We start from the raw sequence: 57,521 nt of genomic DNA on the forward strand, positions 1-57,521 counted from the left end.
GCCACAGCGTGGTGCCGGTCAACACCGTCAATCCCGGACCGATGCGCGCGCCCGGCGAGGCCCCCAGTTCCTTTGCGCTGGAGACGGCAATGGACGAACTGGCATACGCCCTCGACCTCGACCCGATCGAGCTGCGTTTGCGTAACTATGCCGAGCGCGACCCGCACCACAACATCGCCTGGAGCTCGCGCAACCTGCGCCAGGCCTATGACGCGGGAGCGCGGGCCTTTGGCTGGTCGGCGCGCAATCGGCAGCCGCGCTCCATGAAGCAGGGCCGGGAACTGATAGGCTGGGGCATGGCGACTGGCTCCTATCCGGTACGGCGCACGCCGGGCGAAGCGAAGATCGTCCTGCACGCCAGCGGCCTGGTGGAAGTGCACAGCCGCGGCGCGGACCTGGGCACCGGGACCTACACCATCCTGGCGCAGACGGTGGCGGACGTGCTGGGGGTGCCGCTCGACCATGTGCTGGTGTCGCTTGGCGACACCACCCTGCCGCGGGCGCCGGTAGCGGGCGGCTCGCAGCTGGCCAACCTGCTCACCGCCGCGGTCCACAAGACGGCCGTGGCGGCGCGCGAGGCACTGCTCGACATCGCCGCCACCGATCCCCGCTCGCCCCTGTTCGGCGCCAGGGTGGCTGACCTGGCATGGACGCGCGGCAGTGTGCACCTGGCGCGCCGCCCTGGCCGCGGCACCACGCTGGCGCAGCTGCTGACGGCAACTGCGCGCGAGCGCGTGGAAGTCGCGCGCGACACCTTCGCCGCTGACGCCACCGAGAAGGAGCGCGACGCGGCCGACCGCGGCTTTTCGCAAATGCGCGCGCCAACCGAGGGCGGCGTTTCGGCCCACAGCTGGAGTGCGATCTTTGTCGAAGTGCGGGTGGACGAGGATTTCGGCACCATCCGCGTCAGCCGCATGGTGGGCGCCTTTGACTGCGGCCGCCTGTACAACCCGACCCTGGCCGAGAGCCAGTGGATCGGCGGCATGGTCATGGGGGTGGGACAGGCGCTGCTGGAAGCGGGCGCGCCGGACAAGCGCGACGGCCGCATCACCAACGCCAACCTGGCCGACTACCTGGTGCCGGTCAATGCCGACATCCCGGCCATCACCACCATGTCGGTAGGCGTGCCGGACCTGCAGGCCAGCCCCATGGGCGGCAAGGCAGTAGGCGAAGTGGGGATTGTGGGGGTGGCCGCGGCGATCGGGAACGCGGTGTTTCATGCGACCGGAAAGCGGATCCGGGATTTGCCCATCACGCTCGACAAGATCTGACGTCCATGCAAAAAGCAGTACCCTGAAGGTATCGTAGGGTCCAGATTGTCGCCGGAGACAAGTGCATGCCGGATCAGTGTTGGTGAGGCAGGGTACGCAGCAAGATATCGCTACAAGTGCGACAAGTTTGTCGTGCCAAGAATTGGGCACCAACTCCGCCACCAACGCGAACTTGAATCATTTGAACTATAGAACTGACGGATCCGCGCGAACGATGCCGCGCGGATATCCTCTTGTACTACTGGCGCCCTGCATCCGTGACAGGGCTGGGTGGTTGCGCCACTGCCTGGCATGCCATTAATGCAGCAATACCGGCTGGCTCATGAGGGAGTCGTACGATCCCAGGAACTCGTCGATTTCTTCCATCGTAGGTTCGCTGGCAATCAGATTGTTGACATCCCTGCGGAACGACTGGGCTAGCTTGCCGCAAATAAAAGCTTCGCAGCGGCCAGATTTATCGACAATTTCATAGCCTCCAAAGCGCAGGGCTTCGAGGTTGTGATCGACGCCGAATTCGACCACGCTGTACTGCTCGCTGTTGTAGATCATGTTCATGCTAGCTCCTTCGCTCGATCAGACTTTTTCCACTTCACTGTACTGGGGAGGTGGGGCTAACCGGACCGTTTTCAAGTGCCTGTGTTGAAGGGGCACCCAGGTCCGGGGTCACTATCAACAGCTGATCGTATGGCGCTTGCTGCAGCCACGATCGCAACTGATCAAGGTGGGCTGTGTCGGCCACGCCAATGAACAACTTGCCGGGGCGCGAACGCAGGATCCGATTTAATGTTACACGCAAAACGAGATTGCCGGTGCAGCACAAGCAAGCTTGTGCCACTCTGTACACATCGAGCGTATCTGTGGGGTAAAGCACGGTAGAACCGCTGGGAAGGCCCTCCAGGATCACGGCGCTGCGCACGCCGGCCGGGAGATGGGCCGCAATCAGGGTTTCCCGCCCTTCCAGCGTAGCGCCGGTGACCAGCGTGGCGCTGATCGGGGTCAAGGGCGGGCTTGGCACTGCGCGGCTTACTGTCCTTTTTTGGCCAGCTTGCCAGGCTCGACGCCGAGTTGCTTGAGCTTGCGGTACAGGTGGGTGCGTTCCAGGCCGGTTTTTTCGGCCACGCGCGTCATGCTGCCGCCTTCGCGCCCGAGATGATGTTCAAAATACATGCGCTCGAAGGCATCGCGCGCCTCGCGCAGGGGCAGGTCGAAACTGAGACTGAAACCATGGCCCTCGCCGGCCGGCATGCCGCCGATGCGCACCGGGATGCTGGATTGGGGCGACTGCGCCGCAAACATGGCCGCGCTCGACATGCTGCTCTCTTCCGGCTGCGGCGCCAGCATGGGACGGGGCGCCACGGCCGGCGCGCGCACCGCTTCCTGCGCCCGCGTCAAGCCCTGCTGCACGGCCTTGAGCAATTTTTGCAGGGCGATCGGCTTTTCCAGGAAGTTGAGCGCGCCGATGCGGGTTGCCTCAACGGCCGTGTCGATGGTGGCGTGGCCGGACATCATGATGACCGGCATGGTCAGCAAGCCATCGCGCTGCCATTCCTTGAGCAGCGTGACACCGTCCGTATCGGGCATCCAGATATCGAGCAGCACCAGGTCGGGCGCCCCGGCGGCGCGGGCATCGCGCGCCTGCTGCGCGTTTTCCGCCAGCGTGATCGCGTGCCCCTCATCGCCCAGGATCTCCGAGAGTAGCTCGCGGATGCCCATTTCATCATCAACTACGAGAATGTTTGCCATCTATGTATGCCTTTTTGATTGGGCCTGCCAGCGGACACCCTACGAAGTGCCGGTTTGCCCCGCGCTGTCTCTTTCGCGCGGTTAAGCCCGTATTCTATGCGCGATTCTAACCTTAAGCCAATACACTATCCGTGCATAACTTTAACAGCAAAATCAGGACCGACGCGCCAGTTCCGTCCGTACGGTTCTGGATCTCGATCCGGCCACCGTGTTCATCGATAATTTTCTTCACCATCGGCAGTCCCAGGCCGGTGCCGCGCACCTTGGACGTGACGTAAGGCTCAAAGGCGCGCGACAGGATCTTGGGCGCGAAGCCGGGCCCGTTGTCGACAATGGCCAGGCGCACGGCCGTGCCGGCGCTGCCGCCCGCGCTGGAATAATGAATGGCTTCGGTGGTCAGGTCGATGCGGGCCGGCGGCGCGCCGGGGCCACGGTCGTTCATGGCGTCCTGCGCGTTTTGCAGCAGGTTGTGGATCACCTGGCGCAGCTGGGTCGGGTCGCCCATCACCTGCGGCAGATTGGGCGCCAGGCGCACGTGGATGATGTCGTTCTCATCACCGGACAGGTACATGTGCAAGATGTCTTCGATCAGCGCGTTCAGGTCCAGCTTTTGCAGCACCGCCGGCGGCGCCTTGGCATAGTCGCGGAAGTCGTCCACCATGCGCTTCATGGCGTCGACCTGGTTGACGATGGTGGTGGTGCCCTTGTTCAGCAAGTCGCGGTCGGGGCCGTCCAGGCGCCCTTCCAGCTTCATCTGCATGCGCTCGGCCGACAGCTGGATCGGCGTGAGCGGGTTCTTGATTTCGTGGGCCAGGCGGCGCGCCACCTCGCCCCAGGCAATCGAGCGCTGGGCCGAGATCACATCCGAAATATCGTCGAACACCACGATGTAGCCGCTGCCGGCGCGCACCGGCAGGCGCGAGCCGCGCGCCAGCAGGGTGATGTCATGGTCTTCGGCGCTGCCCAGGGGACGCGGGATTTCCAGCTGCTGCTGCCAGTGGCGCACCTGGCGCGAACTGCCCGCCGCCGACTGCGCGCTCTGGGTGGAAAACGCCTTGGTCACGGCGCCGGCAAAGGCATCGAGGCCCGGGATCAGCGCCAGCGGCTGGCCGATATGCCCTGCCACATTGTGCTGCAGGATGCGCTCGACCGCTTCGTTCGAGGTCACTACCTTGAACTCGGCATCGAGCACGATCACCCCGGCCGACATATTTTCCAGCACCGATTCCAGGTGCGCCTTGGCGCTTTGCAGGGCCGCGCGATTGCGCTCGACCGAACTGCGGGCCTCGAACAGCTGGCCCGTCATGGCATTGAATGACTGCGTGAGCGTGCCCAGTTCGTCGGACGTGGCCACGATGGGCCGCGGCGACAGGTCGCCCTCGGCCACTGCGCGCGTGCCTTCGGCCAGCACCAGCAGGGGCTGCGCCAGGTTGCCGGCAATCAGGAAGGCACTGGCCACCGCGCCAAAAATGGCCAGCAGCAGCGTCAAGGTCAGCGTTTCAATGTACATGCGGCGCAGCCCGACGCGCGCCAGGAAGCGTTCCTGGTACTCGGTATAGGCGGTCGAGAGCACCTGGGCATTGGTGGCCAGGTTTACCGGCACCGCCTGGATCACCTGCATGAAGCGCGGCTGGGCGCCGGGCGGCTCGGGAATGGCCAGCACCACGCGCTGGCGCAGGCCCGGCGACGGGTCGGCCGCAGCGTCGTCGGGCGGGCCGGCGCCATCCTTGAAGTCGCGGTCGGCGCCTTCGGTGCGCGCATACCCGCCCGGCATCACCGCCTGCAGCAGCATGGGCGGGGTGGGCAGGTCCGGGGTGAGGCTGGCCCGCCGGTCCTGGGCCGCGCTCTGGATGATCTTGCCGTCCACGCCGATGATCATGGCCGAGATGATGCCGTCGCGCTCATCGATCAGGCGCGCCAGGATATCCTGGGTGCTCGCACGGTCCTGGCCGGCCAGGGTGGCGGCCGTGATCTCGGCGCTGGAACCGAGTTCGCCCAGCGACTGGTCCAGCGCCGCCAGGCCCAGGTTGACACCCGACTCCAGCGCCGCCTCGATCTTGACATTGAACCAGGAGTCGATCGAATGCGACACGAACTGCACCGACACCAGGAAGATGACCAGGCCCGGAAGGATGCCGATGCAGGCAAACAGCAGCACCAGGCGCGCCATCAGGCGCGAGCCGAACTTGCCGCTCTTGTAGCGTGCATACAGGCGCGCCAGCGCCACCACCACGAACACCAGCAGCGCCGCCGCGACCGACGCGTTCAGTCCAAGGAGCCAGGAATAGTACTGGTCGAAAAAGCCGGCATTGGAGGAAGCGGTGGCCAGCAGGAACAGCAGGATGCTGACAATGGCGCCGCCAACAATGAGTGAATAGCGCAAGGCCTGGTTCACAGCTTACTCGGCCCTGTACTGGAATTTCTTGTCTTTGGATTCCAGCTGCCACTTGCCGCTGCTGGCGGTCTGGATTGGCTTGGTCAGCCGTTCGCGGTCCATGAACATGCGCAGTGTGACGTTGTAGACCTCACCGGGCTTGAGTGCGCCGCGCGGCGCGATCAGCCAGTTGGTGCGGCGCACCAGCACCATCGCGTCTTCCAGCGTGGCGAAGCTTTGCTGCATGCGGCCCAGGACCAGCACCACGTACTGGCGCGTCAATACGTCGTACGACAGGCGCACTGTCTGGCGCTGCGATACGGCGCGGTCGTCGTACCAGTACCAGCGCGGGCGCGTCAGTTCCACCTCAGTGGTGAAAAACAGCTTCACGCCATGCTGGATGGCGTCATGCAGGCTTTCGTTGAGCTCAAAGGAATAGGCCGCGTTGAGGCGGTAGCCATCGTCGGCCAGCTCGATGCGCGCGCGCGTGATCTCGACGCCATCGGCCGCGTTTGCCGTGCAGGCAAACACCAGCATCAGCTGGCAGCAGAGAAGACGGAAGAAACGTAGAGTCACAGGAGGGCCAGAGCCTTTACAGTCGATCGCATTGTCGGGAACCGGCTACGCCGCGCTCTTCTGGAACAGGGCGTAAAACAATCCATCCTGGTCAAGGCCGGCACCGGGCAGCAGCTGGCCGGGCGCATCGAGGCGGATGGCATTGTGGCGAACTGCGAATGCGGCCGCCTGTGCCTCCGATTCCTGGGGCCAGATCGAGCATGTCACGAATAGCAATTTACCATTGGGCCGCAGCATCTGCCAAAGGTTGTCGAGGATTTTGGATGAAAGTGTTGCAAGTTGGAGAGCATCGCCCTTGCGCCTCAGCCAGCGGATGTCGGGGTGGCGCCGCACGATGCCAGAGGCCGTGCACGGCACGTCGGCCAGGATGCGGTCGAACTGCTCGCCATCCCACCACACCCGCGTTTGCGCCTCGAACGCCTTGAGCGTGGCCGACAAGCCCAGGCGCTGCAGGTTTTCCTCGACCCGCACCAGGCGCTTGGGATCGCTGTCGATGGCCGTCATGGCGACGTCGGCCAGTTCCAGCATGTGGCCGGTCTTGCCGCCGGGGGCCGCGCAGGCGTCGAGCACGCGCATGCCGTCGCGGATATCGAGCAGCGGCGCGGCCAGCTGGGCCCCCGCATCCTGCACTGACGCCAGTCCCTCATCAAAGCCGGGAATGGCGGACACGCCGATCGGTTTGTCGAGACGCACGGCGCTCGGGCCAATCTGCGCCGCGCCAATGCCGGCATCGGCGAGCGAGGCCATGAAGGCCTGCACGCTGGTCTTGCGCGTATTGACGCGCAGCGTCAGCGGCGGCTGCACATTACCGGCCACCAGGATCTGCTCCCACTGCCTGGGGTAGGCCGCGCGGGTGGCGTCGATCCACCACTGCGGGTAGTTATAGCGGGCCACCGGCTGCGCCATGACCGTCTTGACCAGCTCCTCGCGCTCGCGCAGGAAGCGGCGCAGCACGGCGTTGACCATGTTTTTGGCGTGCGCCATGTCCGGGTGCGAGGTGGCGACCGTGACCGCCTGGTCCACCACGGTGAATTCTTCGTAGGGCGGCGCGCCGCCGTCGGCCGTATCCATCAGCGACAGGGCGCAGCACAGCAGGGCCGAGAGCATGGCCGGTTCCGGCGCCTTGGATGTCATGAGACCAAGCAGGGCTTCGCTGCGGCCAAGCTGGCGCATGGTGCGGTAGGCGATATCCTGGATCGCGCCCTTGGTCTGGGGACCAGCCGCCGTCACGCCAAAGGCCGTCAGGAGCGCCTGCGGCAGCGTGGTACCGGCGCGCACCTGCGCCACCGCGTTGGCCGCGCCAAGCAGCGCCAGCGCCAGCGAATCGGGCTTGAGGTTGGGACGGTAGCCCGGCTGCAGCACCGGCTTGACTTCGTAACTCTGGCGCATGCGCGGCGCCGCCGGCCGGGCCGCTGCGGGTTTGATGGTGAGCGTCGGGCGCTTGATGGTCATGGCGAGATACACGAATACTTTATAAAGGCGCAATTGTACCGGTTAAGACTTGCGCGAAGCTTAAGCAGTGCGCGCGCGCCCGGGCACAAGGCCAGGTTGGGCCGCCATCGACGCATAAAACAACACTTTGACGGTGCGCGCCGCGGCTGCGCAGCGCAGTATTAATGTTTGTACACTGCCGACAGCGGGCGCCGGCAAAGCCCTGCGCCAGCCACGGGCAAACCAGTATAATTGTGCGTCAACCTGCCCGTGGCCCGGCCACCGCTCCTTTACCAATTAGAACACCGCACATGCTCGCATCACAGAAACAAGAAATCGCCGCCCTGTTCCAGGACGCCCTGGCCCCCATCATCGAAGGCAGCGGCCTGTCGCCCAACGTCGTGCTGGAGCGTCCGCGCGACCCTTCGCATGGCGACATGGCCTGCAACATCGCCATGCAGCTGGCCAAGCAGCTCAAGATGAACCCGCGCGAACTGGCGCAAAAGATTGTGGCGGCAGTGCTGGACAACCCGGCCGGCAAGGGCATCATCGACAGTGCCGACATCGCCGGCCCCGGCTTCATCAACCTGCGCGTGGCCAATGCGGCCAAGCAGGCGGTGGTGGGAACCATCCTCAGGCAAGGCCAGGCCTTTGGCCGCACCCAGGCCGGCGCCGGCAAGAAAGTGGTGCTCGAATTCGTCTCGGCCAATCCGACCGGCCCCCTGCATGTGGGCCACGGGCGCCAGGCGGCGCTGGGCGATGCACTGTCGAGCCTGTTTGACGCCCAGGGTTACGACGTCACGCGCGAGTTCTATTACAACGACGCCGGCGTGCAGATCGCCACCCTGGCAGCGTCGGTGCAGGCGCGCGCACGCGGCTTCAAGCCGGGCGACGCCGAATGGCCCGAGTCGGCCTACAACGGCGACTACATCGCCGACATCGCCGCCGACTTCCTGGCCAAAAAGACCGTATCGGCCAGCGACACCGCGCCCGTCACCGGCAGCGGCAACCCCGACGACATCGATTCCATCCGTCCGTTCGCCGTCAACTACCTGCGCCACGAGCAGGATATCGACCTGCAGGCCTTTGGCGTCAAGTTCGACAACTACTACCTGGAGTCATCGCTGTATGAAGATGGCAAGGTCGAAAAGACGGTCGAGGCCATGATCGCATCGGGCAAGACCTACGAGCAGGATGGCGCGCTGTGGCTCAAGAGCACCGACTATGGCGACGACAAGGACCGCGTGATGCGCAAGTCCGAAGGCGGCTTCACCTATTTTGTGCCTGACGTGGCCTACCATGTCGTCAAGTGGCAGCGCGGCTTTGTCCAGGCCATCAACATCCAGGGCAGCGACCACCACGGCACCATCGCGCGCGTGCGCGGCGGCCTGCAGGCAGTCGGCATGGGCATCCCGCAGGGCTACCCGGACTACGTGCTGCACAAGATGGTCACCGTCATGAAGGATGGGGCCGAGGTCAAGATTTCCAAGCGTGCCGGCTCCTACGTCACGGTGCGCGACCTGATCGAATGGTCGGGCAATGGCGACATCGCCAAAGGCCGCGACGCCGTGCGCTTTTTCCTCATCTCGCGCAAGGCCGACACCGAGTTCGTGTTCGATGTCGACGTGGCACTCAAGACCACCGACGAAAACCCGGTCTATTACGTGCAGTACGCGCATGCGCGCATTTGCCGGGTGCTGGAAAACTGGCAGGGCGACATTGCCACCCTGGCTGGGGCCGACCTGTCGCCCCTGACCGCGCCCACCGAGATGACGCTGCTCGCCACCCTGGCCGCCTATCCTGAAATGCTGGCGCGCGCCCAGGCCGAGCTGGGACCGCACCAGGTGGCGTTCTACCTGCGCGACCTGGCCGCCAGCCTGCACAGCTTCTACTTTGCCGAAAATATTCTCAAGCTCGAAGACGAGGCGCTCAAGAACGCGCGCCTGGCGCTCATGCTCGCCACGCGCGAAGTGCTGCGCAACGGCCTGGCCATGATCGGCGTGTCCGCGCCCGAGAAGATGTAAGTTTGTACCCACCATTTTTGTGAACCGACCCATGACATCCGACTTTCGCACCCTGCAGCGCCAGCATGGCAATACCCTGACCGGCGTGGTCATTGGCCTTATCATCGGCCTGGTCATCGCCGTCATCGTGGCGCTGGCCATCACCAAAGGCGCCACCCCGTTTACCGACAAGACGGGCAAGGCCGGCAAGATGAGCGAGGCCACGGTCGGCGAAGCATTCGATCCCAACAAGCCGATGTATGGCAACAAGGATGCGGCGCGCCAGGCCAACAAGGAAATCACGGCCCGGCAGAAACCGTCGGACGACCCGCTGGGCGACGCGGTGGCGGCCATGGGCGCGGCCGCGCCGGCTGCCGAGGCAACGCCCGACGCGCCGGTGGCAGAGGCCAGCGGGACCGAGGCCAGTGCGGCCAATGTGACGCCGGCCGAGGCCAAGCCGGCGCCGCCAAAACCTGCGGCAGACGGCCTTGACGGCGTGACCTACTACCTGCAAGCCGGCGCCTTCCGCGAAATGGAAGATGCCGAGAACACCCGCGCCAAACTGGCGCTGCTGGGGTTTGAAGCCTCCATCAGTGAAAAGCCCAACGAGAGCGGCGTGCTGCATCGCGTGCGAGTGGGCCCCTTTCCCCAGCTCGAAGCCATGAACAAGGCCCGGGCAAAGCTGATCGACAGCGGCATCGATGTTGCGATCGTCAAAAACCAGAAGTAGTCCGAAACGATATCAAGGAATCCTCATGCGTCTGATTCAGAAAGTGCTGTTTGCCCTGGCAGTGGCGGGCGTTGCCGCCGGCGCCGCCGCCTCTCCCGATGCCCCGCGCAATGGCGGCGAATACCAGGTGCTGCCGGAAGCGCAGCAAACCGTCCCGGGCAACAAGGTGGAAGTGACGGAATTCTTCACCTACTCCTGCCCGCACTGCAATGCGTTCGAGCCGCTGCTGGCCGAATGGGTCAAGAAGAACGCCGACAAGATCGTGTTCAAGCGCGTGCACGTGGCGTTCAACCGTTCGGACATCCCGCTCCAGCGCCTGTACAACACGCTCGAAGCGATGGGCCTGACCGAGAAATATCATGCCAAGGCCTTCGCCGCCGAACACGTCGAGCGCCTGCACATGCACACCGACGAAGCCGTGTTCGACTGGGCCGAAAAGGCCGGCATCGACCGCGCGAAATTCATCGATACCTACAAGTCGTTCGGCATGCAGGCGCGCGTGAACCGCTCGCAGGCCATGGCCAAGGCGTACATGATCAACAGCTGGCCGACGGTGGCCGTGGATGGCCGTTACATCACCTCGCCCTACCAGGCCGGTTCCACCTCGCGCCCTGCGCTGAACGAAGTGGGCCAGCAGCAGGCCGCGCTCAAGGTCATGGACCATCTGGTGGCCAAGGCCAAAGCGGAAAAAAAATAAGCATGCCGGCGGCGGCGCCATGAAGCGCGTTTTCATCACCGGCGCCTCGAGCGGCATTGGCGCTGCGCTGGCGCGTGAATACGCGGCGCAGGGCGCCGTGCTTGGCCTGGTGGCGCGGCGTGCCGATCTACTGGCAGGCCTCGTGGCCAGCCTGCCCGGCGCCGGGCGCCACGCCGTGTATGCGCTCGACGTGACCGACCACGGGGCCCTGCGCCTGGCCGCCGCCGACTTCATCGCCCGTCATGGCGGGGCCGACATCGTCATCGCCAATGCCGGCGTTTCGCACGGCACCCTTACCGAGCATCCCGAAGACCAGCAGGTGTTCGACACCATTATCGCCACCAATGTCAACGCCACGGTGGCCACCTTTGCCCCGTTCATCAACAGCATGAAGTCGCAGCAGGGAGAACGCCGCCTGGTCGGCATCGCCAGCGTGGCCGGCGTGCGCGGGCTGCCGGGGGCCGGGGCCTACAGCGCCTCCAAGGCGGCGGTGGTGTGCTATTGCGAATCGCTGCGGCTGGAACTGAAGCCGCACGGCATTCGCGTGGTCACCATCGCGCCGGGCTACATCGCCACTCCCATGACCGAGAAAAACAGCTATCCCATGCCATTCCTGATGCCGGTCGAGCGCTTCGCCGTCCGCGCCGCCGCCTGCATCGCGGCCGGCGACAGCTATCGCGTCATTCCCTGGCAGATGGGCGTGGTGGCCAGGCTGCTGCGCGCCCTGCCCAACTGGCTGTATGACCGGCTGTTTGCCAGGGCGCCGCACAAGGCGCGCAAGGCGGCGCCGTGAACGCGCAGGCCATCGCCGGCAAGAGCGCCGACAGTGGCGTCGCCGTGCAGGTAGTGGCGCAGACCGGCTCCACCAACGCCGACCTGCTGGCGCAGCTGCCGCTTGCCGGCAACCGCCTGCTCATTGCCGAACGCCAGAGCGCAGGCCGCGGGCGCGCGGGCCGCAGCTGGCTTTCGGGTGAGGACTCGCTCACGTTTTCGCTGGCCTGGAAGTTCCCGCTGCCCCTGCATGCCCTGTCCGGCCTGCCGCTGGCCGTGGGCGTGGCGCTGGCCGAAACGCTCGACCAGCTGGGCGTCAGGGTCCAGCTCAAGTGGCCCAACGATGTCCTCAAGGATGGGGCCAAGCTGGCCGGCATCCTGGTTGAAACCCAGGCGGCGCCCGACGGCGTATGGGCCGTGATCGGCATCGGCATGAACCTGATCATGCCCGACGCGCTGGAACAGCGCATCGGCCGCCCCGCCGCCGGCGCCCCGTGGCTGGCCAGGATGGACCGCGACACGCTGATGGCGCAATTACTCAATCACCTGGCGGCCAGCCTGCGCCACTTCGAGCAGGCCGGGTTCGCCGCATTTTGCGCACGCTGGAACCGCCTGCATGCATTCCAGGGCAGCGAAGTGGCCATCATCGACCGCGGCGTCACGCTGGAACAGGGTGTCGCCGCCGGGGTCGATGACTGCGGCGTGCTGCTGCTCGACACCGCCGCCGGCCGGGTGCCGGTGATGGCGGGCGACGTGTCGCTGCGCGCGGTGGCGCCATGATGCTGCTGGTCGACGCCGGCAATACGCGCGTCAAGTGGGCCCTGGTGCAGCCGGGCGCCGCACCTGGCCAATGGATTGCCAGCGGCGGGGTCGAACATGCGGACCTGGACCAGCTGCCGGAGCGCTGGCGCGATCACGCCGTGAGCGCGGTGCTGGTATCGAACGTGGCCGGGGCCGCCCTGCGCGCACGCCTGCTGCCGCTGCTGCCTGGCGCGCGCACGGCATGGTTCGCAGCGCGCGCCGAAATGGCCGGCATGCGCAACGGCTACCGCAACCCCGGTCAGCTGGGCTGCGACCGGTTCGCGGCGGCGCTGGGCGCGCGCACGCTGGAGCCGGGCAAGGCGATCATAGTCGCCACCTGCGGCACCGCCACCACCATTGACGCGGTCAGCGCGCAGGGCGACTTTTTGGGCGGGATGATCCTGCCTGGCCTCGGCCTCATGGCCTCATCGCTGGCGCGCAATACGGCGCAGCTGCCGCAGGTGCTGGCCGGTGGCCCGCTGCCGTCCGGCTTTGCCGACAATACCGACGACGCCATCCTGTCGGGCATCCTGTCAGCCCAGGCCGGCGCCATCGAACGCGCCTTTGCCCGCCACCGGGCCGACCTTTGTCTCATTTCCGGAGGCGCCGCCTGCTACATCGCGCCGGTGCTGGAAGTGGCGCACCGGATGGTCGATAATGTGGTTCTCATCGGCCTGCAAACGGCTGCTGCTTCCGATTTCGCTTCCGACCTCACAGGATAACGCGTGCTCAAACTACTCTTTTGGCTGGTGCTCTGCCTGAACGCCGTGCTGTTTGCCTATGGCCAGGGCTTGCTGGGCAGTTACAAGGCCAGCGCGCGCGAGCCGCAGCGCGTGCGCAACCAGCTCAATACCGACAAGCTGATACTGCACATGCCGGCCGGCGCGGCGCTGGTGGCCGCCCCGGCACCGGCGGCGCCGGCCGCGCCGGCGGCGGCAGCCAGTGACCCGCTGGCCTGCACCGAAGTGGGCAACTTCAATGCCGCGCAGGCGCGCCGCTTCGACCAGCTGATCGCGCCGCTGGCCCTGGGCGAGCGCCAGACCCGCCAGGACATCACGGTGTCGGAAATCACCAGCTACATGGTCATGATTCCGCCCCTGGGGAGCAAGGACGCGGCCGAGCGGAAGGCGGCGGAACTGAAGGCCCAGGGCGTGAGCAATTACTTTATCCTCAACGAGAGCACCCCCACCAAATGGGCCATTTCCCTGGGCGTATTCAAGGCCGAGTCGGCGGCCCAGACCCAGCTGGCCCAGCTGAAAAAGGAAGGCGTGACAGGCGCGCGCGTGGCGGGGCGTACCTCGCAGGCCGCGCGCCAGACCTACCGCTTCCGCGACCTCGATGCTGCCGCGCGCGCCGCCCTGGCAGAGGCGGTGGGCAAATTCGACGACATCAACACCCGCCCCTGCAAATAAGAAGCGCGGCCATCAGCGCTTGATCACCATCGGCTTGATGCCGAGGGTGGCCGGCAGCGAGCGGGCCGCTTCCAGGGCCGCGTCGCGGGTGGCGAACGGGCCGCTCACCAGGCGGTGCAGGGAACCGGCCTTGATCACATCGAGCGCCGCGCTCACCCAGCCGCGCGAAAGCACCCTGGTGCGCACTTCGGCCGCCTTGTCGGCGCGGCTGAAGGCGCCCATCTGCACGTAGAACGATTCGCCCGCCGGTGCCGGTGCGCCGTCGACCGTGGGCGCGACCCGCGCTTCCGGATGCAGCTTGATGGCCTTGACCTCGGCGCGGTTGCTGACAATGAGCGAGCCGACTTCTTCGGCCGCCTGCAGCACGCCCTGGCGCGGCTGCTGCGGCTCCGGGTCGCTGCGCGGGGCCGCCGCCAGGCGCGTGTCCTGCCCCGGCAGCAGGCGCTCGAGCAGGACCTCGTGACTGCCCTTCTGCAGCAACCCAAGCTTGACGGCCGCCGTAAACGACACGTCGACGATGCGGCTGGCATGGAAAGGACCGCGGTCATTGATGCGCACCACCACCTGGTTGCCGGTAGCGATATTGGTGATCCGGGCGTAGGAAGGAATCGGCAGCGTGGGGTGGGCCGCCGTCATCTTGTACATATCGTAGATTTCGCCCGACGAGGTGCGCTGCCCGTGGAATTTCTTGCCATACCAGCTGCTGACACCACGCTGCACGAAGGGTTGATCGCCCAGCATCGGCGTGTAGCTCTTGCCAAACACGACATACGGCCGGTTGGCATAGCGCGAATACGGTTCGGCGCGCACCACCGCGTCGGGAATGTCGCGCAAGCCGGACGGCGGATTGTCGCCCGGACCATCATCCTTGTAATAGCCGCCGCGCCCGGAATTGGCCGGCGGCAGGGCCGGCATATCGGGATCAAGCGCGGGATGGGTGGCGGCACGCGTCTTGGGCGCCGGCATATGGCCACGCCCGCCTTCCGGCTTGGGACTGGTGGCACACCCTGCCAGCAGGGCCAGGACGGGAATCACGATGAACGTTGGGTGGAATCTTGATACGCTCATCGCGCCTCCATGATCAGGTTTGTATCAGTTTTCGATGTCGCGAGATGCTCATCAGTATACCCGCGCCGAGCCCGAGTGTAACAAAAGCGGTGCCGCCATAGCTCATGAAGGGCAGCGGCACCCCGACCACGGGCAGAATGCCGCTGACCATGCCCATGTTCACAAAAGCGTAGGTAAAGAAATTCATGGTGAGGGCGGCGGCCAGCAGGCGCGAAAACAGGTTGGGCGCATTGGCCGCGATCATCAGGCCGCGCCCCACCAGCAGCAGATAGATGGTGAGCAGGATGAGGATGCCGACCAGGCCAAATTCTTCCGCATACAGCGCAAACACGAAGTCGGTCGTGTGCTCGGGGACGAATTCGAGGTGCGATTGCGAGCCCTGCATGTAGCCCTTGCCGGAAAAGCCGCCGGAGCCGATCGCGATCACCGACTGGATGATGTGAAATCCCTTGCCCAGCGGGTCGGTGGTGGGATCGATCAGCATCATGACGCGGTCGCGCTGGTAGTCGTGCATGAGCGACCAGGCAATCGGCAGGCTGGCGCCGGTGGCCACGAACATGGCCGCCACCGCCTTCCACGACAGGCCCGCCAGGAAAATCACCCACAGCCCGGACGAAAGCACCAGCAGCGAGGTTCCCAGGTCGGGCTGGAGCTGGATCAGGCCAACGGGGACGGCCAGCAGCGCCGCCGCCACCACGAATGAATGCCAGCGCACGGCGCCCGCTTTCTGATGAAAATACCAGGCCAGCATGAGCGGCATGGCGATCTTGAGGATCTCGGACGGCTGGATATCGACGCCCACGTACAGCCAGCGCCGCGCCCCCTTCTTGATGATGCCAAAGAAGAAAACCGCCAGCAGCAGCGCCACGCCGGCCGCGTAAATGGGAACGGCCAGCCGCAGCAGCGTTTGCGGCGGTATCAGCGCCATCACCCACATGATGATGAAGGCGATGATGGTGTTACGGATCTGGTCCTGCACCCGCCCCGGAAATTCGATACCGGCCGAGTACATGGTCACGATGCTGGTGGCCAGCAGCAGGAACAGGATGATCGCCAGCGGCGCGTCGAACACCAGCAGATAAGGTTTCATGCGGCGCCACAGTGAACGCCGTTCGTTGATGCGCATGGCTTACTCCCTGGCCGGTGCGGTCTGGCCGCCCGGGGTGGCCGGCGCCTCGCTGGCACTGTTGGTTGTCGGGACCGGCGCTGCGGCCACACCTTTTTCCGCAGCCGCCGCGCCATCCTTGCTGGCCGGTTTTTTGCCCAGCAGGTAGTAGTCGAGGGCCTTGCGGGTGATCGGGGCGGCTACCGCCGCGCCGAAGCCGGCATTTTCCACAATCAGGGCCAGCGCGATGCGCGGCTTGTCGGCCGGGGCAAAGGCCACGTACAGCGAATTGTCGCGGCGCCGTTCACCAATGGTCTTGGCATTGTATTTTTCGCCGCGCTTCAGGCTCACCGCCTGCGAGGTGCCGGTCTTGCCGCCCGAGGTGTAGCCCGCATTGGCGAACACCTGGCGCGACGTCCCCTCTTCCGCCACGCCCACCATGGCGCTCTTGATGAAGTCGATATTTTCCTGGCGCAGCGGGATCCGGCCGCTGGGCTGGGCCACCGTGAGCTTGCGCGCGCGCGTGCTGCCGTCTTCAATGATCTTGACCAGGTGCGGCTTCATCACCACGCCATTGTTGGCCAGGGTGGAGACCGCGTGCGCCAGCTGCAGGATGGTATAGCTGTTAAAACCCTGGCCAATCGATACGTTGATGGTGTCGCCGCCCTGCCAAGCCTGCGCTGCCTTGCTGCGGGCGAAGCGCTTGCGCTTCCATTCCTTCGACGGCAGCACCCCGGTCTTTTCATTTTCCAGGTCGATGCCGGTCAGGCGGCCGAAGCCGAACGGCTCCATGAAGTCGTGGATGGCATCGATGCCCAGATCGTGACCGAGCTGGTAATAGTAGGTGTTGCATGAGACGACAATGGAGGTGTACATATTGACCACGCCGTGGCCGCCCACCTTGTCGTCGTTCCAGCGATTGCCGCCCAGGTTGAAGTAGCCAATGTCGTTGATTGCCTGCGACGGTGTGCGCTTGCCCAGCTCCAGCGCCGCCAGCGCCATGAATGGCTTGAAGGTGGACCCTGGCGGGTAGGTACCCTGCAGCGGACGGTTCATGAGCGGCCGGTCAAGCGAGGTATTGAGTTCGTTCCAGCTTTGGGTGTCAATGCCGTCAACGAACAGGTTGGGGTCGAAGCCCGGGCGCGACACATAGGCCAGGATGTCGCCGGTCTCCGGCTCGATCGCCACCAGCGCGCCGCGGTACTCGCCAAATGCCTCCTCGACGATCTTCTGCAGCTCGATATCGATCGACAGGATCAGGTTATTGCCGGGCGTGGCCTCCTTACGCGACATGGTGCTTACCGCCCGTCCACCGGCCGTCTTGATCACCTTTTCGTAGCCGGTAATGCCGTGCAGCTGCTTTTCGTAGCTCTTTTCCAGGCCTTCCTTGCCGATATGGTCGGTGCCGCGATAATTGGTGGCATCGTCCGACTCCTCGATCAGCTTTGCTTCGCGGGCATTGATGCGGCCAATGTAGCCGATCACGTGGGCCGCCGATTCGCCCAGTGGATAATTGCGAAACAGGCGCGCCTGCACGTCGACGCCCGGGAAGCGGAAGCGCTGGGCGGTAAAGCGCGCCACTTCGTCGTCCGTGAGGCGGGTACGCAGCGGCACGCTCTCGAAATTCTTCGATTCGGCCAGCAGGTTCTTGAAGCGCTTGCGGTCGCGCGGCTCCACCGTGACCAGGGTGGCCAGTTCGTCGATGACCGAATCGAGTGAATGGCGCAGCTTGGACGGCGTGATCTCGAGCGTATAGGCCGAGTAATTGCGGGCCAGGACCACGCCGTTGCGGTCCACGATCAGACCGCGGTTGGGCACGATCGGCACCACCGCAATGCGGTTGCCTTCGGACAAGGCGGCATAGTCGCTGTGCTTGACCACCTGCAGCCACACCACGCGCGCCACCAGCAAGCCAAAACAGAGAAAGGTGAGCGCGAACAGCACCCCCACCCGCACCCGGAAGATATGGATCTCCCGGTCATTGTTCTTGATTTCAGTCATGCAGGGTCAGCCATCAGATGGGGCGCGTATGGTCGCGGTCCACCGCGCGGCGCTGGGGTGCCAAGAGCAGCCAGGTGACGACAGGCCACAGGAGGATGGCGACCACGCTCTCGGAAAAATGCAGCCAGCCCGGAAAGCGCCCCGACACGATATAACTGACCAGCACCTGCACGGCCTGCGTCATGATCAGCAGCGGGAATACATGCAGGGCCTGGGTCGTGAGTGGAAACCACAATACGCGGCGGTGAATCGTGATCGCAAAATACGACAGCAGGGTGTATGCCAGCGCGTTCTCGCCCAGCAGGGTCGCTTCATGCACATCCATCAGCAGGCCCATGAAAAACGCCATGCCGATACCGACCTTGCGCGGCTGGTGAATGCCCCAGAAGACCAGCACCAGCGCCACAAAGTCCGGCACCCCGATCAGGCCGCCCCATGGCAGAAGATTGAGCAGGAATGCCAGGGCGAGCGTAATGCCGATGAAGATCGGGCTGACCGGCAGCAGAATGTAATGAGGGCGGTTCATCGGGCAGGTCCTCCTGGCACGGTGGCGGCAGGTGCCGCGGTCTGCTGGCGCGGCGCGGCCGGCGGCGTGGCGCGGCCGGGAACCGGGGCCTGGCCTGGCCTGGCGGCGGGCGGCGCCGGCGGCGTCACCGCCGGTGTTGCCGGTGTCGCGGACGTTTCCGGCAGCAGGGCCGGCACCCCGCCTTCAGCGGCGATGGCGCCCATTTTCGGCAGATTGTTTTTCTTGATCGGCTTGAGCGTTTCTGCCGGCGGGCGCGGCGCCGGCTTGGGCAGCTCCATCAGGATCAGGAGCTGGCGGTTGCGGTCGATGCCGGCCAGCGGCTGGCATACCACATTGCCGAATGTGCGGCCGGCGCTGTTCTCCACCTTGACCACCTTGGCCACGGCCAGGCCGGCGGGATAGACCCCGTCGAGGCCGGACGTGATGATGACGTCACCGACCACGATGTCGGCATTGGGCTCGACGAAACGCAGGTCGAGCATGCCGGACGACCCGCGCCCATAGGCTACGCTGCGCAAGCCATTGCGCAGCACCTGCACGGGAACGGCCTGTTCGCGGTCGGTCAGCAGCGTCACCTCGGATGTGAAGGGAAATACGCGCGTGATCTGGCCGACCACGCCGGCATTGTCGATCACGGGCAGGCCGAGTACCACCTTGTCGCTGCTACCGCGGTCGAGCACGATCTTGCGGGTCGACGAATTGTGGGCGTCGTACAGGATTTCACTCATGAGCGTCTTTACCGGCAGCACCTCACGCGCGCCCATCAGCTTGCGCAGGTGCGCATTCTCGGCGGCCTGCATGGTGGCCTTCTGCATGGCGGCGGCAGCGGCCACTTCGGCCGCCTTGAGGTCATTGAGCTCCTTTTGCAACGCCGACAGCGACGAGAAATAGGTGCCCATCCCCAGCATCGCGTCACGCGGCATGAGGGCGGCCTTCTGGAAGGGATAAAGAACGGTACCGGTCACCTGGCGCACCATGGCCAGCGCCTGGAAGCGCGTGTCGGCCACCAGCAGAATGATCGAAATGATCGCGAAAACCGTCACCTTGACCCGAGCGGGCGCTCCCTGTTTGAAAAGCGGCGGTGGACTGTATTCCATGACTTCCAATAATGACGGCGCACAGCGCCTGGGTCACTGCGGGCAGCCCGACCGGGGCCGCCCTTGCTGCACCTGGGCAGCCTTACTCGTACGAGAAAATCGAACCGAGCTTGTCCATGCGCTCGAGCGCCATGCCCGAGCCGCGCACCACGCAAGTGAGCGGATCTTCCGCCACCAGCACCGGCAGGCCGGTTTCTTCCATCAGCAGGCGATCAAGGTCGCGCAGCAGCGCGCCGCCACCGGTGAGCATCATGCCCTTCTCGGCGATGTCGGCGCCCAGTTCCGGCGGGGTCTGCTCCAGCGCGTTCTTGACGGCCGAGACGATGTTATTGAGCGGATCAGTCAGCGCTTCGAGGATTTCGTTGGACGAAATCGTAAACGAGCGCGGAATGCCTTCGGACAGATTGCGGCCCTTGACTTCCATCTCCTTCACTTCCGAGCCGGGGAAGGCCGAACCGATGGCCTTCTTGATGGCTTCGGCCGTCTGCTCGCCAATGAGCATGCCGTAATTGCGGCGGATGTAGTTGACGATGGCTTCGTCGAACTTGTCGCCGCCCACGCGCACCGAACCCTTGTACACCATGCCGCCCAGCGAAATGATGCCTACTTCGGTGGTGCCGCCGCCAATGTCGACCACCATCGAACCGGTGGCGTCGGACACCGGCAGGCCGGCACCGATGGCCGCGGCCATGGGCTCTTCGATCAGGTACACCTGCGAGGCGCCGGCGCCGAGGGCCGATTCGCGGATGGCGCGGCGCTCGACCTGGGTCGAGCCGCACGGCACGCAAATGATGATGCGCGGCGAAGGACGGAAGAATTTTGAATCGTGAACCATGCGGATGAACTGCTTGAGCATCTGCTCGGTGACGGTGAAGTCGGCAATCACGCCATCTTTCATCGGGCGGATCGCCTCGATATTGCCGGGAACCTTGCCGAGCATTTGCTTGGCCTGTGCACCGACGGCCTGGATCGTCTTCTTGCCGTTGGGCCCGCCTTCCTGACGGATGGCCACTACCGATGGTTCATCCAGAACGATACCCTGGCCGCGCACATAAATGAGCGTATTGGCCGTTCCCAGGTCAATGGCGAGGTCGTTCGAAAGATAGCTGCGTAAGAAACCAAACATGTTTGTCCTGATGCGCAAGCGCTGCGCCTGATCATTAATATGGAAACTGCATAAGTATTAACCGCCGCGCGTAAAATATTCCGCACCGCCGCGGTTGAGTGAATGCTGCGGCAAACCTGCTTCACAGCCGACAACGCATTAGCCCGCCATTCTACCTTATAATTTGCGCGTTAAATGCTTGAAAACCGGTGTATTGCGCTCCCTTTTCCCCAATGAAATGCCTGATATTGGTAAGCTTTTATCGGATTTAGCGCACTGTTATTCAAATTTCACTATTCGTCTCATAACATTTTGAACGCGGCCCGTGCCGCGCCTATCCCATGTCCCTGACCCTTGCAGACGTAAAACGGATCGCCAATCTGGCCCAGCTCGACATGGACGAAGCCCATGCCGAAGTGGCCCTGGTTGAATTAAACGGCATATTCGCCCTGGCCGAGCAAATGCAGGCCATCGATACCACCGGCGTCACGCCACTGGCGCAGCCGCTGGCCGCGGTGCTCGGCCATGTACCGCTGCGCCTGCGCGAGGACGTCGTGACGGAACAAAACCACCGCGACGATTACCAGGCGAGCGCGCCCAAAACCCAGGACGGCCTGTACCTGGTACCAAAAGTTATTGAGTAATCACGGAACCGACATTCGCCATGCATACAAAAACGCTAAAACAGCTGTCCGGGCTCCTGCAATCGAAAGCCATTTCCAGCACCGAACTGACACGCCACTTCCTGGACCGCGCCAAAGCCAGCGACCTCAATGCCTTTTTGCATATTGACGAGTCGTTATCGCTGGCCCAGGCCGCGGCGGCCGATGCCAGCCTGGCCAATGGCAGCGCAGGCCTGCTGACCGGTATTCCCATCGCCCACAAGGATATCTTTGTCACGCGCGACTGGCGCTCGACTGCCGGCAGCAAGATGCTGGCCAATTACAGCAGCCCGTTCAACGCCACCGTGGTCGACAAATTTGCCGCTGCCGGCATGGTCTCGCTGGGCAAACTCAATTGCGACGAATTCGCCATGGGTTCATCCAACGAAAACTCGGCCTTCGGCGCCGTCAAGAACCCGTGGGACAAGCTGGCCGTGCCGGGCGGCTCCTCGGGCGGCTCGGCGGCGGCCATTGCCGCGCGCCTGGCGCCGGCCGCCACCGCCACCGATACGGGCGGCTCGATTCGCCAGCCAGCCGCGTTTTGCGGCGTGACCGGCATCAAGCCGACCTACGGGCGCGTGTCGCGCTTTGGCATGATCGCCTTTGCCTCCTCGCTCGACCAGGGCGGCCCCATGGCGCAGACGGCCGAAGACTGCGCCATGCTGCTCAATGAAATGGTGGGCTTTGACGAACGCGACTCCACCAGCCTGACGCCGGAGCAAGGCAATGTGCGCGAAGACTTCACGCGCGAACTCAACACGCCGTTGAAGGGCCTGCGCATCGGCCTGCCGAAAGAGTATTTTGGCGAAGGCCTGGCCGCCGACGTGGAGCAGGCCGTGCGCGCCGCGCTCGACGAATTCGTCCGGCTGGGCGCCACGCTGGTGGACATCTCGCTGCCCAAGACGGCGCTGTCGATCCCCGTGTACTACATCATCGCGCCGGCCGAAGCGTCATCGAACCTGTCGCGCTTTGACGGCGTGCGCTACGGCCATCGCGCGGCCCAGTACAGCAACCTCAATGACATGTACAAGAAAAGCCGCGCCGAAGGCTTCGGCAAGGAAGTCCAGCGCCGCATCATGGTGGGCACCTATGTGCTGTGCCATGGCTACTACGACGCCTACTATGTGCAGGCGCAGAAGATCCGGCGCCTGATCGCCGACGACTTCAAGGCCGCGCTGGGGCACACCTGCGACGTCATCATGGGACCGGTGGCACCCACCGTGGCCTGGGACCTGGGCGCCAAGTCGAACGACCCGGTGGCCAACTACCTGGCCGACATCTTCACCCTCTCCACCAGCCTGGCCGGCTTGCCCGGCATGTCGATCCCGTGCGGCTTTGGCCAGGGCGACAAGAACGGCAGCCGTCCGGTAGGGCTGCAGATCATCGGTAACTACTTCGCCGAAGCGAAGCTGCTCGGCATCGCCCACCAGTACCAGCAAGTGACCGACTGGCATACCCGCGCTCCTGCCGGCATTTAAGAAAAGAAGAGAGAAGCTTATGCAATGGGAAGTCGTCATCGGTATTGAGAACCACGTCCAGCTCACTACCAACTCCAAGATCTTCAGCGGCAGCGCGATTGCCTTTGGCGCCGAGCCGAACACCCAGGCCAGCCCGGTGGACCTGGCCCTGCCGGGCGTGCTGCCGGTGATGAACCGCGGCGCCGTCGAGCGCGCGATCCGCTTTGGCCTGGCGGTGGGCGCCAAAATCGCTCCCCAGTCGGTCTTCGCGCGCAAGAACTACTTTTACCCGGACCTGCCCAAGGGCTATCAGATCAGCCAGTTCGAAGACCCGATCGTCGTTGGCGGCCAGGTCACATTCGGCTTTGAAAAGGATGGCAAGTTCGAGACGCGTACCGTCAACCTCACGCGCGCGCACCTGGAAGAAGACGCCGGCAAGTCGCTGCACGAAGACTATGCAGGCATGAGCGGCATCGACCTCAATCGCGCCGGCACGCCGCTGCTGGAAATCGTGTCGGAGCCGGAGATGCGCAGTGCGGCCGAAGCGGTCGCCTACTGCAAGGCGCTGCACTCGCTGGTGGTGTGGCTGGGCGTATGCGACGGCAATATGCAGGAAGGCTCATTCCGCTGCGATATCAACGTCTCGGTACGGCCGGTGGGGCAGAAGGAATTTGGCACGCGCTGCGAAATCAAGAACCTCAACTCGTTCCGCTTCATTGAAGAAGCGGTGGCGGTCGAAGTGCGGCGCCAGATCGAGCTGATCGAAGACGGCGGCAAGGTGGTGCAGGCGACGCGTCTGTACGACCCGGACAAGAAAGAGACGCGTGCCATGCGCAGCAAGGAAGACGCGCAGGATTACCGCTACTTCCCGGATCCCGATTTGCCGCCCTTGACCATCGGCGAAGACTGGATCGCGCGCGTCAGGTCCGACATGCCGGAACTGCCGGCGGCGATGCGTGCGCGCTTCGTGAGCGACTACGCGCTGCCCGAATACGACAGCATGATCATGACGTCCTCACATCAGATGGCGGCATATTTCGAAGCGGTCGTGGCGATTGCGGGCAAGGACAATGCCAAGGCCGCGGCCAACTGGCTGATGGGCGACGTCGCCTCGACGCTGAACCGGGAGGGCGTGGACATTGCCGACTCGCCAGTGGAAGCGTCGCAACTGGCGCTGCTGCTCAAGCGGATCGCGGATGGCACCATCTCCAACAAGATCGCCAAAGAAGTGTTCGCGGCCATGTGGGAAGCGAAATCGGCGGACGAGAACATTGCCGACGCCATCATCGACCAGAAAGGCTTGCGCCAGATTTCGGACAGCGGCGCGCTGGAAAAGATTGTGGACGACGTGCTGGCAGCGAATGCCAAATCGGTGGAACAATACCGCGCCGGCAAGGAAGCGGCCATCAACGCCCTGATCGGCCAAGCCATGAAAGCGTCGCGCGGCAAGGCCAACCCCGCGCAGCTGACCGAACTGTTCAAGAAAAAACTGGCCGGCTGACAAGGCCCGGTCTGGCCCTCGTGTTTCCCACCACCAGGGTCAGACCACTTAAACGACGCAAAATCAATTTCCCTACGCCAGGGTCAGACCACTTTCGCGCCATTCTGACAACTTTTCAGATACCAAATCGACACCGCCATAGGCGTGAAAGGTCGATCATAGGTGATGCCAATATAGGCCGGCAAACCTCTCGTTCCCTATCTGGAACGCGCCAAATGGTGGCAAGGCATTTTTTTCCGGGAAGCTTTGTCCTCAGCGCACGGGAAGCACTCAAATTTGCCGCAGCACACCGGTAAACGTTGCTTTTGACGCGTTTAAGTGGTCTGACCCTGGCAATAGGAAATTGATTTTGGCGCGTTTAAGTGGTCTGACCCTGGTGGGAGGAAAGTTTAGATGCCGTAGCGGGTGCGGTAGGCAGCGACGGCGTCCTTGTATTGCAGCAGCTCGGGGTCGGCGCCGGCGCTGTTGAGGTAGCTGAACAGGTCGTCGAGATTGCCGATCGAGATGACGGGTATGCCGAATTCGCGGCTCACTTCCTGTACCGCGGAATTGGCCGACAGTTCGCCATCCTTGCCCGAGCGCTCCATCCGGTCGAGCGCGATCAAGACGGCACATGGCTCGGCGCCAGCGGCCCGGATCATGTCCACCGATTCACGCACCGAGGTGCCAGCCGAAATCACGTCGTCGATGATCACGACCTTGCCCTGCAATGTGGCGCCAACGATGGTGCCGCCCTCGCCGTGCGCCTTCGCTTCCTTGCGGTTGAAGGCGAACGAGGTGTTGCGGCCCTTGCCGGCCAGCGCTACGGCCGTGGCCGAGGCCAGCGTGATGCCCTTGTAGGCCGGCCCGAACAGCATGTCGAATGCGACGCCGGAGTCGAGCAGGGTCTGGGCGTAGAACTGCGCCAGCTGCGCCAGCGTGGCGCCGTCATGGAACAGCCCCGCGTTGAAGAAGTACGGCGACTGGCGCCCCGCCTTGGTGGTGAAGTCGCCAAAGCGCAGCACGCCCGTGGACACCGAAAACGCGATAAACTGTTGGCGCAAATTGTTCACGTGATTTCCTCTTTGTTAAGTAGCCGCTATTGAAAGTGGCTGTATTTTACGCCACCCCTCTTCTCCGAACCATGCCAAAAATTATTTCCGCGAACTTGAACGGGATCCGTTCGGCCCACAAAAAGGGCTTCTTCAACTGGATGACGAGCCAGACCGCCGACTTTGTCTGCGTCCAGGAACTCAAGGCGCAGCTGCCCGACATGACCGATGACTTCCTGATGCCCGGCGGGTACCACGGCCATTTCCACTACGCCGAAAAGAAGGGCTATTCCGGCACCGGCATCTACAGCCGCGTCAAGCCGGACAATGTCCGCACCGGCTTTGGCTGCCAGGAGTTCGATGCCGAGGGCCGCTATGTGCGCTGCGATTTTGGCGACCTGACCATCATCTCGGTCTACTGCCCGTCCGGCTCGTCCTCGCCAGAACGCCAGGAGGCGAAGTTCCGCTTCATGGAGGTGTTCCTGCCACACTTGCTGGCACTGCGCGCGGAAGGCCGCGAGGTCGTGATCTGCGGCGACTGGAATATCGCGCACCAGGAAATCGATCTGAAGAACTGGAAGGGCAACAAGAAGAATTCGGGCTTCCTGCCGGAGGAACGCGCCTGGCTGTCACGCATCTTCGATGAGTTGGGTTACGTCGATGTCCATCGCGGCATCGATAAACGCCCGGAGCAGTACACCTGGTGGAGCAACCGCGGCCAGGCCTACGCCAAGAATGTGGGATGGCGCATCGATTACCACGTTGCCACGCCCGGGATCGCGGCCCAGGCCAAGGCGGTCCATGTCTACAAGGATGAGCGCTTTTCCGACCACGCGCCGCTGATCATCGATTACACGCTGTAGCCTACAATGCGCGCGCGCTGTCGAAGCGCCGCGGCTGGCCGCTCAGGGGATCGGTAAAGCTGATCGTGCGCGCCAGCAGCTTGAGCGGCCTGGCATAGTCGTCAGCACCGCACGCAAGTGCCACCGGATACAGCGCGTCGCCCACTATCGGCGCGCCCAGCGCTGCCATGTGCACGCGCAGCTGGTGCTTGCGCCCCGTATGTGGGTGCAGCCGGTACAGGGCCAGCCCTGCGTCCAGCAGCTTGAGCACTTCCACCCGCGTTTCTGCATTCGCTTCCCCCGCCACTTCGGCCGTCCGGAAAAACTGCCCGTCGTCGGCCAGGCGGCTGCGGTAGGTCAGCGGGAAAGCATGCTGCGGCAGTTGCGGCGCAATCGCTTCGTACACCTTGTCGATGCAGCGCTTCTGGAACAGCGATTGATAGGCGCCCCGGCTGTCCGGGCGCACCGAAAAGATCACGACTCCGGCCGTCTCCCGGTCCAGCCGGTGAATCGGCGTCAGGTCGTCAATGCCAAGGCGGTTCTTCAACCGCACCAGCAGGGACTCGCGCAGAAAGCGTCCGCCTGGCGTGGTCGGTAGAAAATGGGGCTTGTCGGCCACCAGCAGATGCTGGTCCTGGTGCAGGATGGTCTCTTCAAACGGGAGCGGGGCTTCGTCCTCGATCTCGCGGTAGTACCACAGGCGCATGCCGCGCTTGAGCACCGTGGCCTCGGCGACCCTCTCGCCGGCGCCGTCGACCACGTCGCCACGGGCCATGCGCTCGCGCCATACGGCTTCTGGTACATCGGGGAAGCGCCGCAGCAGGAACACCAGCGCAGCGCCGGGCGCCGGGTCGTCGATCCACAGGTAGCTCGGCGCCACGCCGGCGCGCAGCGGCAGCGGCTTGATGGCGTTGGCGTCGGCCTGTCTACCCATTCCTTACCTGATCGAGACGCTACGGTACGGCGGCAGCGAACGCGTGGTGGTGCCCTTGGCGCGCGCGTACAGCGGCAGCAGCACGTCCATATGCTCCTGCATCTGGCGGATGCGGTTCGCACCGCCCGGGTGGGTCGAGAGGAACTCCGGCGGCGAACCCTTGCTTGCCTGCGCCATTTTCTGCCACAAGACGATGCCGGCGCGCGGATCGTAACCTGCCCGGGCGGCGATATCGAGACCAATCAGATCGGCCTCGCGCTCGTCGTCGCGCGAGAACTTGAGCGACGCGAACTGGGCGCCGTACTGGGCCACGGTGTCGGTGATGCCGGGATCGATGCCAAGCACCGCGGCCAGCACAGCGCCACCGAGGCGCGCACCGACATTGGTGGCGGTGGATTTGACCATCTGCTCGCGTCCATGCTCGCGCAGGGCGTGCGCGATTTCGTGGCCCATGATGGCCGCCGCTTCATCATCGGTCAGTTTGAGCTGGGTGAGAATCCCGCTGAAAAAGCCAATGCGCCCACCGGGCATGCAAAAGGCGTTGATCTGCTGCGATCCGATCAGGTTGACCTGCCAGTCCCACTTGGAGGCAGCCGGATTCCAGCGCGTGGTGTGCGGAATGATGCGCCGGGCGATATTCCGCAGGCGGATGACCTGCGGATGGTCGCTTGGCGCCAGGGCACCCTTTTGCGCGGCCTGCTGCATCATCTGCGCATACTGCGCCTTCGATTGCGCTTCGATCCTTTCTTCCGATGCGAGCATCCGGTACCGGGGCATGGGACGCAGCTGGATGCCGTCCTGCACGGTGGCCTGGTCCTGGCGCGGGGCCTGCTGCTGGGCCTGGACCGGGACCATGCCGGCGCAGGCAGCGAGGGAAACGGCAACGACTATTTTTCTTAGTTGGTTCATATTGGCTTTCCGGGGCGACACCGCCCGTGCTGTGATTTTGATAACAACATCATCGCAGGAAATGTCTGTTTGGCGCACACGATAAGCAGGAAGTCATTTCGAGGCGGAATTTTTCTTGCGCAGGCGAAATACTGCCAGGCTACCACGCAGATTGGGCAGGAAGGACACAGGTTTGCCATCGGCGAGCGCCACGCGCTCCAGCACTTCGAGTCCGCATTCGGCGGCAAGTTCCTCAAAATCGTAGATTGTTGCGCAGCGCACGTTGGGGGTGTCATACCACTGGTACGGCAGCGACTTCGATACCGGCATGCGGCCCTTGGCCAGCGCCAGCCGGTGCGGCCAGTAGGCAAAATTGGGGAAGGAAACGATGGCTTCCGTGCCCACCCGGACGATGTCGCGCAGCAGCACTTCGACATGCTGCATCATTTGCAGCGACGACAGGCACAGCACGGTGTCGAAGGAGTTGTCGGTAAACAGGGTCAGGCCCTGCTCCATGTCGTGCTGCAGCACGTTGATGCCGCGCCGCGCACTGGCCAGCAGCTGGGCGTCGGCGATTTCGATGCCGTAGCCGGTGCAGCGCTTGCCGTTCTGGAGGTGGGCCAGCATGGCGCCGTCGCCACAGCCAACGTCGAGCACATGGGCGCCGTCCGGCACCCAGTCGGCGATGAATGCCAGGTCGGGCCGTAAGGTGGAGAGGTCCTTGAAATTCATTTGATGCCGTCCCAGATCCGTTCGTAGTAAGCCCTGACCATGTTCATGTAGCGCGCGTCTTCCAGCAAAAAGGCATCATGCCCATGGGGCGCATCAATCTCGGCATAGGTCACGCGGCGCCGGTTGCATACCAGTGCCTGCACGATTTCGCGCGAGCGCTCCGGCGAAAAGCGCCAGTCGGTGGTGAATGAGGCGAGGAAGAAGTCGGCTTTGGTGCCGGCCAGCGCGCGCGTCAGGTCGCCGCCAAAATGGCGCGCGGGGTCGAAGTAGTCGAGCGCCTTGGTGATCAGCAGGTAGGTATTGGCGTCAAAGTATTCCGAAAACTTGTCGCCCTGGTAGCGCAGGTAGGACTCGATCTCGAAGTCGATGCCGAAGTCGAACTTGTAGTCGTTCGATTCGGCGGCATTGCGCAGCTTGCGGCCGAATTTTTCGGCCATGTCGTCGTTCGACAGGTAGGTGATGTGGCCGACCATGCGCGCCACGCGCAGGCCGTTCTTCGGCACCACGCCGTGGGCATAGAAGTCGCCGCCGCGGTAGTCGGGGTCCGACAGGATGGCCTGGCGCGCCACGTCGTTAAAAGCGATGTTCTGGGCCGACAGCTTGGCGGTGGAGGCTATCACGGCGCAGTGGCGCAGCCGGTCCGGGTACATCATGCTCCAGGCCAGCGCCTGCATGCCGCCCAGCGAGCCGCCCATGACGCAGGCAAACTGCGCGATGCCCAGCCGGTCGGCCAGCCGCGCCTGGGCATTGACCCAGTCTTCCACGGTCACCACCGGGAAGGCGGCGCCATAGGGCTTGCCGGTGGCCGGATTGTCATGCATGGGGCCAGTGGAGCCGAAACAGGAGCCAAGGTTGTTCACGCCAATGACGAAGAAGCGGTCCGTGTCCACCGGCTTGCCGGGTCCGACCATGTTGTCCCACCAGCCGGTGCTCTTGGGATCGCCCTCGTACATGCCAGCCACGTGGTGCGAGGCATTGAGCGCGTGGCACACCAGTACCGCGTTCGATTTGGCGGCGTTCAAGGTGCCGTAGGTTTCGTACACCAGGGTGTAATCGGCAAGCGTGGCGCCGCCCTGGAGCTTGAGCGGCTCGGCGAAATGCAGTTTCTGCGGCGTGACTATTCCAGTGGATGACATGAGGTCCGGTAAAAAGTAAATACTGTTTGAATCAAATCACCTGCAGCTGCTCGACCGCCTCGGCAATCGCGCCCGGCTCCATGCTGCGCAGGATGCGGCGGGTCTGCGGGGTGATGGTGCCAAGGTCGCAGTTGAGGATTTCCTGCTTGACGGCCAGCAGCTGCGCCGGGTGCATGGAAAACTCGCGCAAGCCCATGCCCAGCAACAGTCGCGTGAGCTTGGTGTCGCCCGCCATTTCGCCGCATACGGCAACGTCGATGCCGGCCTTTTTGCCGGCCATGATGGTCATGGCGATCAGCTGCAAAATGGCCGGGTGCAGCGGGTTGTACAGGTGCGCCACTTCGTAATCGACCCGGTCGATCGCCAGCGTGTACTGGATCAGGTCATTGGTGCCGATGGAGAGGAAGTCCATGCGCTTGACGAACATGGGCAGCGCCAGCGCGGCCGCGGGAATTTCAATCATGGCGCCGACCTTGATCTCGGGGTCGTACTTCTGCCCTGCTTCGCGCAGCTGGGCCTTGGCCTGCTCGATCATGGCCAGCGACTGGTCGATCTCGAACGCATGCGCCAGCATGGGGATGAGCATGCGCACCTTGCCAAAGGCGGAGGCGCGCAGGATGGCGCGCAGCTGGGTCAGGAACAGCTGCGGCTCGGCCAGGCAGTAGCGGATGGCACGCAGGCCGAGCGCGGGATTCAAGGCCGTGTGCTCGGTCTGGTCGAGCGGCTTGTCGGCGCCGATGTCGAGCGTGCGGATGGTGACCGGCCGCCCTTTCATGGCTACCACGGCCTTCTTGTACTGCTCGTACTGTTCGTCCTCGCTCGGCACGCGGTGGGTGTGGCCGCTGCGCGCCATGAACAGGAACTCGGAGCGGAACAGGCCAATGCCTTCGGCGCCCGACTCCAGCGCACCGGGACAGTCGTCCGGCAGCTCGATGTTCGCGTGCAGGACAATACTGGTGCCGTCGCGCGTGACGGCCGGCGTTTTCTTGAGTTTCAGGAGCTTCTTGCGCGCCTTGAGCATGGCTCCCTGGCGCGCACGGTACTGTTCCAGCACCAGGGGGCTCGGGTTGGCAATCACCACGCCGGCGTCACCGTCGATGATGACCCAGTCATCCTGCTCGATCAGCTGGGACGCTTGCGACATGCCGACCGCCGCCGGAATATCCAGGCTGCGCGCCACGATGGCGGTGTGCGAGTTCTGCCCGCCGACGTCGGTGACAAAGCCGATGAAGGAGCGGTCGCGGAACTGCAGCATGTCGGCCGGCGAAATGTCGTGCGCCACCACGATCATCTGCGGCTGGAATTCGTCATCCGATACCGGCGCCGGCGAGATCTGGGCCGTGCCCATCAGGACCTTGAGCACGCGCTCGGCCACCTGCTGGATGTCGGCCTTGCGCTCGCGCAGGTACTCGTCTTCGATCTCGTCGAATTGCGCCGACAGTTCGTCGATCTGGGTCACCAGCGCCCACTCCGCGTTGTAATGGCGGGTGCGGATGATGTCAAGCGGCGCTTCCGAGATCATGGGGTCGGACAGGATCAGCGCGTGCACGTCGATAAAGGCGCCCAGTTCGGTCGGGGCATCCTTGGGCAGGTCGGTCCACAGGGCCTGCAGGCCGCGGTGCACTTCGGCCAGGGCGTCCTGCAGGCGCCTGACTTCATTTTCCAGCTGCTCTTCAGCCACCAGGTAGTGCTTGACGTCGAGCGCGGCAGGGGTGAGCTTGTGCGCGCGCCCGATGGAGATGCCGCGGGAGACGGGTATGCCATGAAGCGTGAACGATGCCATCGGTTGTCCTGGGTGTCCAAAATGGTGGCGGCCGGGTGGTCGGTCCGGCGGCATTACTCGCCTTCGCCGAACTTGTCGTTGATCAGTCCTGCAAGGGCGATGACGCATTCCTGCTCGTCCGGGCCATCGGCCTCCAGCGTGACCTTGGCGCCCTTGCCGGCGGCCAGCATCATCACGCCCATGATCGACTTGGCATTGATGCGGCGGCCATTACGCGAGAGCCAGACGTCGCTCTTGTAGCGCGCGGCCATCTGGGTGAACTTGGCCGAGGCGCGTGCATGCAGTCCCAGCTTGTTGATGATTTCGAGGTCTTGTTGAATCATGTGGTTGGCGTCTTTATCAATCGGTGTCTGAGTTCTGCTGCGCGTGAAACGGGGATGATGCTCTGTTACGCCGGTCCTACCCTGACCCGGTTGTCGACCCGCACCGCGCCGCTCTGGGCCCCCGCCAGCGCCATTTCCACCACCACGTCGAGCGTGTCGCGGCGGTAGGTGATGGCGCGCAGGAGCATGGGCAGGCTGATGCCGGCAATGACTTCCACATGGCCGGCGTCGGCCAGCGAATTGCAGCAGTTCGACGGCGTGCCGCCTTTGATGTCGGTGATCACCAGCACGCCGCTGCCGTCATCCAGGCGGCCAATGGCGGTGCGCGCCAATTCGTTCACTTCAGCCAGGTCCTGGTCGGCCGCCACGTCAATGGCTTCAAAGCGCTCGGTGGGGCCGCGGAACACGTGCGCGACGGCGGCGATAAAGGCCTGTCCCAGCGGGGCGTGGGTCATGAGGAGGATGCCGACCATGTCAGGCCTTCCCTGCCTGCTGCTCGAGCGCGTCGATGAACATCGCGGCCACGTCGAAGCCACTTTGGTCGGTGATCTCCTGGAAGCACGTGGGACTGGTCACGTTCACTTCGGTCAGGCATTCGCCGATCACGTCCAGCCCCACCAGCAGCAGGCCGCGCGCGGCCAGGACGGGGCCGATCGCTTCGGCGATGTGGCGGTCGCGCGCCGTCAGCGGCTGGGCCACGCCGACGCCACCGGCGGCCAGGTTGCCGCGAATTTCGTCGCCTTGCGGGATGCGCGCCAGCGAAAAGGGGACCGGCTTGCCGTTGATGACGAGGATGCGCTTGTCGCCGCTGACGATTTCGGGAATGTAGCGCTGGGCCATGATGGTGCGCGTGCCATTGCAGCTCAAGGTCTCGATGACGGAACCGAGGTTCATGCCGTCGGCCTTGATGCGGAAGATGCCGGCCCCGCCCATGCCGTCGAGCGGCTTGAAAATGACGTCGCCATGCTGGGCGTGGAAGGCGCGCAGGCGCGCCGGGTCGGACGCGACCAGGGTGGGCGAGGTGTATTCGGAAAACTGGGCAATGGCGAGCTTTTCGTTGTGGTCGCGGATGGCCGAGGGCTTGTTGAAAACGCGCGCGCCGGCGCGCTGCGCCAGTTCCAGCAGGTAGGTCGCGTACACGTACTCCATGTCGAAGGGCGGGTCCTTGCGCTGCAGGACGGCGTCGAAGTCGGACAGGCGGCGCGCCACCTTGGGCGTGGCCACGTACCACTTGTCCGGATTACCGGTCAGCGTCAGGTGGGCGATATGGGCCGATACCTCGCCCCCTTCCAGCGCCATGTCGCCCTGCTCGAACGCATGGACTTCGTGCCCGCGGCGGGCCGCTTCGCGCATCATGGCGAAGGTGGAATCCTTGTACGTTTTGAAGCCTGCCAGCGGATCGGCAAGGAAAGCGATTTTCATGGACGTTTCCAGTCAGGGTAATGCCCTGATTTTATCCGGAAACAGCAATGTTGGCTTGATATGGCCGCGGCGAGGGGGGCCGCCCCCCTCCCCTGGCGCCGCGGGTGGTGGTCAATACACTTCCGGATTCGGATCGGTGCGTTCCAGTTCCAGCGAGGCAGCCAGCAGTCCGAGGCGCGCCACCACCCCGTACACATAGAAGCGGTTCGGCGCGGCGGTGCCGGGCTTGGCCTTGAGGTCGGGGACAGCGTGCTGCTGGGCAAAGGCCAGCGGCACGTACTGGGAACCGGGCGCATTCAGGTTCTGGTCCACCCCGCGCTCGGCGTGGATGCGGTAAAAGCCGCCCACCACGTAGCGGTCGATCATGTAGACCACCGGTTCGGCCACGGCATCGTTGACGTTTTCAAAGGTGGGCACGCCTTCCTGGATGATCAGGTCGGTCACTTCCACGCCATCCTTGATGACCGACATCTTGCTGCGCTGGCGCTGCGACAGGTCGCGCACGTCGTTGGCATCCTTGACCGTCATGATGCCCATGCCGTAGGTGCCGGCGTCCGGCTTGACGATGACGAAGGGCTTTTCCTTGATACCGTATTCCTTGTATTTCTTGCGGATCTTGGCCAGCAGCATGGTGACATTGTCGGCCAGGCACTCGGAACCGTTATCTTCCTGCATGTTGATCTGGCCGCACTTGGCGTGGAAAGGATTGACCATCCACGGGTCGACATCGATCAGCTTGCCGAACTTTTTCGCCACTTCGTCGTAGGCTGCCAGGTGGTTGCTCTTGCGCCGCAGGGCCCAGCCGGCGTGGGCCGGCGGCAGCAGCGACTGTTCATGCACGTTTTCCAGCAGCGATGGAATGCCGGCCGACAGGTCGTTATTGAGCAAGATGGTGCAGGGGTCGAAGTCGACCAGGCCGATGCGGCGCCCATTGCTTGATCTCACCATCGGCTCGATGACCAGCATGTTGCCGTCTGGCAGCGCCAGCGGCGTGGGCTGGGTGATTTCCGGCGACATGGAGCCCAGGCGCACGTGCAGGCCGGTCTGGCGGAAAATCTGCATCAGGCGCGCCACGTTTTGCAGGTAATGCGGGTTGCGCGTGTGCGCTTCGGGTACCAGCAGCAGGTTGCGCGCGTCCGGGCAATACTTGTCGATGGCGGCCATGGCGGCCTGCACGGCCAGCGGCAGCATCTCGGTGGCCAGGTTGTTAAAGCCGCCAGGGAACAGGTTGGTGTCGACCGGCGCCAGCTTGTAGCCGGCATTGCGCAAGTCCACCGAGCAGTAGAACGGCGGCGTATGCTCCTGCCACTCCATCCGGAACCAGCGCTCGATGGCGGGGGTAGCTGCGAGAATCTTTTTCTCGAGGTCGAGGAGCGGGCCGGTGAGGGCCGTGGCGAGGTGCGGAACCATGAATTGACGTCCTTAAGGCTTCTTGATGATCGTGAACAGCTACATCGGGGCGGAACCGGCATTTTAAAGCGATTCGGGACGCAGAATGCAAAAAGGCGCCCGCAGGCGCCTGTTTGACCCGCGCAATGCGGGCCGGGGACGGCAAATTCAGGCGTGGTAGGCCGATTCGCCGTGGCTGGTGATGTCGAGGCCTTCCCGTTCTTCTTCTTCCGGTACCCGCAGGCCGATGACCAGGTCGACCAGCTTGTAGGCAACGAAGGCCACCACAGCCGACCACAGCACGGTGACGCCGACGGCGGTCAGCTGGGTGATGACCTGGCCGCCAATCGAGTAGTCGGCCGATGCCTTGTTGGCAACGTAGTCGAAAATGCCCTGGCCGCCCAGCGACGGTGCGGCGAACACGCCGGTCAGCAGGGCGCCGAGGATGCCGCCCACGCCGTGCACGCCAAACACGTCGAGCGCGTCGTCGGCACCGATCAGGCGCTTCAAGCCATTCACGCCCCACAGGCAGACAATGCCGGAGAGCAGACCGATGACCAGGCCGCCCATGGGGCCGACAAAGCCGGCCGCCGGGGTGATGGCGACCAGGCCGGCCACGGCGCCGGAGGCGGCGCCCAGCATCGATGGCTTGCCCTTGGTGACCCACTCGCCCAGGATCCAGGACAGGGTGGCGGCGGCAGTGGCCAGCAGGGTGTTGATGAAGGCCAGGGCGGCAATGTCGCCCGCTTCCAGCGCCGAGCCGGCATTGAAGCCGAACCAACCGGCCCACAGCAGGGAGGCGCCGATCATGGTCATGGTCAGCGAATGCGGGGCCATCGATTCACGGCCATAGCCCACGCGTTTGCCGATCATGATGGCGCCCACCAGGCCGGCAATGGCAGCGTTGATGTGGACCACGGTACCGCCGGCAAAATCAAGCGCGCCGTGCTGGAACAGGTAGCCGGCCTTGGCGCCTTCTGAGGCGAGGGTGGCGGCGTCGGTGATCATGTCGGGACCGGTCCAGAACCAGACCATGTGGGCCACCGGCAGGTAGCTGAAGGTGAACCACAGCACCACAAAAGCGAGCACGGCAGCGAACTTGATACGCTCGGCAAAGGCGCCCACGATCAGCGCGCACGTGATGGCGGCAAAGGTGCCCTGGAAGGCGACAAAGACAAACTCGGGAATGACGACGCCCTTGCTGAAGGTGGCGGCATAGGCAAAGGTGCCGGCCACGGGATCCCAGATGCCGCCCAGTGCGAGGCGGTCAAAGCCACCAATGAAGGCATTGCCGGCGGTGAAGGCGAGCGAATAGCCGTACACGCACCACAGCACGATGACGAGGGCAAACACGGTAAATACCTGCATCAGCACCGACAGCATGTTCTTGCTGCGCACCAGGCCGCCGTAAAACAGGGCCAGGCCGGGAATGGTCATGATGATGACGAGGATGGTGGCTATGAACATCCAGGTGGTGTCGCCCTTGTGGGGCACGGGGGCAGGCGCGGCGGCCGGAGCTTCGGCAGCGGCCACCGGCAGCGCGGCGGCAGCTGCCTCGGCCGCTGCCCCGTCCGGTACGCCGGCAGCGTCAGCTGCCGGTGCCGAGATCGCCGGTGCTGCGGCCGGCGAGGCGTCCTGGGCCAGCGCCGGCAGGGCGCCGCCAACGGCGGCCAGCAAGGCGGCCGCACCGAGCCATTTGAGCAGTGTGTTTTTCATGATCAGTTCCTTAAAGTGCTTCGTTGCCGGTCTCGCCGGTCCGGATACGCACGACCTGTTCGAGGTTATAGACGAAAATCTTGCCGTCACCGATCTTGCCGGTGCGTCCTGCCAGTTCGATCGCTTCGATCACCTGCTCGACGATGGCGTCGTCGACCGCCGCTTCGATCTTGGTCTTGGGCAGGAAATCGACCACGTACTCGGCGCCGCGGTACAGCTCGGTGTGGCCCTTCTGGCGTCCGAAGCCCTTCACTTCGGTCACGGTGATGCCCTGCACATTGATGGCCGACAGGGCTTCCCGCACTTCGTCCAGCTTGAAGGGCTTGATAATGGCGGTAATCATTTTCATGGCGTTCTCTCAGAAGGTTTTCGACAGGGTGACAACGGCGCCGGTACGGCCCAGGTTCTTGCCGTTGACCGGGCTCAGATACAGGTCGGTGCTGGTGCCCACCACCGCCAGCGCCAGGGAAGCGAAGCCCAGGTCTTTGGTGACGCCGATCTTGTAATCGTTGTAGCTGAAGGCGCCATTGTTCTTGACCATCTGGCGGCCGGCGTGCAGGTTCAGCACCAGGCCGGGGGCGATTTCCTGGTTCACGCTCAGGTCCACGTAGCCGCTGCCCTTGCTGTCGGCGGTGCCGAACAGGTTGGTGGTCGAGTGCGAGTACTTGAGGGTGGCCGGGCCATAGCCGAGCTGGGCATAGAGTTCAAAGGTGTCGGCATCGGGATTGAGGTCGTTGGACGGATAGGCGTAGTACAGGCCGCCCACGTCATAGCTTACGCCCGGGCTGAGCTCGCCGCGCTTGCCGCCGTACAGGTCAATTTCCACGCTGCCATCGCCCCCCAGGTCCTTGGTCCATTTGATGGTGGACGCCCAGGCGCCGAGGTAAAAGCCGCTGGGGCTGTGGGTATAGTCGGCCCCGCCCTGCAAGGCCGGCTGCAGGCGCGTTTGCGACAGGCCGCGGTAGCGGTAGTCGCTGGTGACGGCAGCGTTGTAGCTCACGGCGTGCTCGGGCGCGTCATCGGCAGCGTGGGCCAGTGGCGCGAAAGCGGCCACTACCAGCGCCAGCGAGGCGGCAAGCGTGAACTGGTTGGTCAGGTTTTTCATGGCGGTTCCCCTATTGTTTTGAACGTGTGGCACGGTTGCGGATTAAAATCAGGTGAAACAAGGTCGTCTACGGGGACAGTAGCAGGAGTCGTGCCAGCGTAAAATGCGGGGGCGCGCCCTTGATTTTTTCACGGTGCCTACCCATCTTGCCTTTAATAAACTGCAGAACAGCGTGGCGAATGACGCTCCGGCACATGCCGGCGCGACAATCGCACCAATGCGATGCACTGCCAGCACCACGACGGTGCATCACGGATTCACCAGGAGAGCACATGGACATGAACAGCTTTTTTAACGACTTGCAGGGCAAGATCAACCAGGCCATCGAGAGTTCGCCCGCCAAGGACATTGAAAAGAACGTCAAGGCAATGATGACCCAGGGATTTTCCAAGCTGGACCTGGTCACGCGCGAAGAATTCGATATCCAGAACCAGGTATTGGCCAAGACCCGCGCCCGGCTCGAGGCGCTGGAACTGCGCGTGCAGCAGCTGGAGGAAAGCCTGGCCAGCCAGAAGGTGTAAGCAGCGCACTGCACGGTGTCGCGCCGGCGCTCCGCCGCGCAGATGCTATTATTGCAGCATTGTAAATATAACAATTGGCTGCCATGACTACTTCCTCGACAGCAGACAGCGGCGCGCCGGCCGCGCCGTCCCGCATCACCCCGGTCGTCATGCTGCTGGCGGCCATCAGTATCCTGGTCTACCTGGTGCAGCTTGGCAGCGGCGTGCACTGGATGAGTCCGCAGGTGCTGCAGATGATTGCCTGGGGCGCCAACGTGGCGCCGCTCACGCTCACCGACGCGCCATGGCGCCTGCTGTCGAGCATGTTCCTGCACATCGGGCTGATCCATATCGCCCTCAATATGTACATGCTGCTGGTGCTCGGCCCTTTCGTGGAGCGCGCCTTCGGCAAGCTGCGCTTCCTGCTCATCTACCTGTTGTCCGGCCTGTTCGGCAGCCTGGCCAGTGCCATGTGGTTCAGCGCCAGCCAGGAAGTGAGCGTGGCGGCCGGCGCCTCCGGCGCGCTGATGGGCATCAGCGGCGCATTCCTGGGCCGCATCCTGTCGCCCGGGCGCGGCCAGCTCGACGCCCATGCCATCGGCATGAAGGGTCCCCTGATCCAGACCATTGCCATCAACCTGGTCATCGGCTTTCTCAATACCGGCATCGGGATTGACAATGCAGCCCATATCGGCGGCCTGGTGGCGGGCCTGGTCCTGGGCCTGGCGTTTTCCCTGCTGACCTTTGGCCGCAGCGCCGGCGGTCGCCTGCTTGCCATGGTGGGCATCAGTGCCGCCGCCCTGGGCATCCTCTGGCAGCTTGCCACACGAGCGCCGTCACCGGGCTTGCTGGTCATGAAGTACCAGTTGCAGGTGCAGATGGCCAGGGCGGCCGAGCGCGCCCCGCCCTCGCCCTGAGGCGGAAACCGCACCTGTCATGCAAAAAGCCGTGCCAGGCATGATGCCGGCACGGCTTTTTGCGCACAGCTGCCGCTTAGCGGGTGATGGCGTTGCTCGTCATCTTGTTCAGTGCGGCATCGTAGGCAAATCCGGGGGCAGCAATGCCGGTGACGGCGTACTGGTAGGTGCCGGACACCTTGCTCAGGGGCGAATTGACGGTCGCAATGCCGGCAGTATTGGTGCCGGCGCTCTTGGTGCTGCTGACAATGCCGCTCCAGTTGCCGGTGACGGTGGCGCCCTGGATGGCGCGCCCTGCCGTGTCCTTGACCGTGATCTTGGCCTGGGCATAGTTGCCGTTCCTGGTGGCGACGGTGGTCAGGGTGATGGCGTCGACATATACCCGCGGCTGGACGGAGGTGGCGGTAATGGTCACGGCGCGGGTATCGGTCATGCCGCTGGCATTGGTGACCTTGAGCGTGGCGCTGTAACTGCCGGCGGCGGCGTAGCTGTGGCTGGCGGTAGCGCCGGCAACCGGCGCGCTGCCGTCGCCAAAGTTCCATTCATACGACTGCAGGGTGCCAGACGGATCGCTCGACGCGGCGCCCGAGAATGACACCAGCAACGGTGCCGGGCCGGACGTGGCGCTGGTGCTGATCGATGCGACCGGCATGCCGGCCGTGACCGGCGCCGACATCGATACCGAGTAGCGGCCGATGCTGCCATAGACGCTGTAGCCGGTGCCCAGCGGATCACCCTTGCCGGTGCCCTGGATGCTCAGGTAGTAGTTGCCGGCTGCGGGCAGCTGCATGGAAATGGTGCCGTTGAGCGCGTCCAGGGGATTGGCCTGGGCGATGACGGTGCCGTTGCCATCGCGTACCTGCATCAGGATGTCGAGGTTGGGCGAACGTTCAAACGGCGTGGCGTTGACGGTCAAGGTGCCGGCGCCGGCCGAGAACTTGAAGAAGTCCATGTCGGACGGGGTTTCCACCAGGCCGCGGATGCTGTAGCTGTTGACGCCATTGGCCGGCGTTGCCGCGAGCACGGTGGCGGTGGCAATGGTGTTACCGAAGTCGTCGGCAGCGAACACGACGCCATTGTTTTGCATGACCAGGAAGTCGTCTTCCTTGTTGTTGGCATTGAGGTACTCGCCCTTGCTGAACTGGACCAGTTCACGCGAGTAACCCACGCCCATGATCGGCGCCCAGCCGGTCACGCCCGTGCCGTGCCCGGTGTAGTAGCCGGTGCTGCCGGTACCGTCGTGCGACAGGCCCAGGTTGTGGCCTACCTCGTGGGTGACGGCTTCGGCAATGTTCTTCTCGCCATTGGCCAGCTTGTCCTGGAACACAAAGGCAGTCTTGTAGTTTTCCCCGACATTATCGAACACGCCCACGTAGGCAAAGCCGCCGCAGCCGCAATCGCCGCGCGTGGTGCCGGCGGTGAAGTTCCTGGTGATCAGGGCGCGCGCGCCATAGGTGTCGTCGGTGAGCGCGGTACGCGTCATCTGGTCGAGCGGCGGTTCCTCGGTGGTCACGTCCACGTCAAAGGCGGCGTAATCTTCCGCCACGCGGCGCCAGATGTTCTGGATCATTGCCAGTTCGGCCGCGCTGTAGGTGCCGGGCAGGCCGTCCAGGTCGAACGCGGGGCTGGTGATGGTGGTCAGGCCATAGCTGCTGTTCCAGGCACTGCCGGTGGTGGTGTGGCCATTGAAGTCGAGGTAGATCTTGCGCTTGGAGCCGGGGCGCGAATGGAGCTTGAAGGTCTGGTCGGCCGGGTAAATGGCGCCGCCCGGTGCCAGGTCGCTGCCCGACACGGTCAAGCCATGCTCGATGAACATGAGGCGCCCGCTCTTGTCGATCCAGGCTGAACGGTCGGTGCGCAGTTGCTGGGCAAACTCGGCCACTGTCTTGCCATAGTAGGCCGCCACTTCGGGCAGGCGATTACCGAGATTGCCAATCGCGCGCTCGCCATTACTCATCTCCATCAGGCGCATGGCCGGGAAAGCAGGCTTTTGCAGCGGCGGCTGGACACGGGCCGCAGCGGTCTGCGCAAATGCCGTGGCGGTCAGCAGCGCCGTCGCGGCGAAGGCGGAAAGAAAGGCGGCCGAGATGAGGGTTTTCTTGAGTAAGGTCACACTGTGCTCCGATTGATTTTGCTGCAGATTCATAGAATAAATACGAAATGCCTGCGGGCAATATATCAGAGATGTTCGGAAATTCTGTTGAGAAATCCCATTCAAAAGCGAGCTGTGGCACAGGGGCCACTGTCGGGTTTTTAACTGTGTTGGCCGAGCAGAAACAGCCGTGGCAGAAGCGCAAACGTTCGTCCAGAATTCGTTTTCGGAAGCGTAATATCAGTGGGAAAAAAGCCAATAGACGGGCAAGGCCACCAGTTCGCGCAGCGTGGAATAAAGGTCGCGCGCTTCGGTAAAGCGTGGGTAAGTCGAGCTGAGCTGCGCGACGCCGGCGCGGCGCAGCGCCAGGACCGTGCGCGGTACGTGGAAATGCTGGGTCACGACAATGGCGCTGGTCCAGCCGCGTGCCTGCATGATGGCGGCGCTGTTGCGCGCTGTCGCCTCCGTGGTCACGCCGTGCGGGTCCATGATGATGGCCGCCGGCGGCAGCCCTGCCTTGATCAGGTAGTTGCGCATGACGAGGGCTTCGTCAAAGCCTTCCTGGCCGGTGCCGCCGCTGACAATGACGGCCCTGGCCAGACCGCGCCGATACACGGCGGCGCCCTGGTCGAGGCGCGCCGCCAGCCGGGCCGACGGCTGGCCGCTGGTGTCCACCTTGGACCCGAGCACGATGGCCACATCGCTGGCCCGGGCATCGTCCACCGTGCCGGCTGCAAGCAGGGCTGCCGCACACGCCGCGATCAGCAGCACGAGGGAGGCGAGCAGGCGGCCAGCACGGCGCATTTCAGGCAACCCCGTTGTTGCCATACAGGGCGAAGCCGGGCCGCTCATTGAGGCGCTGCAGGTATGCCGCCAGGGCGGGAAGATCAGGCCGCTCGATCGGGGTCATCTGCCACCGGTTGGCGGACAGGCCAATGACGATATCGGCCAGCGTGAACGTGTCACCGGCCATGAAGGCGCCCGTGCGGGCAAGCCGGGCGTCAACCATGGCCATATGCCGGTTCCAGCTGGCCACGCTGGCGCCGATGGCGGCCGGACCCTGGTGCGCCGCGCTCTCACGAACCAGGGCCATGAAGGCATAGCGCCAGGCGTTGTTCAATTCCGTGGCTTGCCAGTCCACCCATTGATCCACCATGGCGCGGGCCCGGGGCGCGGCCGGGTAGAGCGTGGCACCGCCATACTGACTGGCCAGGTAGCGGCAGATGCTGTTCGATTCCCACAGCACAAAATCGCCGTCGCGGATGACGGGCACCATGGCATTGGGGTTCATGGCCAGGAAGGCAGGGCTGTCGGTGGGGCGGAAACCGGCACCCCACGACTGCTGCTCGAACGGCAAGGATAATTCATGGCAGGTCCACAGGACCTTGCGCACGTTGATGGAGGTGGCCTTGCCCAGAACGGTCAGCATGATTGCGCGAAAAATGACGATTAGGCAAGTCTATCAGTTTGCACGCACCCCGACAGCAGCAAAGTGCAACACCCAGTGGTCGCTGGCCTGCACGCCGATGAGCGCCGCGGCCTCGTCATCATAAAACGCACCCACCGGGCAGGCGGCCAGGCCGCGCGCGACTGCCCCCAGCAGCCAGCGCTGCCCTTTCATCCCCGCTTCCAGAAAGGCGTGGCGGTAGCCGCGCGCGCCGCCTGCCAGCACCCGGTCGCGCGCGGCCGAGAGGATGAGCACGGCAGCGGCGTCGCCAATCACATCCTGCGACAGGGCGGCCGACTGCGCAGCGGCAGCCGCGTGGCCGGGGCGGACCAGGCGCAGGGCGTGCCCGGGGACATAGCGGTACACGCCAGGCGCGATCCCGTGCACGCGATTGATGACGAGGCTGATCTCGATGCCATCGAACAGCATGGGCGGCTGCTGCATGCCGGCGAGCAGGCCCGACAGCTGCGCCATGGTCAGGGCCGCGTGCGCATAGCGGCGCTCGCTGCGGCGCTGGACGATGGTGGTAAACAGTTCGGCCGTGGCCGGCGCCGGTGGCGGCAACGCCAGGTCGCTGCCGCCACCGGGCTGCAGGCGCAGCGAGGTGGCCTGGTACACGATGCCGGTGACGCCAAGCGGCGTTCCCTGCGCTGGCCGGACGGGGGCGAACGCTTGCGGCGGGTCGCATGGGGCGCAGGCCGGCCCTGCCCCGGCCCCGGTGCCGGGGCGGCGCAGGGGCACCACGGCCAGCACGCCCTCTTCCACCCCATCAATGCCCAGCGCCCGGGCGGCCAGCGCATCGTCAAACTCCGGCACCATGTCCGGATGCAGGCCGCTGCCGTGGGCTGCCAGGCGCAGGTTTTCCAGCAGATGACCGGCATCGGCCAGCGCATAACGGAAAGCGCGGTTATGGTATTTATAGCCGGTGCGACGGAAGACGGCACTGACCAGCACGACAGCGTCGGCACCGTCGGCGGCGGGCGCGCCCACGCTGGCCGGCACCTTGCCCAGCAGGCTGAGCTGATGGCGCTCAGGATCATAGTGGTACAAGCCCGCCGCCAGTCCATCAACCCGGCGCGCCACGACATACAATTCGCTCGGAAACAAGGCGCCCGAGGACGGCGAGGCGCGCAGCGCGTGGCCGCCGCGGCGCTGGGTGACGCCCGAAGTCAGGTGCAGCATGCGGCCCAGGTCGGCCAGTGCAAGGGACGCTGCGGGGGCCGGCGCGGCCAGCATCTGCCCGAGTGACCATGCTCCCGGCTGGCCTTTGGACAGCGCCACTCTGGGCTGCTGGTCATAGCGCTTGAACGGCGGTGGCGCATCGCCCCACGCCACACCGGGCGCGCGGGTGAATACGCTGGTGCGTGATTCCGAGGAAAAGGTGTGATACCGGGCAATCGGATGATCCTGCGCGCCGGCACTCGCCAGGACAGGGAAATCGGCGCCCGCCTGGCGCTTGCCGACATAGAAGGCGATGCCCAGCATGAGCGCCAGCGCGGCAATCTTGCCGACCACAAGTGGTCCGCCCGCCACCGCCGGCGCCTGGGCCTTGCCGCCGCGCCGGCCCAGCCAGCGCAGCACCAGCGGCAGGTTGAACACCAGGTGCAGCCCCACCAGGAACAAGGTTGCGTAACCAAAAAGATAATGCCAATCGAACACGGGAAGCTGCTGGTTGGCGACCCAGAAAATGCCCAGGCCCGCCGTGCCGAGCAGATAGGCCAGGAGCAGCAGGCTGATGTGGACATTGAGCGCCATGCGCGAGGGCGCGCGGCCGCGCAGGGCCAGCAGCGCGCAGACGGCGCCGTACAGGAGCAGTGGTCCTACCACCCAGGCAAACTTCGGCAGCATGTTCGCGGTGTCTCCCCATCAGATCGACCCGCCGCACCCGGTGGGCGGCGCCCGGCGCCAGTGTGGCACATCCGAGGGTGCAGGTGTCAGGTGTGCCGTGCACGACATTCTCGAATACACCACAGAATGTCGTTACACCTGATTGAACTGAGGGGGATGGCACACTTCTGTGCCAGCGCAAACGGCAGATCGCGGCCGCTCCTAAGATACGGCCACCATCCCCTTCGTCAAAGGAATGCCATGAGTCTTGCCGTCCTGCGAAGCCGCGCGCTGGCCGGCATGGAAGCGCCGGCCGTCAGTGTGGAGGTCCATCTGGCCAACGGCTTGCCGTCGCTCACCATTGTGGGCCTGCCCGACGCCGAGGTGCGCGAATCCAAGGACAGGGTGCGCGCAGCATTGCAAAATGCGGGGTTCCTGTTCCCGTCGCGCAAAATTACCATCAACCTGGCACCCGCAGACCTGCCCAAGGAATCGGGCCGCTTTGATCTTCCCATTGCCATCGGCATCCTGGCGGCATCGGGCCAGGTGCCGGACCGCGAGCTGGACCGCTACGAGTTTGCCGGCGAACTGTCGCTCTCGGGTGAACTGCGGCCCGTGCGCGGCGCACTGGCGATGGCCTATGCCATGCAACGCGATCCGCAAGGCAGCCAGCGCGCTTTCATCCTGCCCATGCAAAATGCGGGCGAGGCTGCGCTGGTGTGCAATGCCGTCATCTATCCCGCCACCACCTTGCTCGAAGTATGCGCGCACCTGGCAGGCACGCCCCTTGAACACCGCCTCGCGCGCCACGTGGTGCACCCGGGCACGCTGCCGCCGCCGCAGGCAGACTTCTCCGACGTCAAAGGGCAAGTGGCCACCAAGCGCGCGCTCGAGGTCGCTGCGGCCGGATTTCACAGCGTGCTCATGACCGGCCCTCCCGGCGCCGGAAAGACCATGCTGGCCTCGCGCTTTGGCAGCCTGCTGCCTCCCATGTCGGACGACGATGCGCTGGAGTCGGCCGCCGTGCAATCGCTCCATGGCCACTTCGATCCTGCCCTGTGGAAGGTGCGGCCGTTTCGCAGCCCCCATCACACCAGTTCCGGTGTGGCGCTGGTCGGTGGCGGCGCGGTACCGCGCCCGGGCGAGGTCTCCCTGGCGCACCATGGCGTCCTGTTTCTCGATGAATTGCCGGAATTTGACCGGCGCGTGCTCGAAGTCTTGCGCCAGCCCCTCGAATCGGGCCGCGTCACCATTTCACGCGCGGCGCGCCAGGCCGACTTCCCGGCCCGCTTTCAGCTCATTGCTGCCATGAATCCCTGCCCCTGCGGCTTTCTCGGCCATGCTTCGGGCAAATGCAGCTGCTCGCAAGACAGCGTGGCCAGGTACCAGGACCGGGTCTCCGGCCCCCTGATTGACCGCATTGACATGCAGATTGATGTCGCGCCGCTGGCCCATGGCAGCCTGGCGGCGCAGGCCGATGGCGAAACCAGCGCCACCATTGCCGCGCGGGTAGCGCGCGCCTATGGGCGCCAGCTGGAGCGCCAGGGCAAACCCAACCAGCGCCTGTCCACCCGCGAGATCGACCGCTACTGCCGGCTCGACAGTAAAAGCGAGACGACGCTGCGCACGACCATGCTGCGCTTTCACTGGTCGGCGCGGGCCTACCACCGGGTGTTGAAAGTCGCGCGCACCATTGCCGACCTGGCCGGTGCGGCCACGCTCGATTACGAGCACGTATCCGAAGCCATCCAGTACCGGCGCGGTCCGCGCGACCGCTGAGCCTATGGATTGAGCTCGCCCTCGATGGAATCGTCGAGCGTCACGCCCACGGCGGCGCCGATCATCATCTTCATGCCAGCCACTGCATTGCCGTGCTTGTTATCCCAGTAGTAACCGTGGGTAGGTGCGACCTTGATCACCGTGATCCGGGGATCATCCTTGCCTTCGGTGAACCAGGTCTTGAGCACGAACTTCCACAATTGCTCGATCCGGGCCTTGTCCCGGGACACGGTCGCAATGCCTTCCAGGTGCAGGAATTCAGAATGGGGCGAGCCCTGGAAAAACAGGCGGACCTTGGGATTGGCCTGCAATTCCTCATTCTTGTGGCTGTCAACGGCGCTGAGGAACCACAGGTTGCCCTGCTCGTCGACTTCCAGCACGTTCATGGGACGCGCATCGATGTCGCTGCCCGATGGATTGGTGCAAAAGAAGCAGGTCTGCGCTTCCTTGATCAGTTCGCTCATTTTTTTGATGGCCTGGGGGCCTGCCAGATCCTGGTGATTATGCTCGGGCTGGTTCTTGTTGATCGAATCCATGGTGCTCTCCTGTTGTTGGCAAATTGTCCAGGACAATATACGGGAGTGCTGCCGCGACGTTTGTGGGCCGTTTAACTTTGGCGGCCAATTTACTGGTTGAATTTTTCCTTCTGGCGCAGGACCTGCCGGGCGCGGCGCCACCAGTCCTGCTACCATTTGCGCATGCGACCATTCCATTTCCCCACTTTCCTTGCCAGCGTGCTGCTCATGTTCACGCTGGCCGCTTGCAGCCCCGAATACAACTGGCGCGATTACCGCAGTCCGCATGCGCCTTTTACGGTCATGTTCCCTGACAAGCCATCGACCCACACGCGCGAGGTGAACCTGAATGGCCTGGTAGTGGCCATGACGATGACGGCGGTTGACATCAACGGCAACATGTTCGCCGTCGGCACGGCGGAGGCGCCGGATGCGGCGCGCGCCCAGGCCGCGCTGGCCGCCATGAAAACGGCGCTGGTCAACAATATCGGCGCCACCATCAAGAGTGAAAAGGCGGGCAAGCTGTCCGCGGCCGCAGGCGCGCGCAGCGTCCCGGGCGCGGCCATCGACCTGGAGGCCGTGGGCCAGAACAAGGGCGAGGCGATGCGTCTGGTGGGCCACTTCGAGGCGCGCGACAAGCGTTTCTACCAGGTGATCGTCATGGGCAAGGCGCGTGAACTCACCAAGGAAAACGTGGACATGTTCATGTCATCGTTCCAGCTGCAGTAAGCACCATGCACTTCCCGCTGCGGGGCGCGCCGGCCATCCGGGTCTTCCTGAGCTTCGCGCTGGGCTATTTTTTGTCCTATGCGCTGCGCTCGATCAACGCCGTCATCGCCCCCGCGCTGGTGGCCGAGCTTGGCTTGTCCAATGCCGATCTCGGTCTGCTCTCGTCCGCTTACTTTGTGGCCTTTGGCTGCATGCAATTGCCGCTGGGCGTGTGGCTGGACAAGTATGGCGCGCGCCGCACCGAGGCTGCCCTGCTGCTGTGCGCTGCCGTGGGCGCCGTGTTGTTTGCCACCGGCACCACCCTTGCCTGGCTATGGATCGGGCGTGCCCTGATCGGCATTGGCGTGTCGGCCTGCCTGATGGCGTCGCTCAAAGCCTATCGCCAATGGTTTGCACTGGAGCAGCAAAGCCAGCTGGCCATCTGGATGCTGGTGGCAGGCACCTCCGGGGCCATGGCGGCCACGGTGCCGGTCTCGCTGACCTTGCCGCTGATCGGATGGCGCGGCGTGTTCTGGGTTGTCGCCGCCCTGCTGGCGCTGGCATCGGCAGTCATCTTCTTCGTGCTGCGCGACGTCGAGCGCGGCGGCCAGCAGCAGGCAACGGCCGCCCCCCACGAGCAGGGCTATGCCATCATCTTTCGCAGTCCATATTTCTGGCGCCTGGGCCTGCTGGGACTCGTCAATCACGGCATTTTTTCTGCACTGCAGACGCTGTGGGCGGGGCCATGGCTGATGACGGTCCTGGGCAAGAGCCAGGTGGAATCGGGCGAGATCCTGTTCGTCTTCAACTTCGTCATGCTGCTCGCTTACCTGGGCGCTGGCTGGATGGCGCCGCGGCTGGTGCGGCGCGGCATCAACATGCACAAGGTCATCGGCGCCGGCATGGCCGGCATGATCGTGATGCAGGCTTGCATGGTCGCAACGAGCGCGCCGGCCAGCTGGCTGCTGTGGCTTGGCCTTGGCCTGTTCGTACCGGTCGTGATGCTGGTCCAATCCTACGCCGGCCTGGCGTTTCCGCCGGCACTGGCCGGGCGCGCCAATTCCGCCTACAACCTGCAGCTGTTCCTTGGCGCGTTCGCGGCGCAGTGGGGATTCGGGGTGGCAGTCGATGCATTCCGCAGTAGCGGCCTGGGTCCCGCCGATGCCTTCCGCATGACGCTGGCAGTGGCAATTGCCCTGCAGGTGGCAACGCTGCTGTTCTTTGCGCTTAGTCGCGCGCTGCCGCAAAAAACGGCATAAGCTGACACCCATGGGGCGCACGGTTGCGCGCGGGATGACCCCGGGCGCGGATCGTGTTATCGTTTCGTCATGAACCGCAAAAAGAGAAAGCTATCATGTTAATTACCTTCACATCCAAGGCCGCGGCAGACGTCATGATGTACACGGAACACGCCAAGCGTATTCTCGACCTGCTGCACAAGGATCACCATCGCGGTGTCATCACGGCGGCCGAAGCCGGCCAGGCCATTGAAGTGCTCGAACGTGAAATCGAAGAAAGCCGCCTGCACGCAGCGGCCGAAGACGTCGAGCGCGACGTGCACGCCCATCACAACGAGAACGGCGACGATGCCGACCACGAAGTGATCGAAGCGGTCACCTTTTCCACCCGCGCCTACCCGCTGCTGGAAATGCTGCGAGCGGCCAGGGCGGGCGGTCACGATATCCTGTGGGGTGTGTAATCCGGTTCGCCGCACCGGCAGCTACACGCTGCCCGGCTCAAAAGAAACCGCCCTGCCGGCGGTTTTTTTTCGTGTGCGGCGCCGGCTCGCTATCGGGCGGGCGTCAGTTCAATGACCTGCGTGGCTGCCTGCTTGACCGCATCGGCCGAATACAGCAGCGGGAAGTATTTGCCTTCGGCCCAGCTGGCGGCAAGGTCGCGATAGTGCGGACTTGCCGGATCGCCCGACTGGCCGGGCGTGTTGATGGCCCTTGAGTTATCCCAGTTGCCCACGTCAAGCACCATGCGGAACGATGCGCCGTGCGTCTGCCAGAAGCTTGCAGGGTGGTAGGTCGAGACATTGACCGTAAAGGGCCCGCCGCCGCGTGGCAGGGGCCCCACATTCAGGTGGGCGCGCGCCGCGTGGCTGACCAGCGGCGCCAGGGGATGGGTGAACAAGCTGAAATGCAGCCGGCCCCACTGCCATGTCCTCGGGTCCGGCCCCTGCAGCGACTCCATCTCGGCCCAGGCCTCGCCCAGGCTGGTGAGCAGGACGCGGTCTCGTTTGCGCGCGGCGCCGCGGCCAAAGCGCAGCGCAGGCTGCTCGAGCGCGTCCAGCAGCACCGCAGCGTGGGGATGGGCCACGGCCCGCGCGGCCGACGGCGTCAGGACCGCCTCGCGAAATGCCCGGCCCAGGTGGCGCGACCACCACACTTCATACAGGGCCGCAGCGGCCGATGTGGCATGTTGTTCGCCGTTCCAGGCGCCGAGCAGACGCAGCGCCGCTTGCGTGCCGCGCTCCGCCGACGTCAATGGCCTGAGCAGGGCCTGCAGACGCCGCGCATGCAGCGACAGCACATCGTTCTGCAGCTTTTCCATGTCCTCCATGGTCGCCTTGGGCGTGGCCGAAAGAACCTCGCTGATGCGGCGCGCGCGGGCACTGTCCGGCCACTCGAATCCCAGCTTGTGCACCTGGTAGGGAAACGCGACCGGCAGGTTCATCTCGTTGGCGGAAGCGAACCACCCGCGCGCGGGGTTGAGCAGGTGCGGGAGCTTGGCACCATCGAGAAAGCCCTGCCACTCATAGCGGCCATCGCCGGGCACCGGCATCAGGCCATCCCACTGCGGGCGTACCGGTGCCAGGCCGCCGGCCACCCAGCCGATGTTCCCGGCCGTATCGGCATAGACCTGGTTTTCTGCCGGGGCACCCCAGTTTTCCATGGCGCGCCGGAACTGTGTGAAGTTCTTCGCCTCCATGTAGCTGATGCTGCCAAAGTAAGGCGCCGTGCCCGGCTCGGTCCACGCAGTGCGCACGGCCAGTGCCCGGTGTGCAGCGCCGTCCTGGTGGATGACCGGCCCATGACGGGTGAAACGCAGCTCCACCGCTTGCGCAGGGCGGCCGCGTACCGGCACCATTTCGCGCACGGCCCTGAAATTTTCCCACTTTCCCTGGTAGCGGTACTGGCCGGGATTGGCGGGATTGGTTTGGTAGACGTACAGGTCTTCCTGGTCGATGCTGAATATGGTCAGGCCGAAAGCCACCTTGCCGTTGTGGCCAATGGACACCCCAGGCAGCGCCGGCTCGCCGGCGCCGATGATATTCATGCCCGGCGCGTTGAGGTGGACGATGTAGCGCAGCGAGGGGATGCCGTAGCCGCGATGCGGGTCGCTGGCCAGCATCGGGCGCCCGGTGGCGGTGCGCGAGGGCGCCAGCACCCAGCTGTTGCTGCCCTCGCGCGTGTCGTCATCGATAGCTGTGCGGGCGGCCAGGCGCTGGGCGCCGAAACGGACGGTGTCGGTGGCGCGCATGAACACGTCCAGCGCGTCGGCCGGCAGGCAGGGATCAAGGCCGGCGGGCACGCGCGTGGTCCAGGCGGGCGACAACTGTGCGCGTACCGCATCGGCGGCCAAGCCGGCCTGGCAGACCACGCGGGCGCGGGCAAATTCCTGGGTCAGGTTGCGCGTGAGGCCGTGGCTGCGGATGCGAACCACATCAGCAGCCTGCCACCTGGCGGGCTGGTAGCCGAGCTGGCGAAATTCAAACGGCAGCAGGTGCGGATTGCGCCCGAGATGGTCAATGTAGGCATTGATACCGGCGACGAATCGCGAGCTTGTCTCCAGCGCGTCAGGTCCGTAGGCAGCCCACTCATCCTTCATGCTGCCGCGGTACAGGAACAGGCGCGCGGCCCGGTCCTGCGCCAGGTACGATGGCCCGAGGACGGACGACAGGTCGCCCAGCCCCCGGCGGCGCCACAGGTCAATCTGAAACAGGCGATCACGCGCGGCATTGAAGCCCTGCACAAAGAACGCGTCACTGCGGCTGGCGGCGTAAATGTGGGGTACGCCCCATTTGTCGACCAGGATGCGTGCCGGCTGCTGCAGCCCCGTTACCGGGATGCCCTGGGCTGCAGCGCTAACCGCGGCGCAGGCCAGCAGCGCCGCGCCGCAGCTGCGCATGCCCCTCAAGCGGTGCTGGCCACGGCGGACATCGGACCACCCGGCCCAAGGCGCATGGGCGGAATCTGCCAGTAGGTGATCGCACGCCACAGCCATTCCACCGGTCCGTAACGGAAGCGCGAGAGCCAGACATGGCTCAATACAATCTGCGCCAGCAGGACTGCAGCGACAAACACCATTTGGCCTGGACGCGACATGCCCCAGTTGGCAAAGCCGTAGCCAAAGAAAAACGTGGAGGCTACCAGCGACTGTGTCAGGTAATTGGTCAGCGCCATGCGGCCAAAGGGCGCCAGCAGACGCACCTTGTTCAGCGGCGATGCGCTGTGCAGCATCAGGACAATGAGGCTGACGTAACCGAGTGACGCCGGCAGATTGCCCAGCATGCGCAGGCCGGCGGCCAGTTGCCATCCGTCCGTCCCGCGCGAGCCTGGCACGGCATGCAGGGCAATGGCGGAACCGAGCAAGCCCAGGCCGATGCCCACAGGCAGGCCGTACAGTGCCAGTTTTCTAAACAGAGGCAAGTGATCCTGGGTACGTTCCATGATGCCGGACCGGACGAACCACGTGCCCAGCAAGAACATGCCGATCAGGATCGTTGCGAAGCCGACTTCCTCAGGTGCGTGGCCCGCAAAGCGTTTGGCGCGCCAGGCGACGGTGTCGAGGTAGCTCCCCTTGGACATCACGGCAATTTCACCTTGAATCCTTTGTTCGCGCTTCTTGAGATTTTTCTCCCGTTCGGCTGCTGCTTCCGCCGCTTTCTTGGCCCCTTCCTTGGTCGCCACGACAGGCGGCTTTTGCGGGAAGTAATACTGGGCGGCGCCCACACCGGTCATCATGAGGAACGAAAAACAATAAATGCCCACGCCCAGGCGCCACGGGCGCGCAGCCTTGTCGCCATGCAAGCGCAGGGTGAAGTAGGCGGCCACGGACAGCACCGTGCCCAGCAGAGGAAGGGCGAATCGTGCCGGCGGCGGGGAGTTGGGAATGAACCACATGGCCACGCCGGCCACCAGCGCAATGCCGGCCGCCACCGCCATCACCACGCCGACTGCGGGCTGATTGCCAAAGCGCTTGACGCGCTGCTCACCGCGCAGCCACCAGGCGGCGGTCGCGAAAAACGCCAGGCCGCCGGCCACGCCATACAGGGCGTCAAAACCAGGAATGAAGCCGCCAGCAGTACAGGCCGCAATCGCCAGCGCGATCCACTTGGGCTTACCGTACAGCACGATCAGCAAGGCAGTCGCGGCGACGGCGTAGCTGAACAGGATATCGCCCGACCACAGGAAGATGCTGTGGAGTGCGCCAAAGACCGCCAGCGCGGCAATGCGGCGCAGGTAGGGCACGAGGAAGGGACGGCCTGCGCGTTCGGCGCGAATCAGCATGACCGCGAAGCCCATGCCGAACAGCAGCGAGAAGATTGTCCAGAATTTGCCAACGACGAAATACTGTACGAAGTAGCTGACCCAGAAGTCGGCGCCACTTTCCCCGGGCCGCATCCCGCTGCCGATTTCACCGGTGGCGCGGTTGAAAAATTCAACATTCATGAACATGATGCCCATCAGGGCAAAGCCCCGGATGACATCGAGTGCATGAATACGTTCACTGCTCGCAATGGGCGCGAGCGTTGCGCTTGCTTGTGGTTGATCCATGGTCATCCCCTTGTTGTAAGGACTAGATCGTAAGCGTGGCCGACGGCGAGCAATACAGCTATGCGACAGAGTGCAGAAAATGACGGTTGAAATGCATTTTTCCTGCGCGGAACAGTGACGGGCGCCGGCAGCAATGCGAGGGTAAGTGGAATAAAGCCGGCAGCGCGGCGGAGCGGCTAAACCTCTGGGCGAAAAAAAACCCCGAGGCATTTCTGCTCCGGGGTTTTTCTCTTATAACTAGCCTGACGATAACCTACTTTCACACTGGTTGCAGCACTATCATCGGCGTAAAATCGTTTCACGGTCCTGTTCGGGATGGGAAGGGGTGGTACCGATTTACTATGGTCATCAGGCATAACTTGTACAGGTAACAGCTCCACAACGGGGCAGCTGCACCTTGAATCTGGAAGAAGTAAGTTTTGTATTCGTAGTAATGAACTACGGGGTAGTGCTCGAGATATCAACAACAAGGCAACACGCGACATTCTTATCTCTGCACCTGCTAAGGTTATAGGGACAAGCCGTACGGGCAATTAGTATCAGTTAGCTTAATGCATTACTGCACTTCCACACCTGACCTATCAACGTCCTGGTCTCGAACGACCCTTTAAAGAGCTCAAGGCTCTGGGAAATCTCATCTTAAGGCAAGTTTCCCGCTTAGATGCTTTCAGCGGTTATCTCTTCCAGACTTAGCTACCCGGCAATGCCACTGGCGTGACAACCGGTACACCAGAGGTCTGTCCACTCCGGTCCTCTCGTACTAGGAGCAGCCCCCTTCAAATTTCCAACGCCCACGGCAGATAGGGACCAAACTGTCTCACGACGTTTTAAACCCAGCTCACGTACCACTTTAAATGGCGAACAGCCATACCCTTGGGACCGGCTACAGCCCCAGGATGTGATGAGCCGACATCGAGGTGCCAAACTCCCCCGTCGATATGAACTCTTGGGAGGAATCAGCCTGTTATCCCCAGAGTACCTTTTATCCGTTGAGCGATGGCCCTTCCATACAGAACCACCGGATCACTATGTCCTACTTTCGTACCTGCTCGACTTGTCAGTCTCGCAGTTAAGCACGCTTATGCCATTGCACTATCAACACGATGTCCGACCGTATCTAGCGTACCTTCGAACTCCTCCGTTACACTTTAGGAGGAGACCGCCCCAGTCAAACTGCCTACCATGCACTGTCCCCGATCCGGATAACGGACCAAGGTTAGAACCTCAAACAAACCAGGGTGGTATTTCAAGGATGGCTCCACGAGAACTGGCGTCCCCGCTTCAAAGCCTCCCACCTATCCTACACAGATTGGTTCAAAGTCCAATGCAAAGCTACAGTAAAGGTTCATGGGGTCTTTCCGTCTAGCCGCGGGTAGATTGCATCATCACAAACATTTCAACTTCGCTGAGTCTCGGGAGGAGACAGTGTGGCCATCGTTACGCCATTCGTGCAGGTCGGAACTTACCCGACAAGGAATTTCGCTACCTTAGGACCGTTATAGTTACGGCCGCCGTTTACTGGGACTTCAATCAAGAGCTTGCACCCCATCATTTAATCTTCCAGCACCGGGCAGGCGTCACACCCTATACGTCCACTTTCGTGTTTGCAGAGTGCTGTGTTTTTATTAAACAGTCGCAGCCACCAGTTTATTGCAACCCTTTCGCCCTACTGAAGTAAATCAGCCAAGCTACCGGGGCGTACCTTTTCCCGAAGTTACGGTACCAATTTGCCGAGTTCCTTCTCCCGAGTTCTCTCAAGCGCCTTAGAATACTCATCTCGCCCACCTGTGTCGGTTTGCGGTACGGTCTCGTATGACTGAAGCTTAGAGGCTTTTCTTGGAACCACTTCCGATTGCTTCGAGTCACAAGGACTCTCGTCTCAACCCCTTGAATTACGTGCCCGGATTTGCCTAAGCACCTTCTATGAGCCAAAAACCAACTATTCCAACAGTTGGACAACCTTCCGCGATCCGTCCCCCCATCGCATCATACGACGGTGCAGGAATATTAACCTGCTTCCCATCAGCTACGCATCTCTGCCTCGCCTTAGGGGCCGACTCACCCTGCTCCGATGAACGTTGAACAGGAAACCTTGGGCTTACGGCGTGGGGGCTTTTCACCCCCATTATCGCTACTCATGTCAGCATTCGCACTTCTGATACCTCCAGCATCCTTTACAAGACACCTTCACAGGCTTACAGAACGCTCTCCTACCATATGTCAAAGACATATCCGCAGCTTCGGTGACTGGCTTAGCCCCGTTACATCTTCCGCGCAGGACGACTCGATCAGTGAGCTATTACGCTTTCTTTAAATGATGGCTGCTTCTAAGCCAACATCCTGACTGTTTTAGCCTTCCCACTTCGTTTTCCACTTAGCCAATCTTTGGGACCTTAGCTGGCGGTCTGGGTTGTTTCCCTCTTGACGCCGGACGTTAGCACCCGACGTCTGTCTCCCAAGCTCGCACTCATCGGTATTCGGAGTTTGCAATGGTTTGGTAAGTCGCAATGACCCCCTAGCCATAACAGTGCTCTACCCCCGATGGTGATACTTGAGGCACTACCTAAATAGTTTTCGGAGAGAACCAGCTATTTCCAAGTTTGTTTAGCCTTTCACCCCTACCCACAGCTCATCCCCTAATTTTTCAACATTAGTGGGTTCGGACCTCCAGGGCGTGTTACCGCACCTTCATCCTGGCCATGAGTAGATCACTTGGTTTCGGGTCTACACCCAGCGACTGTCGCCCTATTCGGACTCGATTTCTCTACGGCTTCCCTATATGGTTAACCTTGCCACTGAATGTAAGTCGCTGACCCATTATACAAAAGGTACGCAGTCACGGAACAAGTCCGCTCCTACTGTTTGTATGCACACGGTTTCAGGATCTATTTCACTCCCCTCCCGGGGTTCTTTTCGCCTTTCCCTCACGGTACTGGTTCACTATCGGTCGATTACGAGTATTTAGCCTTGGAGGATGGTCCCCCCATATTCAGACAGGATTTCTCGTGTCCCGCCCTACTTGTCGCATACTTAGTTCCACACATCGCATTTCGTATAAGGGGCTATCACCCTCTATGGCCGGAGTTTCCAATCCGTTCTACTATGCGTCGTGCTAAATCATGCAGGCTCTTCCCATTTCGCTCGCCACTACTTTGGGAATCTCGGTTGATTTATTTTCCTGCAGCTACTTAGATGTTTCAGTTCGCCGCGTTCGCTTTGCATACCTATGTATTCAGTATGCAATGACCTATAAGGCCGGGTTTCCCCATTCGGAAATCTGCGGATCAAAGTGTGTTTGCTCACTCCCCGCAGCTTATCGCAAGCTACTACGTCCTTCATCGCCTGTAATCGCCAAGGCATCCACCATGTGCACTTATTCGCTTGTCCCTATAACGTTAGCCTCTCCGCCGACTAAGCAGAAAGACGTTACAGAGATAAGAATGTACAGCGTTGTTGCTTTGTTTGTTGATACTGTGATTACTACCCTGCCAAACCGTTATTCACGGATTGACATAAAACTTTACTTCTTCCAGATTGTTAAAGAACGAAACAGCAATGATCTCTAAAAGATCAAACCTAAACCACACAGGCTTACATTTGGACTTTCAGGAGATAGTAGAGTGATGGTGGAGGATGACGGGATCGAACCGACGACCCCCTGCTTGCAAAGCAGGTGCTCTCCCAGCTGAGCTAATCCCCCAAATTCATCACAAAAAAGTACAAACCTACTTTTTTGTGGATCGAGGTAAAAATCCCTGGCAAAGCCAGTTGATTTTTACAAGCAAGAGCCACGATGCGATAACTTGGTAGGGCTGGTTGGACTCGAACCAACGACCCCCGCGTTATCAACACGGTGCTCTAACCAGCTGAGCTACAGCCCCAAATGCTGTTCTTCTTGTTCAACAGTCGATAAGAGTGGACGCTTAATGAATTGGTTCTATAACCAGGTGCAACTCTAGAAAGGAGGTGATCCAGCCGCACCTTCCGATACGGCTACCTTGTTACGACTTCACCCCAGTCACGAATCCTACCGTGGTAAGCGCCCTCCTTACGGTTAAGCTACCTACTTCTGGTAAAACCCGCTCCCATGGTGTGACGGGCGGTGTGTACAAGACCCGGGAACGTATTCACCGCGACATGCTGATCCGCGATTACTAGCGATTCCAACTTCATGTAGTCGAGTTGCAGACTACAATCCGGACTACGATACACTTTCTGGGATTAGCTCCCCCTCGCGGGTTGGCGGCCCTCTGTATGTACCATTGTATGACGTGTGAAGCCCTACCCATAAGGGCCATGAGGACTTGACGTCATCCCCACC

50 protein-coding genes, 2 tRNA genes and 3 rRNA genes (2 of these 55 cut by a window edge) are annotated in these 57,521 nt (G+C 63.4%); 18 read left to right on the top strand and 37 right to left on the bottom strand.

From position 1 onward, the window contains the following. On the top strand, positions 1–1,271 hold the 3' portion of the coding sequence (locus KY495_RS04790) for a xanthine dehydrogenase family protein molybdopterin-binding subunit (protein ID WP_219882610.1). The gene continues 1,108 nt to the left of window position 1, outside the view; 1,271 of the gene's 2,379 nt are visible here — the last part of the coding sequence; its start codon lies beyond the left edge, outside the window; it ends in the stop codon at positions 1,269–1,271. 297 nt (positions 1,272–1,568) lie between these two features. Here the strand turns inward: KY495_RS04790 and KY495_RS04795 are convergent, their stop codons facing one another. The 6 genes from KY495_RS04795 to rsmB all read right to left on the bottom strand — a co-directional run bounded on the left by KY495_RS04795 (position 1,569) and on the right by rsmB (position 7,416). Then, positions 1,569–1,826 (bottom strand): DUF3567 domain-containing protein, encoded by a 258-nt coding sequence (locus tag KY495_RS04795; protein ID WP_219882611.1) that lies wholly within the window; start codon positions 1,824–1,826, stop codon positions 1,569–1,571. 34 nt (positions 1,827–1,860) lie between these two features. Continuing rightward, positions 1,861–2,271, bottom strand: a complete 411-nt coding sequence (locus tag KY495_RS04800; protein ID WP_219882612.1) for a GTPase — start codon at positions 2,269–2,271, stop codon at positions 1,861–1,863. Between the two features lie 23 nt (positions 2,272–2,294). After that, on the bottom strand, positions 2,295–3,014 hold the full coding sequence (locus tag KY495_RS04805; RefSeq protein WP_219882613.1) for a response regulator: 720 nt from the start codon (positions 3,012–3,014) through the stop codon (positions 2,295–2,297). Positions 3,015–3,126: 112 nt separating this feature from the next. Beyond that, the gene (locus tag KY495_RS04810; protein ID WP_219882614.1) at positions 3,127–5,409 is read right to left on the bottom strand and encodes an ATP-binding protein; all 2,283 of its coding nucleotides are present in this window, start codon (positions 5,407–5,409) and stop codon (positions 3,127–3,129) included. A 3-nt stretch (positions 5,410–5,412) separates the two neighbouring features. After that, positions 5,413–5,964: a DUF4390 domain-containing protein gene (locus tag KY495_RS04815; protein ID WP_229518498.1), complete on the bottom strand. Its 552-nt coding sequence runs from the start codon at positions 5,962–5,964 to the stop codon at positions 5,413–5,415. Positions 5,965–6,009: 45 nt separating this feature from the next. Continuing rightward, entirely contained in the window at positions 6,010–7,416 is a 1,407-nt protein-coding gene (gene rsmB / locus KY495_RS04820) for a 16S rRNA (cytosine(967)-C(5))-methyltransferase RsmB (protein ID WP_219882615.1), read from the bottom strand. A gap of 290 nt (positions 7,417–7,706) precedes the next feature. Between rsmB and argS the strand changes: the two genes are divergently transcribed. Genes argS through KY495_RS04855 form a run of 7 tightly spaced genes read left to right on the top strand, consistent with a single transcriptional unit; the run spans position 7,707 to position 13,809 of the window. Then, entirely contained in the window at positions 7,707–9,419 is a 1,713-nt protein-coding gene (argS, locus tag KY495_RS04825; RefSeq protein WP_219882616.1) for an arginine--tRNA ligase, read from the top strand. A 31-nt stretch (positions 9,420–9,450) separates the two neighbouring features. Next, positions 9,451–10,128, top strand: coding sequence for an SPOR domain-containing protein (locus KY495_RS04830; protein ID WP_219882617.1), 678 nt, complete (start codon positions 9,451–9,453; stop codon positions 10,126–10,128). A gap of 25 nt (positions 10,129–10,153) precedes the next feature. Further along, a complete protein-coding gene (locus KY495_RS04835; RefSeq protein WP_219882618.1) occupies positions 10,154–10,825 on the top strand; it encodes a thiol:disulfide interchange protein DsbA/DsbL in 672 nt (223 codons plus the stop codon). A 19-nt stretch (positions 10,826–10,844) separates the two neighbouring features. Beyond that, positions 10,845–11,618 carry an SDR family oxidoreductase gene (locus KY495_RS04840; RefSeq protein WP_219882619.1) on the top strand — a complete coding sequence of 258 codons (774 nt, stop codon included), beginning with the start codon at positions 10,845–10,847 and terminating at the stop codon, positions 11,616–11,618. Then, entirely contained in the window at positions 11,615–12,376 is a 762-nt protein-coding gene (locus tag KY495_RS04845; protein WP_219882620.1) for a biotin--[acetyl-CoA-carboxylase] ligase, read from the top strand. The genes KY495_RS04840 and KY495_RS04845 overlap by 4 nt, the downstream gene beginning before the upstream one ends. Further along, positions 12,373–13,119, top strand: a complete 747-nt coding sequence (locus tag KY495_RS04850) for a type III pantothenate kinase (protein ID WP_219882621.1) — start codon at positions 12,373–12,375, stop codon at positions 13,117–13,119. The genes KY495_RS04845 and KY495_RS04850 overlap by 4 nt, the downstream gene beginning before the upstream one ends. Before the next feature lie 3 nt (positions 13,120–13,122). Beyond that, positions 13,123–13,809, top strand: coding sequence for an SPOR domain-containing protein (locus tag KY495_RS04855; protein WP_219882622.1), 687 nt, complete (start codon positions 13,123–13,125; stop codon positions 13,807–13,809). Between the two features lie 12 nt (positions 13,810–13,821). Here KY495_RS04855 and KY495_RS04860 read toward each other — a convergent pair whose 3' ends face one another. The 6 genes from KY495_RS04860 to KY495_RS04885 form a co-directional block, all read right to left on the bottom strand. Next, a complete protein-coding gene (locus KY495_RS04860; RefSeq protein WP_229518499.1) occupies positions 13,822–14,877 on the bottom strand; it encodes a septal ring lytic transglycosylase RlpA family protein in 1,056 nt (351 codons plus the stop codon). Positions 14,878–14,890: 13 nt separating this feature from the next. Then, a complete protein-coding gene (gene rodA, locus KY495_RS04865; RefSeq protein ID WP_219882623.1) occupies positions 14,891–16,003 on the bottom strand; it encodes a rod shape-determining protein RodA in 1,113 nt (370 codons plus the stop codon). A gap of 3 nt (positions 16,004–16,006) precedes the next feature. Next, positions 16,007–17,983, bottom strand: a complete 1,977-nt coding sequence (gene mrdA, locus KY495_RS04870; protein WP_219882624.1) for a penicillin-binding protein 2 — start codon at positions 17,981–17,983, stop codon at positions 16,007–16,009. A 13-nt stretch (positions 17,984–17,996) separates the two neighbouring features. Then, a complete protein-coding gene (mreD, locus tag KY495_RS04875; protein ID WP_219882625.1) occupies positions 17,997–18,509 on the bottom strand; it encodes a rod shape-determining protein MreD in 513 nt (170 codons plus the stop codon). After that, positions 18,506–19,606: a rod shape-determining protein MreC gene (mreC, locus tag KY495_RS04880; protein ID WP_219882626.1), complete on the bottom strand. Its 1,101-nt coding sequence runs from the start codon at positions 19,604–19,606 to the stop codon at positions 18,506–18,508. Before mreC ends, mreD begins: the two co-directional genes overlap by 4 nt. An 82-nt stretch (positions 19,607–19,688) precedes the next feature. Further along, a complete protein-coding gene (locus KY495_RS04885; protein ID WP_219882627.1) occupies positions 19,689–20,732 on the bottom strand; it encodes a rod shape-determining protein in 1,044 nt (347 codons plus the stop codon). A gap of 320 nt (positions 20,733–21,052) precedes the next feature. Between KY495_RS04885 and gatC the strand changes: the two genes are divergently transcribed. The 3 genes from gatC to gatB are packed head-to-tail and all read left to right on the top strand — an operon-like array spanning position 21,053 to position 24,331. Beyond that, positions 21,053–21,355, top strand: a complete 303-nt coding sequence (gatC, locus tag KY495_RS04890; protein WP_219882628.1) for an Asp-tRNA(Asn)/Glu-tRNA(Gln) amidotransferase subunit GatC — start codon at positions 21,053–21,055, stop codon at positions 21,353–21,355. A 20-nt stretch (positions 21,356–21,375) separates the two neighbouring features. Then, a complete protein-coding gene (gatA, locus tag KY495_RS04895; RefSeq protein WP_219882629.1) occupies positions 21,376–22,851 on the top strand; it encodes an Asp-tRNA(Asn)/Glu-tRNA(Gln) amidotransferase subunit GatA in 1,476 nt (491 codons plus the stop codon). A 19-nt stretch (positions 22,852–22,870) separates the two neighbouring features. Then, positions 22,871–24,331: an Asp-tRNA(Asn)/Glu-tRNA(Gln) amidotransferase subunit GatB gene (gatB, locus tag KY495_RS04900; RefSeq protein ID WP_219882630.1), complete on the top strand. Its 1,461-nt coding sequence runs from the start codon at positions 22,871–22,873 to the stop codon at positions 24,329–24,331. A gap of 389 nt (positions 24,332–24,720) precedes the next feature. Here the strand turns inward: gatB and pyrE are convergent, their stop codons facing one another. Beyond that, positions 24,721–25,383 carry an orotate phosphoribosyltransferase gene (pyrE, locus tag KY495_RS04905; protein WP_219882631.1) on the bottom strand — a complete coding sequence of 221 codons (663 nt, stop codon included), beginning with the start codon at positions 25,381–25,383 and terminating at the stop codon, positions 24,721–24,723. Positions 25,384–25,454: 71 nt separating this feature from the next. Between pyrE and KY495_RS04910 the strand changes: the two genes are divergently transcribed. After that, positions 25,455–26,225, top strand: a complete 771-nt coding sequence (locus KY495_RS04910; protein ID WP_219882632.1) for an exodeoxyribonuclease III — start codon at positions 25,455–25,457, stop codon at positions 26,223–26,225. A 1-nt stretch (position 26,226) separates the two neighbouring features. On the opposite strand, the gene KY495_RS04915 is transcribed toward KY495_RS04910, so the two are convergent. The 12 genes from KY495_RS04915 to KY495_RS04970 all read right to left on the bottom strand — a co-directional run bounded on the left by KY495_RS04915 (position 26,227) and on the right by KY495_RS04970 (position 37,632). After that, on the bottom strand, positions 26,227–27,138 hold the full coding sequence (locus KY495_RS04915; protein WP_219882633.1) for a pseudouridine synthase: 912 nt from the start codon (positions 27,136–27,138) through the stop codon (positions 26,227–26,229). A gap of 3 nt (positions 27,139–27,141) precedes the next feature. Beyond that, positions 27,142–28,047: a M48 family metallopeptidase gene (locus tag KY495_RS04920; RefSeq protein WP_219882634.1), complete on the bottom strand. Its 906-nt coding sequence runs from the start codon at positions 28,045–28,047 to the stop codon at positions 27,142–27,144. Positions 28,048–28,140: 93 nt separating this feature from the next. Next, positions 28,141–28,758, bottom strand: coding sequence for a methionine biosynthesis protein MetW (gene metW, locus KY495_RS04925; protein WP_219882635.1), 618 nt, complete (start codon positions 28,756–28,758; stop codon positions 28,141–28,143). Next, entirely contained in the window at positions 28,755–29,894 is a 1,140-nt protein-coding gene (locus KY495_RS04930) for a homoserine O-acetyltransferase (RefSeq protein ID WP_219882636.1), read from the bottom strand. The genes metW and KY495_RS04930 overlap by 4 nt, the downstream gene beginning before the upstream one ends. Positions 29,895–29,925: 31 nt before the next feature. Continuing rightward, positions 29,926–31,677 carry a phosphoenolpyruvate--protein phosphotransferase gene (ptsP, locus tag KY495_RS04935; RefSeq protein ID WP_219882637.1) on the bottom strand — a complete coding sequence of 584 codons (1,752 nt, stop codon included), beginning with the start codon at positions 31,675–31,677 and terminating at the stop codon, positions 29,926–29,928. Between the two features lie 53 nt (positions 31,678–31,730). Next, positions 31,731–32,000 carry an HPr family phosphocarrier protein gene (locus tag KY495_RS04940; RefSeq protein ID WP_219882638.1) on the bottom strand — a complete coding sequence of 90 codons (270 nt, stop codon included), beginning with the start codon at positions 31,998–32,000 and terminating at the stop codon, positions 31,731–31,733. Between the two features lie 65 nt (positions 32,001–32,065). Next, positions 32,066–32,473, bottom strand: a complete 408-nt coding sequence (locus tag KY495_RS04945) for a PTS sugar transporter subunit IIA (protein ID WP_219882639.1) — start codon at positions 32,471–32,473, stop codon at positions 32,066–32,068. A 1-nt stretch (position 32,474) separates the two neighbouring features. Further along, complete coding sequence (gene gshB / locus KY495_RS04950; RefSeq protein WP_219882640.1) at positions 32,475–33,422, bottom strand: glutathione synthase; 948 nt, start codon at positions 33,420–33,422, stop codon at positions 32,475–32,477. A gap of 111 nt (positions 33,423–33,533) precedes the next feature. Then, positions 33,534–34,832, bottom strand: coding sequence for a glutamate--cysteine ligase (gshA, locus tag KY495_RS04955; RefSeq protein WP_219882641.1), 1,299 nt, complete (start codon positions 34,830–34,832; stop codon positions 33,534–33,536). Between the two features lie 147 nt (positions 34,833–34,979). Continuing rightward, positions 34,980–36,527: an ammonium transporter gene (locus tag KY495_RS04960; protein ID WP_219882642.1), complete on the bottom strand. Its 1,548-nt coding sequence runs from the start codon at positions 36,525–36,527 to the stop codon at positions 34,980–34,982. 10 nt (positions 36,528–36,537) lie between these two features. Then, complete coding sequence (locus KY495_RS04965; protein ID WP_219882643.1) at positions 36,538–36,876, bottom strand: P-II family nitrogen regulator; 339 nt, start codon at positions 36,874–36,876, stop codon at positions 36,538–36,540. 9 nt (positions 36,877–36,885) lie between these two features. Beyond that, positions 36,886–37,632: a TorF family putative porin gene (locus KY495_RS04970; protein WP_219882644.1), complete on the bottom strand. Its 747-nt coding sequence runs from the start codon at positions 37,630–37,632 to the stop codon at positions 36,886–36,888. 272 nt (positions 37,633–37,904) lie between these two features. On the opposite strand from KY495_RS04970, the gene KY495_RS04975 reads away from it, so the two are divergent. Next, positions 37,905–38,153 carry an accessory factor UbiK family protein gene (locus KY495_RS04975; protein WP_219882645.1) on the top strand — a complete coding sequence of 83 codons (249 nt, stop codon included), beginning with the start codon at positions 37,905–37,907 and terminating at the stop codon, positions 38,151–38,153. 83 nt (positions 38,154–38,236) lie between these two features. Further along, positions 38,237–39,049, top strand: a complete 813-nt coding sequence (locus KY495_RS04980) for a rhomboid family intramembrane serine protease (protein WP_219882646.1) — start codon at positions 38,237–38,239, stop codon at positions 39,047–39,049. A gap of 76 nt (positions 39,050–39,125) precedes the next feature. Here KY495_RS04980 and KY495_RS04985 read toward each other — a convergent pair whose 3' ends face one another. The 4 genes from KY495_RS04985 to KY495_RS05000 all read right to left on the bottom strand — a co-directional run bounded on the left by KY495_RS04985 (position 39,126) and on the right by KY495_RS05000 (position 44,436). Then, complete coding sequence (locus tag KY495_RS04985; protein ID WP_219882647.1) at positions 39,126–41,162, bottom strand: PKD domain-containing protein; 2,037 nt, start codon at positions 41,160–41,162, stop codon at positions 39,126–39,128. A 219-nt stretch (positions 41,163–41,381) separates the two neighbouring features. Then, complete coding sequence (locus KY495_RS04990) at positions 41,382–41,945, bottom strand: YdcF family protein (RefSeq protein ID WP_219882648.1); 564 nt, start codon at positions 41,943–41,945, stop codon at positions 41,382–41,384. A 1-nt stretch (position 41,946) separates the two neighbouring features. Beyond that, entirely contained in the window at positions 41,947–42,570 is a 624-nt protein-coding gene (locus KY495_RS04995) for a glutathione S-transferase family protein (RefSeq protein WP_219882649.1), read from the bottom strand. 33 nt (positions 42,571–42,603) lie between these two features. Beyond that, positions 42,604–44,436 (bottom strand): SagB/ThcOx family dehydrogenase, encoded by a 1,833-nt coding sequence (locus KY495_RS05000; RefSeq protein WP_219882650.1) that lies wholly within the window; start codon positions 44,434–44,436, stop codon positions 42,604–42,606. 240 nt (positions 44,437–44,676) lie between these two features. Here KY495_RS05000 and KY495_RS05005 point away from each other — a divergent pair, with 240 nt between their 5' ends. Further along, entirely contained in the window at positions 44,677–46,194 is a 1,518-nt protein-coding gene (locus tag KY495_RS05005) for a YifB family Mg chelatase-like AAA ATPase (protein ID WP_219882651.1), read from the top strand. A gap of 2 nt (positions 46,195–46,196) precedes the next feature. On the opposite strand, the gene KY495_RS05010 is transcribed toward KY495_RS05005, so the two are convergent. After that, positions 46,197–46,730 (bottom strand): pyridoxamine 5'-phosphate oxidase family protein, encoded by a 534-nt coding sequence (locus KY495_RS05010; protein ID WP_219882652.1) that lies wholly within the window; start codon positions 46,728–46,730, stop codon positions 46,197–46,199. Between the two features lie 162 nt (positions 46,731–46,892). Between KY495_RS05010 and KY495_RS05015 the strand changes: the two genes are divergently transcribed. From KY495_RS05015 to KY495_RS05025, 3 genes are all read left to right on the top strand, one after another. Continuing rightward, a complete protein-coding gene (locus KY495_RS05015; RefSeq protein WP_219882653.1) occupies positions 46,893–47,438 on the top strand; it encodes a hypothetical protein in 546 nt (181 codons plus the stop codon). A gap of 5 nt (positions 47,439–47,443) precedes the next feature. After that, positions 47,444–48,676 (top strand): nitrate/nitrite transporter, encoded by a 1,233-nt coding sequence (locus KY495_RS05020; RefSeq protein ID WP_219882654.1) that lies wholly within the window; start codon positions 47,444–47,446, stop codon positions 48,674–48,676. Between the two features lie 95 nt (positions 48,677–48,771). Beyond that, on the top strand, positions 48,772–49,116 hold the full coding sequence (locus KY495_RS05025; RefSeq protein WP_219882655.1) for a DUF1840 domain-containing protein: 345 nt from the start codon (positions 48,772–48,774) through the stop codon (positions 49,114–49,116). A gap of 89 nt (positions 49,117–49,205) precedes the next feature. Here the strand turns inward: KY495_RS05025 and KY495_RS05030 are convergent, their stop codons facing one another. The 7 genes from KY495_RS05030 to KY495_RS05060 all read right to left on the bottom strand — a co-directional run. Further along, positions 49,206–51,551: a penicillin acylase family protein gene (locus KY495_RS05030; RefSeq protein WP_219882656.1), complete on the bottom strand. Its 2,346-nt coding sequence runs from the start codon at positions 51,549–51,551 to the stop codon at positions 49,206–49,208. A gap of 5 nt (positions 51,552–51,556) precedes the next feature. Further along, the gene (locus KY495_RS05035; protein ID WP_219882657.1) at positions 51,557–53,200 is read right to left on the bottom strand and encodes a DUF418 domain-containing protein; all 1,644 of its coding nucleotides are present in this window, start codon (positions 53,198–53,200) and stop codon (positions 51,557–51,559) included. Between the two features lie 240 nt (positions 53,201–53,440). Continuing rightward, positions 53,441–53,553: ribosomal RNA gene (rrf, locus tag KY495_RS05040) — 5S ribosomal RNA — on the bottom strand. A 159-nt stretch (positions 53,554–53,712) separates the two neighbouring features. Then, positions 53,713–56,587, bottom strand: a 23S ribosomal RNA gene (locus KY495_RS05045). A gap of 237 nt (positions 56,588–56,824) precedes the next feature. Next, positions 56,825–56,900, bottom strand: a tRNA-Ala gene (locus tag KY495_RS05050). A 104-nt stretch (positions 56,901–57,004) separates the two neighbouring features. Beyond that, positions 57,005–57,081 (bottom strand) — tRNA-Ile (locus tag KY495_RS05055). A gap of 78 nt (positions 57,082–57,159) precedes the next feature. Beyond that, positions 57,160–57,521, bottom strand: a 16S ribosomal RNA gene (locus tag KY495_RS05060) (it continues 1,167 nt past the right edge of the window). Together the 16S, 23S and 5S rRNA genes with 2 tRNA genes alongside form the textbook arrangement of a ribosomal RNA operon.

This window comes from Massilia sp. PAMC28688 (assembly GCF_019443445.1).
GTDB lineage: Bacteria > Pseudomonadota > Gammaproteobacteria > Burkholderiales > Burkholderiaceae_D > Telluria_A.

Coding starts and splice junctions, on each gene's coding strand:
- KY495_RS04795 (WP_219882611.1), bottom strand. CDS start 1,826: ATGAACATGATCTACAACAGCGAGCAGTACAGCGTGGTCGAATTCGGC.
- KY495_RS04805 (WP_219882613.1), bottom strand. CDS start 3,014: ATGGCAAACATTCTCGTAGTTGATGATGAAATGGGCATCCGCGAGCTA.
- rsmB (WP_219882615.1), bottom strand. CDS start 7,416: ATGACCATCAAGCGCCCGACGCTCACCATCAAACCCGCAGCGGCCCGG.
- argS (WP_219882616.1), top strand. CDS start 7,707: ATGCTCGCATCACAGAAACAAGAAATCGCCGCCCTGTTCCAGGACGCC.
- KY495_RS04830 (WP_219882617.1), top strand. CDS start 9,451: ATGACATCCGACTTTCGCACCCTGCAGCGCCAGCATGGCAATACCCTG.
- KY495_RS04835 (WP_219882618.1), top strand. CDS start 10,154: ATGCGTCTGATTCAGAAAGTGCTGTTTGCCCTGGCAGTGGCGGGCGTT.
- KY495_RS04840 (WP_219882619.1), top strand. CDS start 10,845: ATGAAGCGCGTTTTCATCACCGGCGCCTCGAGCGGCATTGGCGCTGCG.
- KY495_RS04850 (WP_219882621.1), top strand. CDS start 12,373: ATGATGCTGCTGGTCGACGCCGGCAATACGCGCGTCAAGTGGGCCCTG.
- KY495_RS04860 (WP_229518499.1), bottom strand. CDS start 14,877: ATGAGCGTATCAAGATTCCACCCAACGTTCATCGTGATTCCCGTCCTG.
- rodA (WP_219882623.1), bottom strand. CDS start 16,003: ATGCGCATCAACGAACGGCGTTCACTGTGGCGCCGCATGAAACCTTAT.
- mrdA (WP_219882624.1), bottom strand. CDS start 17,983: ATGACTGAAATCAAGAACAATGACCGGGAGATCCATATCTTCCGGGTG.
- mreD (WP_219882625.1), bottom strand. CDS start 18,509: ATGAACCGCCCTCATTACATTCTGCTGCCGGTCAGCCCGATCTTCATC.
- mreC (WP_219882626.1), bottom strand. CDS start 19,606: ATGGAATACAGTCCACCGCCGCTTTTCAAACAGGGAGCGCCCGCTCGG.
- KY495_RS04885 (WP_219882627.1), bottom strand. CDS start 20,732: ATGTTTGGTTTCTTACGCAGCTATCTTTCGAACGACCTCGCCATTGAC.
- gatC (WP_219882628.1), top strand. CDS start 21,053: ATGTCCCTGACCCTTGCAGACGTAAAACGGATCGCCAATCTGGCCCAG.
- gatA (WP_219882629.1), top strand. CDS start 21,376: ATGCATACAAAAACGCTAAAACAGCTGTCCGGGCTCCTGCAATCGAAA.
- gatB (WP_219882630.1), top strand. CDS start 22,871: ATGCAATGGGAAGTCGTCATCGGTATTGAGAACCACGTCCAGCTCACT.
- KY495_RS04910 (WP_219882632.1), top strand. CDS start 25,455: ATGCCAAAAATTATTTCCGCGAACTTGAACGGGATCCGTTCGGCCCAC.
- KY495_RS04915 (WP_219882633.1), bottom strand. CDS start 27,138: ATGGGTAGACAGGCCGACGCCAACGCCATCAAGCCGCTGCCGCTGCGC.
- KY495_RS04920 (WP_219882634.1), bottom strand. CDS start 28,047: ATGAACCAACTAAGAAAAATAGTCGTTGCCGTTTCCCTCGCTGCCTGC.
- metW (WP_219882635.1), bottom strand. CDS start 28,758: ATGAATTTCAAGGACCTCTCCACCTTACGGCCCGACCTGGCATTCATC.
- KY495_RS04930 (WP_219882636.1), bottom strand. CDS start 29,894: ATGTCATCCACTGGAATAGTCACGCCGCAGAAACTGCATTTCGCCGAG.
- ptsP (WP_219882637.1), bottom strand. CDS start 31,677: ATGGCATCGTTCACGCTTCATGGCATACCCGTCTCCCGCGGCATCTCC.
- KY495_RS04940 (WP_219882638.1), bottom strand. CDS start 32,000: ATGATTCAACAAGACCTCGAAATCATCAACAAGCTGGGACTGCATGCA.
- KY495_RS04945 (WP_219882639.1), bottom strand. CDS start 32,473: ATGGTCGGCATCCTCCTCATGACCCACGCCCCGCTGGGACAGGCCTTT.
- gshB (WP_219882640.1), bottom strand. CDS start 33,422: ATGAAAATCGCTTTCCTTGCCGATCCGCTGGCAGGCTTCAAAACGTAC.
- gshA (WP_219882641.1), bottom strand. CDS start 34,832: ATGGTTCCGCACCTCGCCACGGCCCTCACCGGCCCGCTCCTCGACCTC.
- KY495_RS04960 (WP_219882642.1), bottom strand. CDS start 36,527: ATGAAAAACACACTGCTCAAATGGCTCGGTGCGGCCGCCTTGCTGGCC.
- KY495_RS04965 (WP_219882643.1), bottom strand. CDS start 36,876: ATGAAAATGATTACCGCCATTATCAAGCCCTTCAAGCTGGACGAAGTG.
- KY495_RS04970 (WP_219882644.1), bottom strand. CDS start 37,632: ATGAAAAACCTGACCAACCAGTTCACGCTTGCCGCCTCGCTGGCGCTG.
- KY495_RS04975 (WP_219882645.1), top strand. CDS start 37,905: ATGGACATGAACAGCTTTTTTAACGACTTGCAGGGCAAGATCAACCAG.
- KY495_RS04980 (WP_219882646.1), top strand. CDS start 38,237: ATGACTACTTCCTCGACAGCAGACAGCGGCGCGCCGGCCGCGCCGTCC.
- KY495_RS04990 (WP_219882648.1), bottom strand. CDS start 41,945: ATGCGCCGTGCTGGCCGCCTGCTCGCCTCCCTCGTGCTGCTGATCGCG.
- KY495_RS04995 (WP_219882649.1), bottom strand. CDS start 42,570: ATGCTGACCGTTCTGGGCAAGGCCACCTCCATCAACGTGCGCAAGGTC.
- KY495_RS05000 (WP_219882650.1), bottom strand. CDS start 44,436: ATGCTGCCGAAGTTTGCCTGGGTGGTAGGACCACTGCTCCTGTACGGC.
- KY495_RS05005 (WP_219882651.1), top strand. CDS start 44,677: ATGAGTCTTGCCGTCCTGCGAAGCCGCGCGCTGGCCGGCATGGAAGCG.
- KY495_RS05010 (WP_219882652.1), bottom strand. CDS start 46,730: ATGGATTCGATCAACAAGAACCAGCCCGAGCATAATCACCAGGATCTG.
- KY495_RS05015 (WP_219882653.1), top strand. CDS start 46,893: ATGCGACCATTCCATTTCCCCACTTTCCTTGCCAGCGTGCTGCTCATG.
- KY495_RS05020 (WP_219882654.1), top strand. CDS start 47,444: ATGCACTTCCCGCTGCGGGGCGCGCCGGCCATCCGGGTCTTCCTGAGC.
- KY495_RS05025 (WP_219882655.1), top strand. CDS start 48,772: ATGTTAATTACCTTCACATCCAAGGCCGCGGCAGACGTCATGATGTAC.
- KY495_RS05030 (WP_219882656.1), bottom strand. CDS start 51,551: ATGCGCAGCTGCGGCGCGGCGCTGCTGGCCTGCGCCGCGGTTAGCGCT.
- KY495_RS05035 (WP_219882657.1), bottom strand. CDS start 53,200: ATGGATCAACCACAAGCAAGCGCAACGCTCGCGCCCATTGCGAGCAGT.